This window comes from Rhizobium sp. RCC_161_2, from assembly GCF_041355235.1.
Taxonomy (GTDB): Bacteria; Pseudomonadota; Alphaproteobacteria; order Rhizobiales; family Rhizobiaceae; genus Rhizobium.
On record NZ_JBFUPL010000021.1, the window covers coordinates 1 to 57,501 of the forward strand.

Below are 57,501 nucleotides of genomic sequence, written 5' to 3' on the forward strand. Positions count from 1 at the left end.
GGGACGGTTGAAACATGGGTCAATTCTCAATGGAAATATCAGGCTGTGCCGGGTCAGCTCTCAGTGGAAATCAACACCGTGGCGATTTTACCGCCGTCGAGAGCAGCGGCGTCGATCCATCCGCCTCAATTGCTAATTTTTATCCAGAGGCAGGTGATATTACAGAAAATACTCCATTTTGATCAGTTCGATGTTGCCAAATTATCAAATTATGATAATTATTGGATAAGGAAGCCAAGGAGGATCAAAATGACCCTAACTGCGGTGCGCGCGGGCGCATATCTGCATCATGTAGCGTTCGAGAGCGCTGACCCCGAGCGCCTAGCCCAATTCTACGCTGATGCAATGGACATGGAGCTGACCAAGATGGGCGAGGAGTGGATCTGTGAAGGACCGCAGCGTCGTTACATTGTGCGGGCCGGAGAAAGCCGTAAGCTCGCTTATGCCGGCCTCGCTTGCAGGGACGCCGATGGACTTGCCGAACTGAAAGCCCGTGCTGAAGCTGAAGGTCTGGAGATCCTAGCTTCAAGTTCGATCTTCTTTGAAGAAGGTGCTTTCGCCGTACGGGATCCGGATGATCATCTGATCGCCTTTGGGCTGGCAAAGCCACAGAAGGCGGGGCTGAAAGGCATTCTCGGCCCGACGCAGCATCTGACCTTTGCTTCGCTGGATGTCGATGCATTCAGCAATTTTTACCATGGCAAGCTGGGTTTCGCTCTTTCGGACCGAGTCCGCCACAAGGATGGAACGCTGGCGACCTGTTTTACCCGTTCCAATCATGAACACCACACTATTGCCTGCTTCAAATCGGACCGGACTGGTGTCGATCATCACTCCTACGAAGCCGGCGAATGGGACACGATCAGGGACTGGTGCGACCACCTTGCGGAACAAAACGTTCCGATCATGTGGGGTCCTGGTCGTCACGGACCCGGCAATAACCTCTTCATCTTCATCGAAGACCCCGACAAAAACTGGATCGAGATCTCAGCGGAGCTCGAAGTCGTCCACGACCGTCCGGTCAAGGACTGGCCGCATGAGCCGCGGACACTGAACCTTTGGGGCAAAGCAATTTTGCGCTCTTGAGCCGGCCGCGAAGAAGAGGAATCGCACAATGCAATTCGTAAGCTATACACGTCTCGGTAGCTCTGGCTTCGGGGCAAAGGTCGGGGAGGGGATCATTGATCTCACGGAACGGCTCGCACCCGGCGTAACCGGCTTGAAGCAGGCAATCGCCGCCGGACTTCTGCCGGTGGCTCGAGAATATATATCCGGACGCAACGCCGAGTTTACCGAGGCGGACGTGGCGCTGCTCCCGGTCATTCCCGATCCCGGGAAAATTCTTTGCGTAGGCCTCAACTACGAGAGCCACCGTGCCGAGACAAAGCGTCCGGATGCCAAATATCCAACAATTTTCACGCGTTTTGCCGATAGCCAGATTGCTCATCGCCAGGCGATCTTAAAACCGCGGGTATCGGACCATCTCGATTATGAAGCTGAACTTGCGGTGGTGATTGGCAGGGGCGGGCGCTATATCCCGGAGGAGAGGGCGCTCGACCATATCGCCGGCTATGCCTGCTACAACGATGCCACCGTGCGCGATTGGCAGCGACATACCTTCCAGTTCACGCCGGGGAAGAACTTTCCGTCGACAGGAGCATTCGGTCCACAACTCGTTACACCGGACGAAGTGGGTGACTATCGCGACCTTCGTATCACCGGCCGGCTGAACGGTGAGATCATGCAGGATGCGACCCTTTCGGATTTGATCTTCCCCATCGCGACGCTGATCTCCTACTGCTCGTCCTTCACGCCTCTCCAGCCCGGTGACGTCATCCTTACCGGTACGCCCGGCGGTGTCGGCGACCGACGCGAGCCGCCCATATTCATGAAATCCGGCGATGTCTTCCAGGTCGACATTCCGGGGGTCGGCTTGCTCATCAATACCATTGCGGCGGAGAGCTAAATCATTGCGCTGGAGGTGATGAGGAGCACGAGGAGTATCAATGATCGTTATGAAGCCAACCATAAGGGCCGACATTGCCATTGTCGGGGCCGGGCCAACCGGTCTAACCCTTGCCAATCTACTCGGAGGTATGGGTGTATCGACGATCCTGATCGAGCGCAATCTGGCGACGGTTCAGGAGCCTCGCGCGGTTTCGATCGACGATGAATCCATGCGTACGATGCAAGCGATCGGCCTTGCAGATGCCGTGGAGGCCATCGTCGCACGTGGTTATGGTTCGCGCTATCTGTCGCCGCGCCAGAAGCTTTTCCTGACCGTGGAGCCGACTTCGCGCGACTATGGGTTCGACAAGCGCAATGCCTTTCAACAACCGGATCTCGAGGCTCTGCTGCGCGGCGGACTGAACCGCTATGCCCATGTGACGCAGATGTTCGGCTGGGAGATGCAGTCCTTTTCACAAGACGACGATGGAGTCCTTGTGGAAATCGCTGACGCCGACGGCGCGATGACGAGCGTGGCGGCGCGTTATATGGTGGCATGTGACGGCGGGCGCTCTCCTACGCGCACTAGCCTCGGTATAGAACTCGCAGGATCGACCTTCGCGGAACGCTGGCTCATCGTCGACCTTGTGCGTACCGAAAACCGCTTCCGTCACACGGAAGTCTACTGCGATCCGGTCCGTCCCTGCATTTCGCTGCCGGGGCCGCACAATATCCGACGCTACGAATTCATGCTGCATGTCGATGAGGATGAGAAAACCGCGACGGACGAGGACTTCGTCCGCAATCTTCTCGCTCAAGTCGGCCCAGACCGAGACTGTGTTTTCCGTCGCGTACGGGTCTATACGTTCCATGCGCGGCTTGCGACGCGCTGGCGTGAGAAGAATGTCTTCCTGGCGGGCGATGCGGCACATCTCTCGCCGCCTTTCGCCGGCCAGGGCATGAATAGCGGCCTGCGCGACGCACACAATCTTGGCTGGAAGCTCGCCGAGGCGATTCGTGGAAATGTTCCTGGCAATGTTCTCGACAGCTACGAGACCGAGCGTATGCCGCACGCCTCTGAGATGATCGCGCTCGCGCTCAGGATGGGTCGAATAATGATGCCGCACAACGCTATCAAGGCGTTTTTGACGCGTACGGCGTTTCGCATACTTGGCGCCTATCCCCCCGTGCGGGATTACTTTGCGCAAATGCGCTATAAGCCGAAGCCTCGTTTCCGTGCCGGCTTGATGTGGGTTGACGAGCGCCCCGAGAAGTCCACCATAGTCGGTCGTTTGGTGCCGCAGCCAGTGGTGGAGGATACACATCTGCGCCGGCTGCTCCTTGATCAGGTCCTGTCTGATCAGCCGGTTGTTCTCGTGTTTGACGAATTTCCGGATCGTGTCGTCAGCACGCATTCGGTGCGTCTGTTGCAGGAGGCCGGCGCGGAGGTGATCGGCCTGACACCGGAATGGATCAACCCAGTCGACGGCAGCTTCTCCGTCTATCGCGATGTAAGCCGGCTCTTCAGCGCTCCGCAAATGAAAAGCTATCTCGGATACGCATTGCTGCTGAGACGTGATCGCTATATCGCCGCGGCTGAGCCTGTCTCCTCGGTTGACAGCCTTTGCGAAAAGGTGGCGGCTCTGCGTGCATGCCCTGCAAGTGCCCGCTCCACGGCACCTCTGATCGTCGCCGTGTGATACACTTCCACGGGGGGCTCGGCCAGGCCGGCGGGTAATCGCATTGACATGCTGCGATCCAGAATGGCAATGAAGGATGCGCAATCTGACGCGAACACCGGTCTTTTGAGGAAATTCGATGGCAGGGCTTGATCGATTTGTCGATATTTTGAGACTCTTCGATAAACACAAGCCCGACTGGACCATCCAGGAGATGGCGGACGCCGTGGAGGTTCCGGCGAGTACGGTCTATCGTACGGTCCGCGAATTGGTGGGGCAGGGCTTTCTTGATCCATCGATTGAGGCCCACTACCGCTTGGGTGCCGCATTTATCGAATTCGACCGACGCCTGCGCATCTCTGATCCGCTGATCCGTGAAGGTGAACCTGTACTCCGCGACGTTGTCCATGCTTCGCCTATACCATGCGTCGCCGTCCTTGCACGGCTCTATGGCGACCAGGTGATCTGCGTCGCCGACAGACGCACCGCCGATGCCGATATCGCGACAAGCTATGAACGCGGCCGCCCGATGCCGTTGATGCGTGGCGCCACGTCAAAAACCATTCTGGCACAGCTGCCGCGCGCCAGGCTTAGCAAGCTACTCAAGAACGTAGCAGAGATCGGCGCACCGTTGGATGAGGTGACGACGGAGCTTGGGGGCATCCGCAGGCGCGGCTATGCGATCACGCGTGGTGAGGTCGACAAGGGCCTTGTCGGGATATCCGTCCCGTTATCTTGCCCTGAAGCCGCGATTAACGCGAGCATGAGCCTCATCATGAGGCACGAGGATTGTAGCGATGTTGTGGAACGGCGTCTTGTGATGACACTCATGCCTGCTGCTGACATGCTCGCCGCAAAGCTGAAGCCGTCGAACGCTGAGAATCCCATATAATTATCAATTTGCAGGTAATGGTGATATTTTTAATTACGATATTATCAAAAATCAATAATTGGCTTGACATGCACCGAAGATTTCGGCAGGGTTAGTGCTGCGAGGAGGCAAGGCATCAATGGTGCTTTGTGCGGGAGGAAACCATGTCAAAACTGCATGACGGCACCGATTGTCTTCAGGAAGTTGTCGAGGGTACAGCATTGCACGCGCCGAAGGCGGTGGGCTCGCTGCAGTCTGGAGATCGCTCCGGTCGGTGGTGTCAGGGATCGACGTTGCGTCGGCCTCAGCGGTTAACCCGCGCTTTCGCCCTCATCGCGGTGTGGTGCGTGGAAACGATCTTCCTTGCCAAGGGTTGTGCCGGCTTATTGAGCGGCAGGCTACTTGCAGGTCGGCAATCATAGTTTTGTAGCGTTTCTCAGCGACCGAGCCGCCAGGAAAACGTTCGGCGCATGGCGCGCCGCCTGCCGCAGCTGATCGGCGCCTTTGCCAGACTGAACCAATGCAATCCGCGCGGCGAATGTCGCGGCCCACAATGCCCGCTCCCCACGGGTCAGGAGCAAATTTGTGGTTTCTAAATGAAATGCCGCCGTCCAAACCGGCTGCTCTGCCACCAAGAGGACTTACGAATGCAACAACATGTTCAACCCACCGCACTTGTCTCTAGCGCCTACAGCGACTTTTCCGGACAGTATATTGCTGGCCGCTGGGTTCCGGGGACGGAAGGTAATGCCTCGCTTGACCGAAATCCGTTCAACGACGAGACGGTGGCGGAAATCTCTCTTGCCAGCCTCGCCGACCTGGATCTGGCTTTCGAGGCGGCCCGATCCGCCCAGCCAGAATGGGCAAAGACGTTGCCTTCTGAACGTGCGGCTGTGTTCCTAAAGGCCGTTGCCATCCTTGATGGGCGCAAGAACGAGATCATCGACTGGCTCGTGCGCGAGTCCGGCAGTACCCGCATCAAGGCGGGCATCGAGTGGGGTGCCGTGCGTGCCGGCATGTTGGAGGCGGCAACGATGCCATCCGCGGCGCAGGGGCATATCATCCCCGTCGACCGCCCCGGCAAGGAAGCCAGGGTGTACAAGAAGCCGGTTGGTGTGGTTGGCGTTATCAGCCCGTGGAACTTTCCGCTGCACCTTTCCAACCGGTCGGTTGCGCCTGCTATAGCACTCGGCAACGCGGTCGTGCTGAAGCCCTCCAACGACACGCCCGTGACGGGTGGACTGCTGCTTGCCAAAATCTACGAGGAAGCGGGCCTGCCGGCGGGTGTTTTGAATGTTGTGGTCGGCAGTTCGGCAACAATCGGCGATGCCTTTTCTCGTCACCCCATCCCGCGTGTTCTCACCTTCACCGGCTCGACGCCGGTTGGCCGACATATCGCGCGCGTCGCGGCGGAGTCGGCATTGCTCAAGCGCGTCGGCCTCGAACTCGGCGGCAATGCTCCACTGGTCGTGCTCGACGACGCTGATCTCGGCAAGGCTGTCCATGCGGCGCTGATCGGTCGGTTCATGCACCAGGGTCAGATCTGCATGAGCACGAACCGCATCATCGTCGATGTCTCGCTCTACGACCGCTTTGTCGAAGCCTTCACGGAAGCGGCGAAGACGGTGAAATATGGCGATCCCGATCAGCCCGATACGCTGGTTGGGCCGCTCTGCAACGACAGTCAGGTCCGCAATGTGCGCGCCAGCATTGAGCAGGCCCACGCCGCCGGCTTTCGCGAATGCCTTGCCGGCACGATCGACGGCCGGGTCGTCTCGCCGCATGTCTTCGCAAACGTTACCAATGATTCCGATTTCGCACGCCAGGAAATTTTCGGCCCCGTCGCGCCGCTCATCCGCGCGGCCAATGAGGCAGAGGCACTCACCTTCGCCAACGATACTGAATTCGGCCTTTCCAGTGCAGTCTTCACCGGCAACGAGGCTCGCGGCCTTGCCTTTGCGCAGCGCGTCGAGGCGGGGATGACGCATATCAACGACATCACGATCCACGACTATCCGCATGTGATGTTCGGCGGAGAAAAGAATTCCGGTCTCGGGCGCTTCAACGGCAAATGGATCGTCGAGGAGTTCACCACCGATCACTTCGTGTCGATCCAGCGCTAGCGGCTTCGGCGCTCATGGCCAAAGAGCCGCAGGCGCCGACCATATCCATCCAGGCCGTGGGGGCGGTCTGTTTCCTGGGAGGAGGTTGATATGCAGAATTTGACCGCAGGCGTGCGGCAGGGGTTGCTGTTAGTGGCCGTTGCATGGCTGGCGCCGATCGGATCGACTTTGTTCGCTCCGGTACTGCCTCAGATGATCGCACATTTTTCAGACGTGCCGCGCGCCGGATTGCTCGCGCCACTGGCGCTGGTGACGCCCGCTCTCTTCGTCGCGCTGTTTGCGCCGCTTGCCGGCATTCTGGCCGATCGAATCGGGCGCAAGCGCGTGCTGCTCGTTGCGCTCACCATTTATGCCGGGGCCGGCATCGCTCCTTATTGGATCGACAACCTCTACGGCATCATCCTGTCGCGCGGCGTCGTCGGGATCGCCGAGGCGGGGGTGATGACTGCAAGTACCGCGCTGATCTGCGACTATTTTGTCGGCGAACGGCGCGCCCATTGGCTCTCGGTACAGTTTGGGTCGGCGTCCCTCGTAGCGACATTCTGTTTCGTGCTCGCAGGTTTCCTTGGCGGATACGGCTGGCGCGCGCCATTCCTCGTCTATGGGATGACGGCACTTTTTATCCCACTCGTCGTCGTGCTCATCTTCGAACCAGCTTCTGTCGCGCCGGCAGCGCGCGTCTCGATGCGTGAAGATAGGCCACGGGGCCTGTTTACACCGCGCTTCATCGGTTGCCTTGCGCTGACCCTCTTTTGCGGCATGCTGTTCTATGTCACGCCGGTCCATATTTCGCTGGTGCTGAGTGAGCGCGGCTTTACCGATGCGGGCATGCTCGGCCTTGCCAGCGCCGTTGGCTCCATTGGTGTCGTGGTCGGCGCAGTCGCCTTCCGTATGCAGTCGAAGCGCTCGATCGGGGCACTGCTCGTTATGGCCATGGTCGCGCAAGCCATCGGCTATACCATACTCTACAACGAGCCTTCATGGTCGGCCGGTGTCATCGGCATGTTCATCAACAACATCGGTTGCGGAGTTTCTCTTCCACTCGTTCTCGCCTTCACGATGAGCAGTCTGCGCAATGACTACCGCGGGCGGGCTTCGGGGATTTGGACCTCGATATTTTTTATCGGGCAATTTGTCTGTCCCATTGGCGTGAACGCCGTTGCGGCTGCATCCGGCGGGATGGTTGGAGCCATGGCCGTCTTTGCCGGGATCACGATTTTCGCGGCTTTGGTTTTCCTTGCCGGATTGATGTTCAGCCATTCCTTCAAAGAACCGGCCACGCCGAGTCGCGACATCATGCCTGTCCATTGAACAGGGAGCGGTCGGGGTGGCGCATGATCTCCATCTGGTCGCGGCTGTCGACAATTCTGTTACCACGCGCGGTCTTCGCGATCGCGTTCATCAATTCCAAACATCTAGAGTGGGGGATCACGATGGAAATGCAATCGCTTAGCCTAAAAACAACTCTGCTGGTTCTCAGCGGCCTTATCGGCGTGATGGCCGGAGATGTCGCCAGCGCGGCCGAGTTCTACCAGACCACGACACCCGGAGCCACATCCGATACTCGCGCCGCCGAGCTGCCACCGGAAGCGGGCTTTTACGCCATCGGCGGCATATGGGGTAACTGGCGGGATTCTCTGAGCGATAATAATGGCAATGCGATGTACTCGGATACCCGCGAGCGACTTCTTCAGGGCCAGTTGGGTGGACTTTATGTCTATCCGGGTCAATTCATGGGTGGGCGGATGGCATCCTCGCTGATCTTTGCCTACGGTCAACATGATTTGACGATCACCCGCAGTTTGCCGATCGATCTCAGCGACAAGCATACGGGATGGTTCGACGCCTATTCAGACCTCTTCTTCTGGTCGAAGAGCTGGTACGAAGGACCGCCGCCCGGGTCGGTCGGCCAGCCGGTTCCAGGTCCAAATTTCGTCCCGCCCATGCCGGTTGGTTTCACGTTGGGCCTCGGCCTCGGTGTGACGATCCCGATTGGTATTTTCGACGCCAGTACGGTGGGCAGCCCCGGCTTCAACAACTGGGTCCTGTCACCGAATGTTGCCTTTACATATAGAACCAAACCGATTCTGCTTGATGCGACAGAATTTTCCGGGCGGATTTTCTACAACCACAATTTCCAGCGCGAGGATTCGACTGGGGGGTTCAACTACCGCGACGGCGACTACATCTCTGCTGATTTCGCCATCACGGAGCGCTACGATCGGTTTCAGTTCGGTCTTGCTGGCAATGTCAAATGGCAGATCGAGGATGACGCGGGGTCGCCCGCCGTTCCGGCGACGGACGGTCAGCGCTACAAATCAATTCGCCTTGGTCCAATTCTGGCGATTGATTTTCCCGAGCAGCGCAGCACCGTTTCGCTGAAGTTCCTGACAGACGTTTATAGCCGGAACGCCTTCGAGGGAAATTACTTGCAGCTGAGCTTTATTCGTAAGCTCTGGTGAATTTATCGACAAACGTAGAAGCATAATCGCGGCTGGCTCAGAACGCACGGCAAATGGCCCTGCGACCCGCGCTATAAAAGACCGTGCACACCATAGAAAAATTGTCAGGCGCTCTTGTGATTCCCGGCGCGGTAGGTGTTGAGGAAAATGCTGATCGCCGGTTCGACATTCCGCGTGATCTCTTCTTCGCTCGCTCCATCGCGGATTGCCCAAAGGCATTGTTCGAACAGACGGACTTCACAGAGGGCCTTGAAACGCCAGGCGCCTGCCACAGGATCCTCTAAATTGAGTTCCCGCCGGTTCGCAGCGTCTGCGAGAATGACGGTCATCACGTCGATGACGCTTTTCGGGCCGTTTTCGAAAAAAATTCGGCCAAGTTCCGGGAACCGGAACGCCTCGGCGATGACAAGCCGATTGATCGCCATGATCTCAGGTGAAAGCAGCAATCGGAGGTAGTTTGTGCCCAATGCCGTCAATGTCGCAACAAGCCCAGCTTCTTCCCCCGGCAGCAACAGGAATTCCTCGCGCCTTTGCTTGCCCGCAGCGATGACAAAGGCAGCGAAGAGGTCCTCTTTCGACGGAAAATATCCGTAGAGGGTCCCCTTGGAACCACCGACGGCGGAGGCGATCGTTGCCATGGAAACGGAACCGTACCCTTCGCGCAGGAACAGTGCGCCGGCAACATCGATGATCTCGTTTCTTTTTTTCTCGCTTCGAACACGCATCATGCCGTTATAACCGGACAGAGCCGTACTGTTAAGTTGATCTGCGAATAAATTTATAATAGTACAGATTCGTACGATTATAGGAGGAATTTACATGACAAGGCCTTTCCCCAGTAGTCCGGAATTCACCGGGGCACTTTATAAACCCGTCCGCTTCGAAGGGGAGGTTTATGATCTGGAGATAGAAGGAACGGTGCCGGCCGAAATCGACGGTACGTTCTTCCAGGCCGCGCCTGATCCCCAGTATCCACCTATGCTCGGTGAAGACATGTTCTTTAACGGCGACGGCGTTATCAGCGCCTTCCGCTTTAAGGACGGGCATGTCGACTTCCAGCGCCGCTACGTTATGACAGAGCGATTGAAGGCACAGCGTGCCGCCCGCGCCTCGCTGCATGGCGTCTATCGCAACCAGCACACGAATGACCCAAGCGTCCAGGGTCTGAACAACAGCACCGCAAATACCAATGTGATCCTGCATGCCGGCAAGCTGTTGGCGCTCAAGGAGGATAGTGCTCCCTACGCGCTTGATCCGATCACCCTCGAAACTATCGGCCTGTGGGATTTCAACGGCCAGCTTACCAGTGCCACCTTCACAGCACATCCGAAGATTGACCCGGTCAGCGGCGACCTTCTCTGTTTTGGTTATGAGGCCAAGGGTGATGCCACGCCCGACATTGTTTATTACGAGATCGATGCCCAAGGCCGCAAAAGACGGGAGACATGGATTGTTGCTCCATATGCCGCGATGATCCATGATTTTGCGGTTACCGAGAACTACGTGATCTTTCCGCTCATGCCGCTCACCGTAGACGCCGAGCGGCTCAAGCAGGGCGGTCGTCACTTTCAGTGGCAACCTGGGCTCGATCAGCTTTTCGGCGTGCTCCGCCGCGATGGCGACGGTCGCGACGTACGCTGGTTCACGGCTCCCAACGGATTCCAGGGCCATACGCTCAACGCCTTTGACGATGGCGGACGCATCTACATCGATATGCCGGTCACCAGCGGCAACATCTTCTATTTTTTCCCGCAAGCGGATGGCACCGTTCCGCCACCGGAGACATTGTCTTCGAACATGATGCGGTTGACCTTCGATATGAACTCACGCGGCAACACGCTGCAGATGACACCGCTGACCCGCTTTCCGTGTGAGTTTCCCCGCAGTGACGACCGATATATGGGTCGCCAATATCAGCACGGCTTCGTCATCGCGATGGATCCGGAAAAGCCTTTTGACGAGGCGCGGATTGGGCAACGTCCATTTCAGTTTTTCAATATGCTCGTGCAAATCAATGTTGCGACGGGTAAGACAAAGTCCTGGTTTGCCGATGATCAGTCCTGCTTCCAGGAGCCGATCTTCGTCCCAAAGCACGCTGATGCACCCGAGGGCGAGGGGTACATAATCGGCCTTGTAAACCGGCTCGCCGAGCGCGCGACGGATCTTCTCGTGCTCGACGCACAGCACATATCCGAAGGTCCGATCGCAACGATAAAACTACCGATGCGGCTGCGCATGTCATTACACGGAAACTGGGTACCTGGTTCTGCCTTGCATGTAGACAGAACCTAGTACCACAGTCGTCCCAGCTTTTTTGGGAGGATCGCGGACGCGATCCGCCAGAAATAATAGCGCGGCTCAATGGTTCGTTCACAGAAAACTTCATTGGTCATCTAAACAGTTCCATAATTACTATTGCCGATCTAAAACCAGACAAATTATTGATATCGCACTTATATTTTGTTTCAACATTGAAATTTTACCGAGGGGTCGCAGGTTCACATCCTTTCAAGGCGAACAATCAGATCAAACTGAGCCATGCACATGGTCGCCGACGAGTGTAGGGAGCGTCTCGGCTGCATCGGTAACCGCTCTCGCTCTCTTAGCTTGCCTCTTGCAGGCGTACTGCAGGAGCAGCTCGCCGAACATAGGCGATGTCAATGGGCTCTCGACGTCCTGCAAGCGCGACTTCGTCTTTTCGGACCCAATCCAGCGCCGCTTCGGCGCCGGGCACCTGACCCATCATCGTCATAGACACGACGAGTGGCGCCTCGAGCTTCTTCGTCAAAGTTTCCAGCCTTTGGGCAACGTTGACCGTATCTCCGATGACGGTCAATTCATCGTGGTACCCGCTTTCCAAGACGCCGCTGATGACCGGGCCATAATGTAAACCGATCCCGGTTTCCAAGGAAGGTCCGCCCAGCTCGACGTTCGATATTTTCCAGCATTCCAGCCTGGCCATCAGTTCTACCGCGCAAGCCAGCGCACGATAGGCATCGTCGGGTCGTGACTTGGGCTGCCCGAACACGGCCATCACGCCATCACCAATGAATTTGTCGACTGTGCCGCCAAATGCAAACACGGTTCCCGCAACGATCCGACGGTACTCGGCCAGCACTCTTGCAAGCTCCCGGGGCGTTGCTGTCTCGGAATAGCTGGTAAAGCCCCGGATATCGATGAACATGATCGCAGCGTTGCGCCGTTCAAGATCGAGAATGCTGCTTGCTTCCTCCAGTTCAGCCACGACCATTGGAGAGAAAAAGCGCGATAGATTCATGCGCCTGTCCTCGATCCTCATGGCTTCTTTCCGCGTCCCTTCGTGATCGCGTGCCAACAGAAAGACGGCAAAGGCGGTGAAGGCAAAGCTTATCGTCAGGCCAAGGTCCTGGTTGAAGAAATTGGCCAGCAAAGTACCAGGTTCGTTGGAATGGTGCCGATAAGCCATCAACGCCAGCATCGCGATCCAGGCAATAATCACGATGCCGGAAAACAGCAGGACCAGTCGTTGTTCCAATTTTAGCGCAACATGGTTGAGAAGGATGAAGGCAACGACGAGGCTTGATGTCGTCAAGTTGTGGTTCTCGGTGATGGGATTGGCCAATATATGCTCGTAGAGCACGATCACGACCAGACCGGCATCCAGCGCGACGAAGATTTCCGTAAGCCATTTGTTCTTTGCGAAGTATGTCGCCGAAAAGATCGAGGCGATGCTGATCATCAGATAAATCAGCATAATGGTAATATGCGTGACGACGCTTGTCCGGCCGTCGCCCAGGACAAGATTGGCAACGAGGACGGCCAGTGCGACGAGGCGCAGCGATGCCGACCGAATTTCCCGGATCGAGTCGCTGTTGCTAAACACAGAGGTCTTTCGGTCCATTGGATTTCCAGATGTTTTCGCCACGGTCAAATGCAGCTTCCTGCGACCAGCAGCAAAGCCATTTATCGGTAACACCGAGTTGCCGCGCCCGAGATACCCGGGCGCGGTGTCTTCGATCATTTAACCTGAGTGACGGCGAGCTTGCCGTTCACACGCTCGGCAACGAATTCGATGGCTGCGCCTTCCTTGAGTTTTTGCAGCAAGACGGGGTCCTCAACGCGGAAGACCATCGTCATCGCTGGCATGTCGAGGTTCTTGAGGTCCTCATGCTTGATGGTAACCTTCTTCGCCTTGGCATCGACCTTGTTGACCACGCCCTTGGTGAACTCTTGAGCAAGTACACCGAACGCCGCCATGAGCGACAGGAAGGCGACGAGTGTGAGCCTGATTGCAATGTTCATTGTTCTGTCCTTCCAATCCTGTGTGTTACTTCCCTGCGACCGTGACATTGCCATGCATGCCGGCCTCGTAATGACCCGGCACGAGGCAGGCGAACTTGAACTCGCCATCCGTCGTGAACTTCCAGATGATGTCTCCGGATGCACCGGGTGAGAGCCGGATCGAATTGGCGTCGGCATGTTCCATTTCCGGGAATTTCTCCATCTGCACTTTGTGCTCGAGAATCTTGTCTTCCTGATCGAGTACGAACTCGTGCTCGACGGTTCCCGCATTCTTGATCGCGATTCTGACGGTTTGATCCTTGCGCACCTTGATGACATCGGGGGTGAAGATCATCTTGCCGTCGTCCGTCTCTTTCATCGTGACTCGGATGGTCTGCGTCGCCTTGGACTTATCGCCAGCCTCGCCGACGGCCACCTTTTCCTCATGGCCACCGGCGTGACTACCAGAGGCGACCGCAGGGCCGGCCAGGGCTGCGAACACGAGTGCGAATGCATATTTCTTCATGGGTAGATCCTTATGTATGGTGAAAGATAACAGCGCTCAGCCCTTCGTCGGTCTGGGCGTAATCTGCGTTTTGGCGTCCTTGATCTTGGTCGCGTCCGGCAATTCGCCGGTCCATTCCCAAGCTTGCGTTCCGGGCGGGTTTTCGTACCAGCCCGGATCGGAGTAATCGTCCGCGGAGATACCCTCGCGGACTTTCACGACAGAGAACATCCCGCCCATTTCGATCGGGCCGTGGAGACCCCAACCGGTCATCATGGGGATGGTGTTCTCGGGGATGGGCATTTCCATTTCGCCCATGTCGGCCATGCCCTTGGTGCCCATGGGCATGTATTCGGGCTGAAGCTTGCGGATCTTCTCCACCACTCCCTTCTTGTCGACGCCGATGAAAGTCGGGATATCGTGGCCCATCGCATTCATCGTGTGATGCGATTTATGGCAATGGATCGCCCAGTCGCCGAGATATTTGGCGTCGAATTCATAGGCCCGCATCGCACCGACGGGGATGTCGATGCTGACCTCCGGCCAGCGTGCCTCTGGCCGAACCCAGCCGCCGTCCGTGCAGGTGACCTCGAAATCGTATCCGTGCATGTGGATCGGATGATTGGTCATCGTCAGATTGCCGATGCGCACGCGAACACGGTCGTTTCTGGAAACCACCAGCGGGCTGATGCCGGGAAAGACTCGGCTATTCCAGCACCACATGTTGAAATCGGTCATTTCCATGACCCGGGGCACATAGGAGCCGGGATCGATGTCGTAGGCGTTGAGCAGAAACACGAAGTCGCGGTCGACCGGCATGAACTTCGGGTCCTTGGGGTGGATCACGAAGAAACCCATCATGCCCATGGCCATCTGGACCATTTCATCCGAATGCGGGTGATACATGAACGTCCCCGACTTCACGAGATCGAACTCGTAGACGAATGTCTTACCGACGGGGATGTGGGGCTGCGTCAGGCCGCCGACGCCATCCATTCCGGACGGCAAGATCATGCCGTGCCAGTGGATCGTCGTGTGTTCCGGCAGCTTGTTGGTGACGAAGATGCGAACCCGGTCACCCTCGACCGCCTCGATCGTCGGTCCTGGCGATTGACCGTTATAGCCCCAGAGATAGGCCGTCATGCCGTCTGCCATCTCGCGCTCCACCGGCTCGGCAACCAGATGGAATTCCTTGACGCCGTTGTTCATACGGTGAGGAAGCGTCCAGCCGTTCAAAGTCACGACAGGCTGATAATTCGGGCCGGTGTCAGGATGGATGGGCGGCTGCATCTCGGCCGACACCATTGTGGGGGCATCCGGCAGGCCCATTGCCGATGTCTTCGTCCAGGCCGCTGTTGAAAGCAGGGCGGCACCTGCTCCGATGATCTGTCTTCTGTTGAACATGTTCGTGATCCTTAATGTCCTGCAGCGCCAGCATTCGATGCCGACGCGGTTTCGCCCGGCCCGGCCGCTTCGCCGTTGCCGCCGCCGTAAATCGTCGGCATGAGGTTGGCGTCCGCCAGCCAGAAGTCGCGCTTGGCGTTGACGGAAAGCAGGATGGAGTTGATCTTGTCGCGGGTGTCGGTCAGCAGTTCGAAAGTGCTCGAGATCATCCCGTTGTACGTCAGGAGCGACTCTTCCTCGATCTTCGTTCTGAGCGGCACGACGCTATTGCGATAGTGCTTGGCGATCTCGTAGTTCGATCGATAGGCCTCATGGGCTGACCGGGCTTCCGAGCGAACGTTGACGGCCTTTTCCGCGAGCTGGTTTGCAGCACGCATGTAAGCAAGTTCGGCTTTGCGCAACCGGGCCTCGCCGGTGTCGAAGATCGGTATCGCGAACTCCAGTTCGACCTGGCCGGTTGTCTCAGTCTTCTTCTTGCCGTCCTCGATTGCCCGTTCCGTCTCGAAGCCGCTCAAGATTTCGAGATCCGTCACGTATCGGGTGGCCTCGGTCAAACCATAGGATTTAGCGGTGGCAGCCAGATCCAATTTTGCCATCTGAAGATCGACGCGTTTCAGAAGTGCTTCGGCTTCGATGGCATCCCGTTTGATCAGCACCTTGGGAAGGGCAGGAAGACTGTTGGGGATCTGATAGTCGATTGAGGAGCCCCAAAGCCCCATCAGCCGCGTCAGTTCTTCCTTGCTTAACCTGACGGCCAGTCGGGCTTGAGCTGTTTGCCCTGCAAGTTCCGCAGCAAACACATGCTCGCGAGCCTGCAAGCCCTTGGTCATTGCGCCGGTTTCGCCAAGCTTGGATGCCAGCTCGGAGGATGCATCCGCAGCAAGCTGAGCACGCTGGAGCTGTCCCACAGTCTCCGAGGCGGCCACGGCGTTGATCCAAGCGCGGCGGGTATCCGCAGCCAGTTTCAACGTAGCGACGGCCGCAGCCAGCTTCGCCTGTCTGAACCGGCTATCGGCAATCTCGACATTCTTCTTATGGGTAGCCAGAGCTAGAATGTTGGTTGCGACCATACCTTCAATGGTCCTGAATGCCTCAAGTTCCGGGGTCCCCAACCCCGTCGTTCCAATCGAAACCGAGGGATTGATCAGCATGGTCGATTGCCAGGCGTCGGCGGCGCTGTCACCAAGATCCGCGTAGGCTGCCTGCAGCCCCTTGTTGTTCAGAAGTGCGACCTGAACAGCCGTTTCGACATCCAGGGTCTTCCGTTTGTTGATCAGGCCCTTCACCTCATCGGCGACGGCCTGCGCCTGAAGCTTGTTCTGTATCCACACCGTATGTTTGCCGGTTGCCGTGCCTGCGGTATTGGCGACTGTCGCGAAACCGGCATCCCGCCTTGCGTATTCGGTGGATACGCATCCGCCAAGAGCAATCGGAAGCAGGAGGAGGGCCGCGTTCTTAAGACTGGGTGTCATGATGCATCTCCTTTTGAAGGAGACTGCAATTCGTTTTGCCTTTTCCACGGTTTCGGATCGACTGGCTGACGCGCGACATATCCGCTGAGCGGAGTGCGATATTGGATCGGCCGTGCTGTCGAAAGGAGATCGCCGTCCGGCGTGGGAACGTCAGGAGGTAACGTGGATGAGCAGCCGCCGGCGATCAACGGCAGTGCCACCACCAAAATGGTAGGTCTCATGTTCTTTTCCGAATAGGAGTGTGTGTCCGGAAGGTCGTCGGCTCATCGAAGCCGACAACGATCCGATGCAGTGCCCGAAAAGGGCAGTCTCGCTATTCAGATAGTCGGGGGGCGGTGAAGCGTCGGCAGTTCGCCGAACGAGTGCTGGTCGTTCATGAACTCGCGAATGGAGGAAACGACCGGGCCACCGAGCCCGGGCCCGTCGCACATGATCGCAAAGCCGCCACAGAAGTCCTTGCAGCATTCCTTCTTGACGAGTTTCGCAGTACTCCCGTCGTCCGAGGAGGCAGAACCATGACGATGGTCGTCAGTGGATGCATGCTCCATATGATGATCGCCGCCTGGCGACATCATATCGGACATGGTCTTCTGGATTTCAGGAAAAGCCGAGCCGTGCATTGCAGCGTTGGCGCTGGGCATGGTGTATCCTGCCAGCGATACCATGATCGCCAGCCGCACAAATACGAGCATTGCGCTCCGTGCGATTCGGTACATTCTGCCCATGCTCCAACGACTACAATCAAAGCGGCTCAGTTTCAATCGTAACCTCTGATTGAGAAACATTCGCGTCGATTCTATGACATGGGCGTCACATGGAGGATGCATACTTGAAAGATGCTTATCGCGGCTTTACTTCGCTTCGCGAAATGGTCCGACCATGGATCATGGGCTTATGCTCAGAACTCCTCTCCATTTGCGAACGGGAGTTGATCCGATTTCCCGACCAGCTCATCTGTGCACGAGGTTCCTTTGACCAGATCCAGCGCGGCGTTTTACATCGGCTTCATCGTAGCTCTAGTATCGGTCACGGCCGTAGCCGGACATGCCGCGGACGACCTTGTCACTGTTCGCCAAGGCGACATGAAGGCAATGGCTTTCGCGGCTAAGACCATAGCGGACATGTTCAAGGATCCTCCCACCTATTCGTCGACCGGGTTCAAGCGGGCCGCCGACACCATCGCCGACAAGTCCGGCAACGCATTGATTGTTCACTTCGCGGGCGAAACCGCTACCGCGAATTCAAAGGCGAAGCCAAACATTGGCGAGGAGCGCGATCGTTTCGACCGCTTGGCGACCGACCTCAAAAATTACGCCAACGCGCTTGCCGCCGCTGCGGAAAGAAACCCTGGAACGATGGGCGCCAACATGCGGATGAAGCCAGGCGAGCCGATGGGCGATGGCCCGTTCGGCACCCATGTTCGAACCGAGGCTGAGCTGTCGTCTATGCCCGCTGAACATATCTTCCATCTGATGCTCCAGACCTGCACGAGCTGTCATGCAAGGTTCAGGACTGATTGAATGGCGCCAGCCTGAAAAAGGGGCAAAGTGTTGAATTCCATATCAAATTCACCCGGCTTTCCATTTGGCGATAAGCCACAAACAGTTCGAAAAAGCGAAACACTTCATTGGCCTGCCTCCGCCTGGCAGGGTCAGCGTCAAGCGGAAAGACGGGTCAGATCGCGGTGGAATTCAATAGTCCAATGTCCGGTTGCTTCGATGCCGCGAAATGGAACAACGTTTGCGATTATTATTCTCTATTATTCTGCACGGCTTTGGTGCATGGCTCCCGGCGTGAATGGATTCTGTATCTTTGATGCTGTGACTATGCCGTTGTTGCCCCGGACCGGACGGACTTCGGGCGCGCACATGCCAGCGTTCTGTTGAGGACGGCGCAGCCGGTGTCCGATGATCGACTTGTAGCAGTCGATCGCGTTGGCCCGAGGTGGAATGACGACGGCAGCATCGGCGCTGTGCCGGCTGACCGAGTCATAGGCGCCGTCAGCTGTAAACTTGCCAATCGGATCGTCGATCTGATCGAGTAGTGGTCCCACTTGTAACTGTCGCCCATGTCTTGGCTGGTCATGACGTGAGCGACGACGTCGCCGCTATCAGCATCCAATGCCAGATGCAATTTGCGCCAGCCTCGACGGGCTTTGGCACCGTGCTTCTCCTCAGGCCACTGGCCAGCGCCGTAGACTTCGAGCCCAGTACAGTCGACGAGGACGTGAACGGCCTCTTTCGCCGGAATATTGCGACGCTTCCGCCTGCCAGCAGATTGCCACATCCGTCCTCGTCGGCTCAATGTCGTATGATCGGGGAAGGCGAGATCCAGTCCCATCCGTTGCAGCACTTATGCCAGAAAGCCTTAGGTTTGCCGCAGTCGCAAGCCGAACTCTAGACCCAGCGTCAGAGATGTCTGGATCGCCAGATCGGAAAAGCGTGGCTGGCCACCACGCGTCTTCCGCTTCGGTACCTGCCATGACGACAGCGCTTCTGGCGTTATCCACAATGTCAGGCGCCCGCGCCGGCGAAGGCCAGTCTCATCTTCCGCCCAGTTCATCAGCTTGAACTTCATCTTGCCGATATGATGACGGCCGGTAGCATTGAGTTTGAAAGGCATAGGTGCAAGAGACCGGTTATTGCGTTAGGCGATCACCTATGCCAACGCCATTAACGATCCGCGCACCAACGTCGCTACCATCCAGATATGGCGACAGCGTTGTTCTTTATCCAATTTGCGCAATCTTTTGACGTCGAGCGGCCAGGGTAAATTGACAGCAGAAATGCCATATGGAAAAGGTGCCCAACACTGCGCTGGTCCGCGCCAAAAGACGACGAGTATGGAAGGCGAGATTTCATTGGAAGTCCGTCCGCCTGTAAATTCTGAGTCCACATGGCTTTCGCGGCGGAAGGTGCGTCATTGCGGTAACGACATGATGTCGGCCCAAGACTAAAGGTGCCTTGCGCACGGGAAAACGTCGCTCAAATCGATGGAGCGAGCCGACCCGATCTTCGAGACGTGATCACGGACTCGAAGAGCAACGGAACGCTTAGCGATAGCGAAACAAATCTATGGGCTGGCGCGGTTTCACGCGCCAGACGGATACCCAATTCTAAAACAGACATTTCCTCCACGGCCAAACCCGGCCGTAGTCTACAATTTTAGCTGTGTGGAATATAGTATGGCTGGATTTTCAGATCAAATTGACGACCAGATAATCGCGAATGCCTTTTCGAGGCGGAGCTTCCTGATGGGCTTCGCCGCTCTTAGCCTGTCTGCCGTTGGTGCTCGCGCCGACGATGCCACATCTTCGTCCTCGGACGCAACGGCTGCCCAGGATGGGTTCGTCCATCCGGGCCTGCTGCACACCGAAGCCGATTTTACCCGCATGGCGGCAAAGGTCACTGCGGGAGAATCGCCCTGGGTCAACGGCTGGAAGGTTCTGACTGATAATCCGTATGCCAGCCTAGGATATAAACCGAATCCGCAGGCAGCGGTCTATCGCGGCAAGGACGGTGTACATGCAGAGAATTACAGTTTGCTTTATAAGGATATCGCCGCTGCCTACGCGCATGCCGTGCGCTGGAAGGTGACGGGTGACACCGCTTACGCCGAGAAGTCGATTCAAATTATGAATGCCTGGTCCGCAGTCCTGACGGTCATCGGCGGCGATACGAATGCCGCGCTGGCGGCGGGCATCTACGGCTACGAATTCGCCAATGCGGCGGAAATCATGCGCTCGTATACAGGCTGGGCGGCGGCGGATTTCGCACGTTTCCAAACGATGATGGTCAACGTATTCTATCCGATCAATCACGACTTCATCAATCGGCATAACGGCACCCAGGTTACGCATTATTGGGCCAATTGGGATCTATGCAACATGGCATCGATCATGGCCATTGGCGTGCTCTGCGACAACCAGGCCTATTTCGACGAAGCGATCAACTATTTCAAAACCGGCGCGGGCAATGGTTGCATCATGCAGGCCGTCTACTACGTCCATCCGGGTTATCTGGGCCAATGGCAGGAGACCGGGCGCGATCAGGGCCACAATACGCTGGGCATCGCCCTGGTCGGGGCGATCTGCGAAATGGCATGGAATCAGGGTATCGATCTCTACGGTTATGACAACAACCGCGTTCTTGCCGGAGCGGAATACGTCGCCAAGGGCAATCTGATCGAAAGCGGCACGACCTATTACACCGTGCCTTACCTGTTCTACACCAATGTCGACAAGGTCAATCAGAGCGTCTTCTCGACGGGGAGTCAGGGGACCGCCCGGCCATGCTGGGCACTGCTCTACAATCACTATGTCAACCGTCAGGGCCTGGATGCGCCCTATACCGGCAAGTTCATGGATTTCATGTACAAGACTGCTCCGGAAGGCGGTGGCGGCAATTACGGACCCAACAGCGGCGGCTACGACCAGCTGGGTTATGGCACTCTTACCTGCAGCCGCGACCCGATTGCATCCGGCAGCCCTCCCAGCGGCCTGACCGCCAGGTTGCGCGCGGGTGACATTGTTCTTTCATGGTGGGGGACGGCCTACGCGACGGGCTACAGCATCAAGCGGGCAACGCAATCGGGCGGCCCATACACGACCCTGAAGACCGGGATTACCGACCTGCTGACCTATACCGATACGGCTCCGACGGACGGTGTCTATTATTATGTGATCACGGCGGAGACGCCTTCGGGCGAAAGTGCCGCCTCCAACGAAGCGACGGTGTCCACGACAAAAGCTCTGCAAACCCAGTTCGCCTTCGATGAGGGGACCGGCACCACCACCGGAGACGGCGGCAACCTCGTCAATGCCACCTGGGCGACGGGAAAGACCGGCACGGCCGTCTCGCTGACCAGCAGCAACAGCGCCTATGTCTCGCTACCGGAAAACATCGTGCTGTCCTCGGCCGATTTTACTATCGCGGCCTGGGTCTTCTGGAACGGCAATCAAAACTGGGCGCGCATTTTCGATTTCGGAACCGGCACAGGTCGCTACATGTTCCTGACGCCGCGCGGCGGGTCGGGCAAGGCCCGTTTCGCCATCACCCTGAACAGCGGGAATGGTGAGCAGGGGATCGACGCAAATATCGTCATGCCTTCCGGGCGCTGGGCCCATGTTGCGGTGACCTTGTCCGGTCATACCGGCACCCTCTACATAGATGGCGCCGAAGTCGGAACAAACACGGCGATGTATTTCGCGCCGTTCGATATCGGGCCGACGAAGCAGAACTGGATCGGACGGTCACAATACAGTGCCGATCCTTATTTCAACGGTCTGATCGATGACTTCCGTATCTACAATGGTGCGCTGGACTCCTCCGGGATCACCGCCCTGATGGCGTAGTTCGGACGGTTTCGACGAATAACCGAAGCGTTCCCACCAGGAGAAAAACGGAAAGACGTGCTCTCCTGGTGGAAGCGCCCTGACAACAAGACAAAGGCTGATGCCTTGTGACCGACTGCTTCCGGCCCATCTTGGCCGATGCGGAGGTTGCACCACCAAAACCGTGGAGGCGGTTGTTTTTCGCCCGTTTCAATCGGCTCGTGCTTCGTCGCGGGAAGACGCAGAATGTGTTTTCGGTAGGTGTTCTTTCCAATGAAATTTTTAAAAGCTGCTCACGCAGCGCTTGTGCTCTTGCTGGCCGGATGTGTCTCCTCCGATCCAGTCGATAACGTCTTTTCCGACAAGCTGCTGCAGCTCGACGCGCGCGGAAAGCCGTTGCCGGCGACGACGAGCGGAACAAGCTCCCTGCTCGCGAATGGGAGCTCGGCAAATGCATTTGTCGGAGCGACCCAGCAGGGGAACGAGAGCTTCGTTTCGCAAGGCGCTCCAGCGTTTTCCGTTGAAAAGCGAATATCCGGCGGCGATGGGTATACCCTCAACCTTGTCGACGCTCCCATTTCCGCCGCGGCGAAAAGCATCCTGGGCGACATTCTCAAGGTCAGCTACGTCGTGGACCCGCGCGTCAACGGAAAGGTTACGCTGCAAACGAGCCAACCGGTATCCCGGGATGCGCTTGTCGATATCCTGGAATCTGCCCTTGCCGTCAACGGAGCGGCAATCGTTCGCAAAGGCGATTCCTATCAGATCGTCCCGATCGGCAATTCATTCTCGACGACGCCCGCAGTTACCGTGCCTTCAGCGACACCGTCCGGCCCCGGCGTTCGGGTTCAGGTAATCGAACTGCGCTTCATCGGTGCGGAGGAAATGAAGAGCATTCTGGAGCCGATCAGTCGTCCGGGATCCATTCTGCGCGCCGATACGGCACGCAATCTCCTGATGCTGGCGGGATCCAATGCGGACCTCTCCGCTATGCGGGATGCGATCGCCACCTTCGACGTCGACTGGATGAAGGGAATGTCGGTGGCGCTTCACCCGCTCAAGGCCTCGCAACCCGCTGATGTCGCAAAAGAGCTGAACACCATATTCGGCACCCAGGACGGGCCCAATGCGAAGCTGATCAAATTCGTTCCGAACGACCGACTGAATGCGGTGTTGGTTATAACGTCCCGCCGCGCCTACCTGTCGCAGGCAGCCGACTGGATCAACAAGCTCGACCGCATCGCCAGCACCAACGAGAAGCAGCTCTTCGTCTACAATATCCAGAACCGACCGGCGAAGGAGTTGGCGCAGGTATTGCAGTCCGTAATCTCGGGCCAGGAAAAGAATGCGCCAAGCTCCACGAACGCGGTCGCGCCTGACATGGCGCCGACGACGTTGACGGGAGACGCCACCTCTTCCGAACCTGCCGCTGCAAATACGAATGTGGCGTCCGCAACCGCGTCGGCATCGACGTCGGCGGGAGATTCAACGCACACATCCGTCGTCGCGGACGTGGAAAACAATGCGCTGTTGATATCGACGACACAGCGCGAATACGAACACATTGAGCAGATTTTGAAGCAGTTGGATGTGATGCCGACGCAGGTTCTCATCGAGGCTGTCATCGCCGAGGTGACCCTCAACGATCAGTTGAAGTTCGGGCTGCGCTGGTTTTTCGAAAGCGGCAAGTTCGGTGTCGGGCTTTCCGATCTCTCCGACGGCAGCACCGGGGCCAGCTTTCCGGGTTTTGCCTGGACTTTTGCCTCCAGCAATGTCGGCGCCACCCTGAACGCGCTGTCGAGCATAACCAACGTCAACATCGTATCCGCGCCGACCCTGATGGCCCTGAACAATCAGAAGGCAACGCTCCAGGTCGGAGATCAGGTTCCGATCGTCACGCAACAATCCGCCTCCACCACGACGAGCAACACCGCGATCGTCAGCTCGATCGACCTGAAAGATACCGGCGTGATCCTTACCGTCCTGCCAAGGGTCAACAGTTCCGGACGGGTCATGCTCGATATTCAGCAGGAGGTTTCGAACGTCGTGAAGACGACGACGTCGGGCATCGATTCGCCGACGATCCAGCAGAGAAAGCTCTCCACCAAGGTTATCGTCGATGACAATGAAAGCGTTGCGCTCGGCGGGCTGATCCAGCAGAGCAACACGTTGAACCACTCGCAAGTGCCGCTCCTTGGGAAAATGCCGATCTTCGGCAATGCCTTCAAAAACAAGGAGGACACGATCAACAAGACCGAACTGATCATCTTCATCAAGCCCCGTATCGTTCGAGACGTGCGGCAGGCAAGGGATGTGACGGAAGAGTTCCGAAACCAGCTGAATTTGAGCTCGGCCGTTCAGAAGCGACGCGGCGGCAAAAGCGAGCTGGAGCAGGACCTGAAGAGGCTGGAATATTGATCGGCCCGTTGACGCTACAGCAATGGATCGCGGTTCTGTTGATGATCACAACGATCCTGCGGATCGCCTGGATCGATCTGAAGGTCAGGCGCATTCCGGACCATTGGAATATCGTGCTCGCGGGACTGGGGATTGCCTACAGGCTTCCATTTGGCGTTTTCGACACCTTGCGAGCACTCGCGGTCGGATTGGCGACCATGGCAGTCTTCGCCCTCCTGCGCTGGGTTCATCTCCGGATAAGCGGCCGGATCGGGATCGGGCTGGGTGATGTCAAATTCATCGGCAGCGCCACCATCTGGTTCAGTCCTTGGAACCTTCCCCTGTTTTTCATGCTGGCCAGCAGCACGGCTCTGTTGTTTTCCCTCGTTTTTCTACGAGGCAAATCGACGGCCCTTCGCAATCTCAGGGTGCCGTTCGGGCCATTTCTCGGAATTGCACTCGTCCTGACCTGGTTATCAGAGGTTACATCCTTGTTTTCATTGACACCTGCGAGCTCCTTATGACGAAAAGAGACATCATAGCCGAGAAGAATGTCCGAGCCGGAGCCCATGACGATGGGTTCACGCTCGTCGAGCTTCTGGTCGTGCTTGCCATCATCGCCCTCATCGCGGCGATCGCGGCACCCCAAGTCCTGCGATATCTCGGATCGGCGCGCGTCGATGCGGCGAAAGCGCAAATGCGGAACCTGGAAAGCGCGCTTGAACTTCTCTACGTCGATGCCGGTCGCTATCCGACAACGGAGGAAGGTCTTTCAGCGCTTGTCGAGCACCCGGCCGGATTTACATCCTGGAACGGTCCCTACATGAAACAGACGGCCGCACTCCGCGACCCGTGGGGCAATCCATACCAGTATAAGGGTCCTGAGGGTCCATCTGGCTATTCATTGATGTCGTTCGGGCGAGACGGGAAGCCGGGCGGCGATGGCCAGGACGCCGATCTCAGCCCGTAGGCCCGCCCGACCGGCTTCGGCCTTATTCCGGCACGGCGGACAGATGAACGATCCTTTCGGCGGAGACCTTATGTCCCGAACGCGTGATTGAAACAGTGATGCCGACAGAGGCGGGCAATCTATCTACCTGGGTCCATTCGGTGCGCCATGCGCCGCCGGGTGAGCCCTGCGACGCATCGCCCTGTGTCCAATATCGAAACTGGAGCTCGTCTATCCGCGCCAGCTCAACGGCTTCTGTCTGAATTTGCCCGCCGGGCCTGCGCGGGCGAAGCGACTGCATCAGCCGGCCATCATTCTGCCGGTCTGCGCTGCGCTCGAGGAAGATGCTCACGTCCCTGAGACCGTATTGCCGGCTGCCGATACGGCTGACCGCAACGAAGGTAAGCCTGTCCTGGCCTCCTATCATCATCGGATGCCGTTGCGGACCGTCCTGTATCAAGGGAAACGGGCGCGCATCGCGAACGGTCTCTTCGACAAATCCGGCCAGGGCCTCCACTTCGACAATCGCGTCATTCCTTTCCCGCGCCATTATGACGGCGCGAAATTGGCTGACCATGGCCAGGATGATCATCGATAATGCCGCAATGAGGGCCAATGTCACGAGGACCTCGATCAGGGTGAAACCATCGTCGTCCCGCCGGCAATCGATCGGGACAGCATCGAGTGGGGGCATCGACGGCATCTTCACGGCAATCTCGGGCGGTCATTGATCAGAAAATCGTAGTGGCGCACGCCACCGGGAAGAAATACCCGCAAGCGCGCCATCCCCTCGTCATCCTGTTCCTCGGCAAATGGAACGGGCTCTATCTCCCATTGAAGGCCATCTGTTTCGCCCCGCGGTGAAGAACTGTTTCCTCCCTCGGCTGTCGTTATCGCGAGTTCGATCTTCGGCACTGTGGTCAGGATCTTCATCTTCTCTTGCGCCATAGCAGAACTCTTCGCCGCCAGTTGCACCGTTTGAAGAATGATTGCCGCCGAAATCGACAGGATCACGAAAGCGCAGAGAACCTCGATCAGCGAAAAGCCTTCCTCTCCGTGCGAGGCGGGATCACCTGTCATCGTCATTTGCCGACATGATCGTTGGGATGCCCGTCAGCCAGGGAATTCGAAGTGTCATCTTTGGCGAGCCGTCGCTCGAAAGAGAGATGGTGCCACCGGACGATGTGCCGTCGGGGAAGAAAACAATGGAAGCCTGGCTTTGCGACCGGGTCAGCTCCCGACCCGTCACAACTTCGACAGTTGCCGAAGCCGGGATGGAGATACGCCGCCTGCCATCGGCGTCGGCAATTGTTTTCGCCTGAACATCGACTTGCAGAGTAAGATCCCTACGGCGATTGATCGCCTCCATTCGGAGCATTTGGGCAAGATGACCCGCATCCCGGATCACGCTCTCCGGAGACGCGGCCATCCGCCTTGCCGGAAATGAGGAAAAGGCGATCGCAGCGGTGACTGAGATGATTGCGAGCACGACAAGCATTTCTACAAGCGAAAAGCCGGCTTCGTACCCGTCTGTTCCCGGTCTCGCTGCGCTCATTGCAAACTCAGATCGTTGATGCCGAGAAGCGCACTCATGACCGAGATGACCAGACCGCCGATGAGGCCCCCCATGGCAATGGTTATGACCGGCGTCATCAGCGCGAGAAGCCGGCCTTGGGAGCGCAAAGCCTCTCCCTCCAGCAGCTCGGCGGAGCGGAACAGAACAGTTGAAAGCGTGTTGACCTCATCTCCGATTGCGACGAGCGATACGACCGCGGAGGGAAATATCGCGGCCTCCCCAAGCGCGTCCGGTAGCCGCGAGCCGCTCAATACACGCTCGCGGACGGTTTCCAATGGCGTGGAATAGGTTGCAATCGGGCAGGTTGCCGCGGCAAAAGCCAAAGCCTTCGGCATTTCAACGCCGTTTCCGAGCAACAATGCCAGACTGTGGAGGTAGCGGGCGAGACCCTGCTTTCGGATGAACGCCCCGATCAGCGGCAATGAAATGGCTGCGTTGGAGATGAAAGCCTTCAACCGTGCTCGCTGGGCACTTCGCAGCGCGAGGAGACCCACCAGCAGGGGCGCGAGCGCCAATACCGGCCCCCAATTCACCAGCAGAGCCCTCAGGACGTCGAGAGACCTGATCATCAGCGGCGCCGGCCGACCGGCTCCCTCGAATATGGGAAGGATCGCCGGGACAAGGAAAAATGTCACGATCAACAACGCGACGCACATCATCAGAACGAGGAAGGCGGGATAAGCAATGGCCTCTGTAATCTGGCTTCGTTGCGCGCGCTGTCGCTCCAGGTTGTTTGCGATGACCCCAAAGATGACGGGAAGCTTCCCGGTCTGCTCGCCGCTTGCGATCAAAGCCGCGATGTCTCGACCTGCGTCTCCAATGGCCTGAAATGCTTCCGATGGGGCCTTGCCGCTGGCAAGCCGTTCAATCAGCTCCTTAGCGAGCATGGAATTGGCCTGGTTGCCCTGATCGGCAGCCATAGCCTTCAAGGCCCGGTCCAGGCCGAGCCCGGCATCCATCAGCATCGCAATATCGGCAAAAAATCGTTCCAGATTTGCTTTTGCAGGCAGTATGCGAGTGACGGGAAACGCTATTCTGGAGCGTGATCGGCGCGCCTCGGAGAGTTCGAGGACTTTCAGACCATCGGCTCTCAGCCGCAGGCGTGCCTCGGCTTCGCCCAAAGCCTCCAGCACCCCGCGCTTCCTGGTGCCATCCTTCGAGAAACCGACATAGGAGAAATTGGGCAATCTCACTCTCCTTGCAGATCGACGACGCGCGAGACTTCGGCGACGGTGGTAATGCCTGCAGCAACCAGTTCACGCGCCTGTTGCGCCAGCGGACGCATCCCCCCCTTGATCGCCAGATTTTCGATTTCGCTCTGGATCAGATCCCGGCCGATCGCTTCGCGTATCGGTTCCGTGACCTCCAGTATTTCATAGACCGCCCGCCGGCCGGAATAACCGGCGCCATTGCAGGTCTCGCAGCGGATGCCCGCCGGATGGCTCGAACAATCCGGGCATGCCTTTCTCAGGAGGCGCTGACCAATGATGCCCCGGAGCGTCGCGGCCAGCAGATAGCTCTCGACACCCATTTCGCGCAGCCGATTAATGGCGCCGGCCGCGCTGTTCGTGTGCAGTGTCGACAGGACGAGGTGGCCGGTCAGCGCTGCCTGCACGGCAATCCTCGCCGTCTCGGGATCTCTGATTTCACCGAGGAGAATGATGTCCGGATCCTGACGCAGGACCGAACGAAGGGCCGTGGCAAAGGTCAGGCCGATGGATGGTTCCACCTGTAACTGCGTTACTCCCGCAAGCCGGTACTCGACGGGATCCTCCACCGTGAAGATCTTCGATTTGGCATCATTGATGTCGCTGAGGATGGAATAGAGCGTTGTCGTCTTACCCGAGCCCGTCGGACCCGTCAGGAGCATGATCCCGTTCGGCCGGCGCACGATCCTCGCGATCGTCGCCATGCTTTCGGGTTGATAACCGAGAGCCGCCAGATCCAGCCGGATATTGGAGCGGTCAAGGATGCGCAGCACAATCGTTTCGCCGTGGATGCTTGGCATCACCGAAACACGAAACTCCACTTCCTGTCCTCTGATCGAGGCTCTAAGGCGGCCGTCTTGTGGCAGCCGGCGTTCGGAAATGTTCAGGCGGGACAGGATCTTGATGCGGCTCGTCACCGCCGCCGCGTTAAACTTTGGCACAATTTCCAGCGTGTCGAGCAGACCGTCTCTCCTCAGGCGAATCCTGATCGAGTCCTCAAGCGGCTCGATGTGCACATCCGTTGCCTTTTCATCCACCGCCCGCTGCAGGATGCGTGAAACGAACTTCACGATCGGCGCTTCGCGGGCAATATCCAACAGGCGGTCCACATCCTCCGCCTCGGCGCTATCCTGGAAATCCGTGGTCTCAGATGAATTTTGGCCCTTGGCCCGTTCTCGAAAAAATTCGTCGATCAATAAGCGCGGAGCGACGCTGATGGTGGCGGGAAGATCGACGAGATAGGAAACAGCCCCGATGGTCGAAGATGCAAACGGGTCCGCTACAATCAGCTTGATACTGTTGCCTTGGCTCTGGCAGGGTATGATTGCATGCGCCTGCGCAAAGACTGCTCCAATGCGCTCCAGCAGCTCTTCATCGACGCCCGCAATGACGCTGCTGCAATCGCATAGGCAGAAGAGCGCCATGGCTTCCGCAAGCTGTGCATCCGGCATGAATGCCAGCTCGCGCATAACGATATCGACAGGGTGGCTCGTCGCGGCCTGGACGGAAAGCGCGCGCTGCACGGCTTCGGACGTGAGGTGCCCCGCCGCCTCCAATGCACTCAGAAAGGCCTCCGGAGTCATTTGTTCCTTTGTCATTTGAGCGCATCCGCGACTGCCGTCAGCATTGGTTCGGCAACGAAATCTCCACATGGCAGGTCCCGGCCGAAATAGGCCGTCGTTTCCGCTTCCTCGGGAACTGTGGGGATCGAGGCAACATAAGCGAAGCCGTCGCCTGAGAAGTCAAACACCGTTGCCGAACTGGCTTCCAGTTTCTGGTTGCGGAAGAGCCGCACGACAATGGTCACGGCCCGTGGCTTGGCCGCCGATGCGATCAGAGGCAACGACCCGGATGCCCGCGATTCCAAAATGCGGCCGATGGCATCGGGAACGGCCTTCCTGGAGAGCGTTCGGCTGCCTGTCTGCACGGTAAAGACATTCGCGATGGCGGCGGGCGATACCAACTGCAAAGCGACAAGGTCCTGCAACTCGATCACATCCTCAAATACCGCATGCTTGTAGCCGGTTTCGCCGATGAGGTCGGCGGGAAGCTCTCGCTCGGCTCGGCGATCCGGTCGTCTGTAATTGTCCGTTGCCAATGCAAGCGTTGACGCGTTTTCCTCGGAAAAGCCCAGGGCCTGGAAACCGATGTCCAGAAGGGGAGTTCCAGCTTTGTTGAGGTCGATCAGGCCGGCGTGATCCTGCACTCCCAAAGCGATGGAGTATTCGCCCAGATCGCAAAGCGACACGCCATCCGCCTGGGGTATCTCGATATCACCATGCTTGAGCCGCGTGGCGAGCTGTCCTGCAACATGGAGAGAAAGCGTCTTCTCGATCCGCGAATAGCGGAAGGAGCGCAGTGCGTTTTCAGCGGTCAGCGCCCGCAGGCGGGCCGATATCGAGAACGGAACAAGGATGGCCGATGCGACAAGCACCAGTCCGAGCACCGCAACCAGTGCAAAGCCCGATTGTGGATGATCGCTGTCCGCGCCGTTCATTCTTCGACCTCACCGGTCGCGGTCTGCCCGCTCCCGCCCGCCGCAAACAGATCATAGGAAACCGTTTGGTCCTTCTGCGCGAGTGTCAAATTGCCTGCACCGATTTTGGTGATCGTCCATCCGGCAATCGTGCTTCCTATGGGGAGCCATTCGGCGGCGGGGCTCCCCTCGACGCGCACCAGTGCACGGCGCTCTCCTCCGATGGTGCGCGTGCCCTGAAATGCGATTGCCGGGCGGGTGATGATGGCCGCACCCTTGTCGACGGAGGCTGTGTCCTGCTGTTGGACCGGCTTTTCTTGCACAACGAACTCCCGTCGCGTCGGGCTGAACAAGGGTCTTGAGAGCGTCTGCGAGAGGGCAGAGCCATTGTGAAGGATGAGGTTTCCGGCGATTGCAGTGCTGTCCATCGCCACAGGACCGGAGGCGCCCGAGGCAAGCGCGGTGATGTCGACATCGCTGCGGAAAAGGCGGAAATTAAGTGCCAGGAGCGAGACAATCATCAGGGAAAGGAGCACCCAGGGCAATTTTCGAGCCGACAATCTGATCACGGCTTCGCTCCCTCGATCGCCACTGTTTCGGCCGGATTGAGGGGACTGAAAAACGACAATTGCACGCTGAGCTCGATAGGTTCCGCCAATCGCCCGCCATTTGCCGCGCTTGTTCCGTTCAGGATCAGCTCCCGGACAATGATGTAAGGCTTCTCTGCCTCCAGTTGGAGGAGGATGGCGTGGATGGCAGTGAGGCGGCCCTGCAGGCTTGCACGAACGCCGACATATTTGACCTTGTTCTTTTCGAGAGTCGGGAGACCACCGACCGACACCACAGTTGCGCCGGCGGTGCCGGCGAGAGAATTGAGCTTGTTCTGCAGTTCGGCCTGAATGACTGGTTCAGTCGCGCCGGCGAGAAATTCCTGAGAGGCATTCGCTGCGGCAGGTTCCTTGGAGAGCGTCCCGTCCAAGGCGATCAATTGGTCGAAGCGAGCCAGGGCACGCCTGGCCTCGGTGATTTCATCGCTTTGCTGATCGATGATTGCAACGGCAGCCCAGACTGTCGCCAATGTCAGGGTGATACCGAGCGCCAACGTTGAAATGGCGATCAGGCGCTGCACCATGATCGGCAGGTTCATGACAGTGATCAACAATCCGGTCATCGCATCGCTATTCGCATCTGGATCGAAAATCGTTCCCCCTCTTGCCCGGGGGTTCTCAGGACCTGAGACGCGAAACTGGGGTTTGACAGCAGAGGAGATGCACCAAGGATCGCTATCAGGTCCGCCGCCGAGTTGGAAAATCCGGCGATCGTGACTTGGTCCTCCCGGATCGACATATCCGTAAGCCATGTTGAATCGGGAAGGATCCGTGTCAGCTCCTCCCAAATCATCGTAACCGGAATGGATTCAGCCTTGCCCGCGCGCGCCGCTTGCAACAGCTTCTGTTCCAGCTGTCGCCTTTCCAGTTTTTTCCGGACGGCCGATGCCTGCGTCTGTTTGATATTCGTGAGCTCCGCCAGGCGTGACATCGCTGATGCGTTTCGCAGATAGGCGTGCGTGAATGTTGCTACCGACAAAATGATGGCGGCTCCAAGCACGCCACGTGACAGCTGCCTGCGAAGCCTGACACGCCGAGGGAGGGTGTACATGGACTTGAGGCTTGCCTTGCAGACGAACTCAGGCTCAGCTTCGGTGTCCAAGGCGATCGCCGACACCGCATGGCCGGCCTCGCCAACCGCTACGATGATCGGATCGAGAATGGATTTGCGGACTACAGCACAGCTGGTCCCGCCTCCATGCAGATCTCCAGGCAAGAGCACGTAGGAATCGTCGCGCAGAAACGGCACGGCTTCCTCGATATCGATCAAGGCCATGGCGCGAGCCCGGCCGTAAGGAAGAACTCTGTCGGATAACGGGCGTTTCAAATATCGATCAGGTGCAAGCCTCAAAAGAATAGGCATCCGTCGGTCAAGGGAAGCCAGGAGGGCTCGCAGGTCTTCGGGGGCCAGCATGCTCGATTTGCGAAGGCCTGTACTTGTTTTGAGCTCCACAACGCATCCGTGGCGGTGAATGATTACGGTTGCGGTGCCGACTTGCGATCGGGCGGCGATGGTCTTCGGATTTCCATCCCTGCATAGCCTGGAGAGCCAATCCAAACTGTCGAGGATTATGGGGAAATCCATTTCCAATTCGTCCCCGACTTGCCCGTTACCTCGTATGAAATTCGAGTCTCATCGGGCATGCAACTAGCATGTTCGCAATCCGGGGAGCCAGCTATAGATCGTATCCGAATGCCGATTTCTGTATAAAAAAAAGCGCGGTCGTTCACAAGCAGTGAATATGTCTGGCAAGTCGTAGTTCGCTCCGATTCCCGCGGATCTTAGCCATTTTGAGAATAAAACTTCCAGACGAGCAGCGTCACTTCGACCGAGCTGCGATCAAAATGCGGGACCTGGCGGCATGACGAGATTGTTCAGGATCCTCATGATCCTTACAACCGATTTTCCGCGGAAATGATTGCTCAAGCAGTTTGGCTGGCGGCGTCGCTTTACTGACTGCGGTTTGAGAAGATGCAGAGCTTCTGCTTTCATGCAGAGATCGACAAAGAGATTTCGCGCCATGTCGTGACGGCATCGCCGCGAAGTTCGCGATAATCGGCGGCAGTCAGATGCTTTCGATGGAGGAGGAAGAGGTTGGCGATCTGGCCGTTGGCTGAAACAAAGACTGGCATTGTCGAGCCGATTTGAACCGCATCATGCGCCGCTCTCGGCGTCGCACAGCAAGCTGAGAATTCTCCGCTCGATTGTTGAGGCCCTTGTGTGAACGATGTTCAGTGCCTCGGATCAACTCGGCCTTTGCGGCAGAGTATGAGCGCGGCTTGTCGGTCACCATGACACGCGCGTCAGGCCTTGGCTTTTCAGCAGCTTTCGCATCAGTCGAACAGCGGTTTTCTTGTTCCGCCGGATTTGCAAGAGGGCGTCGAGAACATAGCCGTTGGCATCGACGGCGTGCCACAGCCAGTATTTCTTTCCCTTGATGGACACGACGATCTCGTCAAGATGCCATTTGTCCGCAAAGTTGCCTCTTGATCGCCGCCGAAGATGATGGGCAAATTTGCGACTGAACGTCGTGGCCCACTCCGACACGGTTTGAAACGAGACATCAATCCCGCGCTCGGCGAGCAGGTCCTCGACATCCCGCAGACCCAGTGGGAACCGATGATAGAGCCATACTGCGTGAGCGATGATCTCGGCAGGAAAGCGATGGCGCCTGTAGCGGTGTGCGGCAATGTCGGCGGCAAACTTTGTCGTGGAACACGTATACCATTCCGATCAGCACCAATCGGTTAAGGCGACGCAACCCCCACAACTGGTTCAAAATTGCGAAGCATTTCATAGGCCTGTCTCTGCTTAGCGGGGTCAGCGCCAAGCAGAAGGACGGGTCAAATCGGGGCGGAATTCAAGAACCGGGGGGGGCGAAAGATTGCTCTTGAAAACGAGGGGCGCACGTTATACTAAATTTTTCTATTTAGTATAACGTGCGCCGATCTGCTACTTCCAAAGCCAAAGGTGCCGGATCGCAGGGCGCAGGGAGCGCTATACTGAAAATACATATTTAGTATAGCGAGGCCGATATGCGGCAGATTGATCTCATGTATCGCACCATGACCGCTGAACTTGGTCAACGGTTGCTTGACGCCAGGTTCTCGGCTGACTTCCCCGTGGAAGGTCGCTTTGTGGGCGTCAACAACAAGGGTCGCAAATACTGGTATTTCGACCAGCCGACCGAAGGGGAGGGGCACAGGCAGAAACGTCAGTATGTCGGCCCCGCAGACGATCCGGAGATCACCAAGCGCGTTGAGGCTTTCAAAGCAATCAAAGACGATGCCAAGGTCCGTCGCAAGTTTGTATCCACGCTGGTCCGCGAAGCTGGTTTGCCGGAACCGGATCGGTTTTCGGGTAACGTGATCGAAGTTCTCGCCAATGCCGGAATTTTCCGGCTCCGGGCTTGCCTGGTCGGATCAGTTGCCTTTTCGGCCTACGGTGCGCTCCTTGGCGTTCGTTTGCCTGCCGCGTCGATGATGACGGATGACACAGATTTCGCTCAGGACTATGCGATCAGCTCCGAAGTAGGAGATAGCCTTCCACCTATTCTCGAACTCCTTCAGAGCGTCGATCCGACGTTCCGACCCTTGATGCATCGATCAGGCTCGCCGCGCGCGACGGGCTTCATCAACAATAGCAGCTATAAGGTCGAGTTTTTGACGGGAAATAGGGGAAGCGACGACTACATGGACAAACCGGTCGATATGCCGGCTCTTGGCGGTGTATCAGCCGAACCGTTTCGCTTCCTTGATTTCCTGATCCGCGATCCTGTGCGGTCGGTCATGCTGCACAAGAGCGGCGTGTCCGTCATAGTACCCGACCCATGCCGGTATGCGGTTCACAAGATCATTGTGGCATCTCGCCGGGTGGTCGATACGATCGGAGCTGCTAAGCGCGAGAAGGACCTGAGGCAAGCTGTCATAATGTTCGAAGCGCTCGATGCATCAAACCGTCTCAATGATCTTGCCGACGTCGCGAAAGAGGCGTGGGGGAGGGGAGAGGCCTGGCGCTCTGCCATTCAAGCCGGAATGGGATACATGCCTCGAAAACAAAAGGCGGCTACCGTCGCCCTGTTCCGTGATCTCGGCATAAATCATGAGGTCGAGGCCGACTAAAGACGGGAGGTGTCTGTGAAGCGGCTCCGAAGATCGATCCCTTGAGGATGGAGCCCAACATATTGATCCTATTGCGCAATTACGCGCCAAAGCGTGATTGCGGCCGGCTCGGGGATAACCCCGCTTAATTTCTTATTTTTCACTGCGTTTCCAAATGGTTGTCGCGGATGTCAGCGGGGTGAACGTTCGGAGCCGATTCACAGTCCTGAAACTCGACGTGAAAGACTTTGTAGTCCCGCGTGCGGGGTGGGCGGAAGCGTTTGAGCAGTTCGGCATCCCGAAGGGCCGCACCGCACCTGCCGAAGAAATGTTTGAGGCCGTGAATGCAGGATGGATGGCCCTCGGCGTCAAGGGTGCGGAGCACGTGGCGGGTACGCCGTCCGCGCGCCATGTCTTTGCGGCTGCACAGAACGCCGCCAAGGCGTAAGTCGGAGACGGATCAGGCATGAGACGGAGACTACCCCAGTTCCTCGGCAAGGCCGATGAGAAGACCCTCGGGTCCGCGGATGTAGCAGAGCTTGTAGGCATCCTCATATCGGACGACATCGCCGACAAGCTGGGCGCCGTGCGCGCGCAGCCTTTCAACGGTCTCTTCGACATCGTCAACTGTGAACATGGCTCGCAGATAACCAAGGGCGTTCACCGGAGCGTTGCGATGATCAGCAACGACTTCCGGTCTGAGGAAGCGGGAAAGCTCCAGCCGGCTGTGCCCGTCCGGCGTGCGCATCATGGCGATCTCGACGTGCTGGTCGCCCAGACCCGTGACACGACCGGCCCAGTCGCCCTCTATCGTCGCGCGACCTTCGAGTTCGAGGCCTAGCTCCTGAAAAAAGCCGATCGCCATTCCAAGGTCTTCAACGACAATCCCGATGTTGTCCATTCGCTTGAGCGCCATGCTCCGCCTCCTCCGGTTTTAGGTCCCATTTGCTGCTAGGACGTGGATGAACTATCGGTCCCGACATCGCTATCGAAATCTTTAGGGAAAATGTTCGGATGGCGTCACCCTCATCAGCATTCGTCCCGGGCGCATGAGATGACATTGCCAAGCTTTTGGCTGTCCAGTCGAGGCCCTTGCGGGTCTTGAGCGTCACGTCGCTCATTCTCAGCGCGCATCTGGATGCGGTAGCTGTCGAACTTGATCTCTTGGATTCAGCCGTCGGCCGAGGGCGGACGCTCGCGCGTTTCGCAGAGTTGCGGCGCGATAAACTCCGGCATTGCGGACTTGGCTGCTTTGGCCGGCGCCGCCTTCATTTTAGTTTTCGTTTCTGCTTTGCGTTCTTCCGCCGCAAGGCCATGGTTGCTATACCAAACGGCGACCGCCTGGGACGTCGCCACTTCCGATCAGGAATTTTTGCCCTTGCCAGCAGCGATCGCCTCCGTCGTCCGCCAGGAGGCGACGGAGGTTGCATTCTCTTCCAGGACTGCCGCACCGTTTTCCTCGACGGAGAAATCATCGTGATGTTTGATCATCAGCCAATTGCTGCGTTCGCCGCCGTCACGGTCATTGCGCATCCGCACAAGAACGAAGCCGACATGCAACCGCTCGCCTTCGAGCCTGAACTTGAAATCGCCTTTGGCCAGCTGTTGGTCTCCACACGGGACTGAGCCGGCTCAGTTCTGCGTTGAAACCAACAGCCCTCCTTAAATTGCCTGCGGCTGGTAGTCTGCTGGCGCGTTGGGCATGACACCCTGAAGAAGGGCAACCGATTTCTCCAGGCCTTCCAGGGAATTCAAGAGCACGTCCTCATGCTCGATCGAAAGCCAGCCGTCATATCCGGCCATCTTCAGGCGATAGCAGAACTGACGCCACCACTCTTCCCCGTGGCCAAAGCCCAGCGTAATATAGGACCAGCTGCGAGCAGAGATATCCATCAGGCTTCCGTTTTCGAGAAGGCTCGTAACAGCCTGCTTCGGAGCGTTGAGGAAAGTGTCCTTGGCATGGACATGATAGATCGCATCGCCAAGAGCTTCGGCGGCAATCAAAGGATCTGCGCCCATCCAGAAGAGGTGAGAAGGATCGAGGTTGGCGCCGACAGTCGGGCCGACAGCCTGACGCAGCTTCAAGAGCGATGGCACATTGTACACACACTGATTACCATGAAGCTCCAGAGCGATCCGTTCGACCCCATTCTCCTTCGCAAGGGCGACGATCTCCTCCCAAAAAGGAAGCAACTTCTCTTCCCACTGATATCGCAGGATAGCCTGTGTCTCTGGCGGCCAGGACGAGACGACCCAGTTCGGCATCGTGTCGTTGGGGCTGCCGGCAGGCAGGCCTGACATTGTGCAGACGGTTTTAATTCCCATTTCGCCAGCGACCCGGATCGTATCCTTAAGGCCCTCTCCTTGCGTGGGATCTGTCGGATGCAACGGGTTGCCGTTTGCGTTCAGGCTGATCACCTCAAGGTCGCGGTTGGCAAACCCCTGAAGAAAGGATTTCTGCGCATCCCGGTTACCCAGTATGGCTTTCAGATCGAAGTGCGGCGCGGTCGACCATCCGCAGGTGTTGACTTCCACCCCGGATACGCCCATGCGCTTGGCGTGCTCGAGCAGTTGATCGATTGGCACGCTGCCAAGGCTGTCGGATACGAAACCCAGTTTCATGCATAGAACTCCGGCTTATTGATCATTTCGACTGCGACTTTGCGTCCCTCGTTCAAAGCTTTGACGCCAGCTTCCGCGACGATGGCCGCGCAGTAGCCGTCCCAGCAACTCGATGCGATCTCCGGGAATTTCCGGGTCTCGACGAAGCGCAGGAATGCCCGATTCTGGCGACGATAAGCGTCATAGTACCGGCCGCGCCAATCGGCGTCATAGCCGGTGTGTTGGCTGAGGCGCTGGTCGATCCGCGTAAACGCGACCTGGTTCATCGCGATCGAGGCTTTTTCACCAACGACTTCCGCGCGCACGTCGTAGCCATAGGCTGCGTTGTTATTGATTTCGATATTCACCAGTTGCCCATCCTCGGTCTCCAGAACCATGACGACAGGAGCGACCAGTGCATCCGAACGCTTCGGCTGAAACGCCGAGATCGACACATATTCTGTGCCAAGCACATGACGGACCACGTCGAATTCATGCGGCGCCGAATTGGTAATCGCCATCGCGCCTGTGAAGTCAGACGCGGGCGTTTCCACATTGCGATGAAAATTGTGCATCATCAGCGGGCGCCCAATCACCCCGCTTTTCAGCGCCTGCTGCATTTCCAGATAGGATTGGTCATACCGTCGCATGAAGCCGAGCTGCACGAACCGGGCAGCCGCTGCCATTTCGGCGTTCATCACCTTCAGGCATTCGTCGGATGATTGTGACAGAGGCTTTTCGCAAAGGACCTTCTTTCCAGCTGCGATACAGGCGAGCGAAAGGGAAGCATGGGTGAAATCGGGGCTTGCCACGATCACCGCATCAATGTCGGCACGGCCGATAGCCGCTTCCGGATCGTTTCCGACGTCAGCCGCACCATACAAATCGGCCACCTTGCGAGCGCGGCTCTCATCCATATCGCAGATGAGCTGGAGGGTGGCGCCCTGCATTTCTTCAGCGACGATCTTCGCGTGATCCGCGCCCATCAGGCCTGCGCCGATAACTGCAATTCTTATTGTCATGGTCTTTCCTGTGATTCGGACAAATGGCTGACGGATCGGTGAAAGGTTCGGCGTGCCGGAAACGGATTCCCGACACGCCCGGGAGGAATTACTTCTTGATGAATTGGTCGACGTTTTCCTTGGTGATGGAGGCGAAGGGAACCAGCTTCTCGGCCGGCGCCTGTTCGCCCTTCTTGATACCCTCAACGACCTCGAAGGCGGCCTTTGCCTGACCGGCTGCATCCTGGAAGATCGTCTGGGACATTTCACCGGCTTTGATGGCCGTCAATGCATCCGGAACACCGTCGACGCCGGAGATAAGCACGCCCTTGAGGCGGTTTGCGCCCTTGAGAGCTTCGAGAGCGCCCAGCGCCATCTGGTCATTGGCGGCGATGATGCCGTCGAACTTCGGGAAGCTCTGGATCCAGTCTTCGGTCACCTTCATGCCTTCGGCGCGATCGTAATTTGCCGAGAGGCTGGCGAGCGTCTTGACGTCCGAACGGCCGAGGGCTTCTCCGAAACCTTTCTTGCGCTCCTGCGTATGCGACAGGCCCGGCGTGCCTTCGAGATAGAGGATCTTGGCGTCCTTTGGCAGGTTCGCCTTCATAAACTCACCCTGAAGACGGCCGGCGTCGATATTTTTGGAACCGACAAATGTGTACTTGCCGCCAGCCGACTGAATACCGAGAGCAATGACCGGAATTCCTGCCGCGTTGGCCTTTTCGACGCCTGGGACGATGCCCTGGTAATCGACGGGAACGACAACAATTGCATTGACCTTCTGGGCAATGAAGTTGTCGATCTGGTCAAGCTGCTTGCTGGCGTCATTGTTGGCGTCAGAGAAGTTGACTTCGACAGCCGGATCGGACTTGGCGGCTTCAGTGAAGGCATTCTTGCGTGCCATGACGAAGACGTCGGTGTCGGCCATATTCGCATATCCGACGACGAATTTGTCGGCGGCAAAGGCGGCACCTGTCGACAGTGCAGAGACGGAGACGGCGCAGGCGAGAGCGAGTTTAGCAAAAAGTTTCATAGGGTCCTCCCAATTGAGATCAGGTTACGTTCAGCGCCGCAAGGCGCACATACAGTTGGTCCCGGCCGCCCTTGTGGTGCGGCCCCGAACGGTGTCAGGCCTTCTTTTTGCTGCGGGCCGATTTTGTCCAGACATCGAGGATGACCGCGATCGCAATGATCAGTCCCTTGATAATCTGCTGCCAGTACGAGCTGACATTGAGGAGATTGAGGATGTTGTTGATGACGCCGATGATCATTGCGCCGATGATTGTGCCGGTGATCGTTCCGGTTCCGCCCATCAAGCTTGTACCACCGACGACGACTGCCGTGATCGCGTCGAATTCGTAGCCGACGCCGCCTGCCGGCTGACCGGAATTGATGCGCGACATCAGCACGATCCCTGCGACCGCGCAGAGGATTCCGTTGTAAATGAACGCCTTCACGACAATGCTATCGGGATTGATGCCGGAAGCTTTGGACGCCCGCTCGTTACCGCCCACCGCGTAAACGTAGCGCCCGAACTTCGTCTTGTTGAGAAGAGCCCATGACAAGATGACAAAAGCCACCAGAATGAGCACGGAAATCGGAACTGGACCGAGCGAACCCTGACCGATGATCTTGAAATCGCCAAGACCGGTGATCGGCGAGCCGCCAGTGTAGAGCAGCACCGCGCCACGAGCGACCGTCGTCATCGCAAGCGTCATGATGAAAGACGGAATCCGGAAGAACGTGATGACAAAGCCATTGATCAGGCCGGCAAGGATGCCGACGGCGATCCCGGCACAGACGGCAAGAACCACGCTGCCGGTCATGGCCATGACGCTTGTCGCCATCACACCGCAAAGTGCCAGCACCGACCCGAGCGACACGTCGATATGGCCAAGGATGATGATGAAAGTGACGCCGCAGGCAAGAAGACTGACGACCACGACCTGGCGTAGCACGTTGGTCAAATTGGCTTCGGTCAGGAACGTCGGGCTTAGAAGCGACGCCAGAATACAGATGCCGATGAAGATCAGCACTGTTCCGTACTTGCGGTAAATCTGCGCAAAGCTCACATTGCTCAGGGGCGACGCCTTGCCCTGCTTGCCGCTTGTGGTTGCTGTTTCAATGCTCATCAGTGTCCTCCCGTTGCAAGGCGCATGACGCTTTCCTGCGTCGCCTCGCTTCTTGTAAGTTCGCCAGCAACCCGGCCCTCGCTCATCACCATCACGCGATCGCTCATCCCGAGAACCTCGGGCAGTTCCGAAGAGATCATGAGGATCGCCAGGCCTTGGCGGGCAAACTCAGTCATCAGTTTGTGGATTTCGGACTTGGAGCCGACATCGATGCCGCGCGTCGGCTCGTCCAAGATCAAGAGCTTGAGATCGCCCAGCAGCCATTTCGCCAACACGATCTTCTGCTGATTGCCGCCACTCAGGTTTTCGACAATCATCTCCGTGTTCGGCGTCTTGATCTGCAGCGTCTTGATCATACGCTGCGCGGCTGTTTCCTCCCGCCGCTCGCTGATGAACAGCCCTGACGCGAATTTCTTCAGATTGGCGAGCGAGATGTTTTCGCCGACCGATCGGCACAACACGAGCCCCTCGGCCTTCCGGTCCTCCGAGACCATGGCGATGCCGTGGCGGATTGCATCAGTCGGAGAGCCGACCTTGATCGGCGTGCCATTAAGTCGAATAGTCCCGGCGTCGTATGTGTCGAGCCCGAAAATCACGCGGGCGACTTCCGTTCGTCCGGCACCGATCAATCCTGCCAATCCAACAATCTCGCCCGCGCGCACCGTCAGATTGACGTCCTCGAAGACACCGGCGCGGCTGACCTTCTCAAGGGACAGAACGACGTCACCGATGGGCACATCCTCTTTCGGGAAAATACTTGAAATGGTCCGACCAACCATTTGAGAGATCAGCTTGGCTTCGGTGTAGTCGCTCGAAGGGCCTGTCGCGATGAACTGACCATCCCGCATGACGGTGATGTCATCCGCGATTTGGAAAATCTCGTCCATTTTGTGGGTTATGTAGATGATCGCAACGCCGTTTGCCTTGAGGTCGGCGATCTGTTGAAAAAGCATGGATACTTCAGTGTCGCTGATTGCCGACGTCGGCTCGTCCATGATGACGAGAGACGCTGCGCGCGAGATCGCCTTGACGATCTCGATCAGCTGAATAGCCGCGATCGAAAGATCACGCATCTTCGTGGCGGTCGAATATTTGAGGCCAAGTCGGTCGAGAAGCTTTTGCGTGTCAGCGTTCATCTGGGCGAAGTCAACGAACGAAGCGAACACGCCCTTTCGCCCGATCGTCGGCTCACGGCCGAGGAAGATGTTCTCGGCGATGGTCATATCGAGGACCGGGCTGAGTTCTTGATGGATCATCGAAATGCCGCGATCCAGCGCTGCGGCCGCGTTTTGATGGTCGAGCTTCTCGCCTTGAAAGAAAATCTCTCCGTCGTCGATGGCGTAAATGCCGCTTAGGATCTTCATTAGCGTCGATTTGCCGGCACCGTTTTCGCCGACCAGGACGTGGACGCTGCCTGCCCGGACGCGCAGATTCATACCGTCAAGTGCGCGGACGCCCGGAAAAGATTTGGTAATATCCCGCATTTCGAGGACAAATTCGTTCTTGGCCGCAGCGAATGATGTCGCCGGGGCTCCTCCCACCGAAGTCATATGAATATTCCTCCTAACCACAGGCTCTCCCAAGCCCGGCGCCGCAAGGCGTCTTTTGTGTTTCCATTCTTTGTCTACTTCCTCAATTTATGTCAATTTATGTCTATGCTTTTCTCTCAAATTCATTCAAAATGACTTTCATGAAATGGGAGAATATGTTGTGTCGCGACCGACGATTGCCGATCTGGCAAAGGCAGCAAATGTTGGAATTTCGACGGTGGACAGGGTCATCAATGGCCGCCATCCTGTGCGACCGAAGACAGCCGAACTCGTTCTCGAGGCCGCCGAGCGCATCGGGTTTCACGGTCTGACGGCGATCAAACGGCGCATCGAAGCGGACAAGCCGGTCATTAAATTCGGTTTTCTGCTCAAGCAACAGCACCGAAAGCTCTACCAGATGTGGAGCGAACTTCTCGCGAAGGCTGTCGACGCCTACCCCGACGCCCATGGGCGAGCGATTGTTCGGTTTATGGACGACCTCAGTCCTGACAAAGCGGCTGCCGCAATTCGTGCACTGAGTCGCGAGGCTGACGTCATTGGGATGATCACGTCGGACCACCCACAGGTCAATCATGCGATTGCCGACCTTGCCGCTGATGGCATCCCCGTCGTCACAATGATCTCTGACGTATCCGCCACGGAGCGAGCAGGTTTCGTCGGGAATGATTGTGCCAAGAAGGGAAGGACAGCTGCCTGGTTCATAGCACATCTCAATTCAAGGCCGGGCGAAGTTGCTGTATTCGTCGGGAGCCATCGCTATCTCGCCCAAGAGCTTTGCGAGATGGGCTTTCGATCGTATTTCCGGGAGGCGGCACCGAAATTCCGGATGCTCGAGACGTTGGCGACGATGGAGGAGCCGCAGACGGCCTACGCGCTGACAAAGCAACTTCTAGCGTCGCAAGAGCGCTGGGTCGGCCTGTACGTTGCAGGGGGTGGAGTGACAGGGGTAATGCAAGCCCTTCGGGAGGACCGTAGCCCCGTAGCTCAGAGGTTGGTTGTCGTGGCTCATGAACTGACGAACGAAACGCGTGCTGGCTTAGCGGAAGGACTGCTTAAGGTCGTCCTCTCGCATCCTGCACGTCAACTAACGGAGACACTGGTGCGCGCCATGGGAGATGCCGCCATGAACAAAGGGGAGCCGACTGGGATGACGCAAAACGTGCTTCCTTTTGACATACACACAGCTGCAAACATTTGAGGAAAGAGGTTCCGATTATCTCAGGACCGATGAACGGCGCCAGCCTGTCAAAGCGGTGTCCACAGACAGATCGCACCGACTATAGTGACTTGTTCCATAATTCAGCTTTGCCGCCACAAACCTCGCAAACCGCTGATATCGCTTCTTTAATTAGCGTTGATATTGAAATTTCGATCGCGGGATCACCGGTTCGACTCCCATCAAAGGAAGCAATGGGCAATGGTGGAGTCTCTCAGGTGCGTGCAAATTCTAGGAGCGGCGCAGTATCATGGTTGTCAGCTGCGCGAAGTGCCGCGACGTAGCGAGTGCGCAATTCACCAACGTCGGCGAGCGTACCACCGCCCCAACTGAAACGCTCGCCGCCAAGACGTTCGATCAGAAGGTCAGCTGCCAAGCGAGCGTGACGCCCATTTCCGTTTGGAAATAGGTGGATCGCAACCAGGCGATGGTGAAACCTGATGGCAATTTCATCCGGCGAAAATGTCTCATGCATAATCCAATATCGGACGTCGCTTAACAGGCTCGCGAGCTCCATTCCAATGCGGTAGGCTTGGACGCCGATGTTGCGCTCCGTCGTTCGGAAGGTGCCGGCCCATTCCCATACGTCGCTAAGCATCCGCTTGTGCAAGGTTCGCATGAAGTCTTCGCTGAGCATTCGCTCAATCGAAGCGCGTCGGCGCCCGCGCGCCCAGGCTGCGCCCGAGACGATGTTTTCCTGCTCGGCCTCGTTGAGATCGCGGCGGTGCGTTATCCAAGTCTGAAGCAGACCCTCTCGCTCTTGCGGTTCGAGGGGTGTTGCGTCCTCGGGCTCCTGAAACAGGTCGGTCATGTCTCATTCCAGAGGTCACGCTCGGAGAGCCTGTCGCGAATGTATGCTTGGACCCGGGCCTCGAAGTCCACATCATCCGTGCCCTGGGCTTCGAGCCGCATCGTGTGCGAGACGCGGTGAAGCTCGCGCGTTGCGATTTTCCTTGCGCGCGCTTCGATAACAGCTTCGAGTGAGCTGTTGGGAACAAGTGCGTAGACGAGTGTGCAATCCAGCGCCTCAGCTGCGCGACGCAAGGTGTTAAGTTGGATCGTCCCTGCGGCTTCCGATTTCTCGATGGCTTCGACGGTTTGCGGCCGCACGCCAAGGCGCGTGCCAAGCTGGGCGCCCGTCATCCCGAGCGCATCGCGTAGCGCGCGCACCCATCCTTTCGGCGGCGCCTTGAATCGGTCAGTCGGGTGGAGTGCCCGAAGCCTTTCATCAAGGCGCAGGCGGCCCCTTCTTCGACTATCGCTTTTCATTTCGTTCTCTCAGGCCATAGGCTGATAGTTAGCTATTTCATATCAGGATACAGGCTGAATATCAACGTGATAAAATCAGGCTATAATATGATAGTACGAATGGTAAAATCAGAGTATAGTCTGCGATGAAAGTAGAGCAAGTCAGGCCTTGGTCGGTCTGGCGCCGCTTGCAAGCTCGACAAGGGATATCAGGTGATATCGGCTGCTCGCACCGTATGACCGCGTTGAAAGCGCTCGATAGGCTGCAAGCCGACGTTGACGCCGATCGGCTAAAGAGCAGTGAAACTTCGATCACTGCCAATTTCAATGCTCGACAGCGGAGTTCAGGCTTGTTGGAAGCGCATGTCCCAAGGCGTCGGGTTCGGAAAGATCTCCGCCAGAAAGCCGACAAACGCCTTGACGTTTGGATTGCCACGCCGGCTTTCAGGCCAATATGCACTGATGTGGCTGCGATCGACGGCAAACTCTTTCAGGGGCATCGTAAACTTAACGGAGGAAAGGCCAGCGAAAGACGCCATCTGCAGATATCTCTCATGCTCGAGCAATTTCGCCCACAGCCTCATCGCCGCCGTGCGCAGTTCGCGATGGTGGCCGGAAGAGATGTCGTGGCGCGGGATTTGAAATAGGTTGGCGATCGGATCATGGATGGAGACGAAGCATTGTAGATGTCGCTGTGACTTGAAGCGCTTCATGATCCGCTCTCGCCGCCGGACTGGCTGGTGAGAATTCTCCGACCGATTATTCAACCCTTTGTGGGAGCGATGCTCTAAACTTGGCATGATCTCTGGCTTTGCTGCGCCGTAGGACCGCAGCTTATCGGTGATCATCACACGCGGCGACCGTCCCTGACCCTTCATGAGCTTGCGCATCAGGCGCTTGGCGGCCTTTGCATTTCGGCGGCTTTGCACCAGAACATCGAGAACGAAACCGTCCTGATCGACGGCGCGCCACAGTGACCTGCCACTGAGAATTTCCTCCAGAATAGATTAGAGTCCGGCCTACTAAGGGACGGACGAATGAAGAAGCAGAGGTTCACAGAAGAGCAGATTATTGCGGTGCTGAAGGAGCAGGAAGCGGGCGCGAAGGTGGCCGATCTGTGCCGCAAGCATGGGATTTCGGAAGCAACATTTTACAATTGGAAAGCCAGATACGGTGGGATGGAAGTCTCCGAGGCGAAGCGTCTGAAGGCGCTTGAGGACGAGAATACCAGGCTAAAGAAACTGCTGGCTGAGCAGATGCTGGATGCCGCCGCACTTCGCGAGCTTCTTTCAAAAAAATGGTAGGGCCTGCCGCCAAGCGTGACGCCGTTGCGCATCTGAAGGCCGTGATGGGTCTCTCGGAGCGACGGGCCTACCAGATCATATCCGCCGACCGCAAGACGATCCGTTATCGGTCAAGTCGACCGCCGGAGATAGAATTACGGGCGAAACTGCGTGACCTCGCCAATGAGCGTCGGCGTTTCGGATATCGTCGATTGTTCATCCTGCTTCGGCGGGATGGAGAGCCGTCCGGGGTCAACCGCATCTACCGCCTTTATCGTGAGGAAGGTCTTTCCGTGCGTGTGAAGCCGCTCCGAAGGTTGACCCCTCGAGGAGGGAACTCAACGTATTGATCCTATTACGAAATTACGCGCGAAAGCATGATTGCGGCCGGCTCGGGAAGAACCCCACTTAATTTCTTATTTTTCACTGCGTTTCCAAATGGTTGTCGCGGATGTCAGCGGGGTGAATGTTCGGAGCCGATTCACAGCCGACGTCACGAACTCTCAATCAATTGCCGAGGCAGTCTCGACGATGGACCGTGTTGACCATCTCATCCTGCTCGTCGGAACGTTTGTGGCCGGGAAGGTTCTAGAGGCCGACGTATCGTACCTGCACAGTGCTTTCGACGAGCGCATCTGGGCAGCCGTCCATGTCCTCCGGGCTCTCGGCGACAAGCTGGCGCCTGATGCGTCGATCACACTCATTTCCGGCGCCCTCGCGGACCGTCCGAATGCTTATGGGGTCGCCGTCCTGGCAGCCGCCTCTGTTGCAATCGAATCCTTTGGCCGTGGCCTTGCCCTGGAACTCGCACCGCGTCGCGTCAATACCCTGTCTCCCGGCCCAATCGACACGCCGATCCTTTCCAAGACGCTGGGCGATGGCCGCGACTCTTATGTCGCTTCTCTCAAGCAGATGTTGCCGCTCCACCGTCTCGGCACCGCCGAGAAAGCGGGCGCTGCGGTCGTGTTCTTGATGACCAACGGCTGGATGAACGGCGCCGTTCTCAATGTCGACGGAGCTTCGCGCCTCGTCTGAGGCGCGCATCTGCAGATAGAGGATTAGACAAGGACCAGCTTGTTCGACCCAATTAGACTCGGCGCGATCAGAGCGCCGAACTGAATCTGCATGGCTCCGATGCGCAGCTGGTCGGGTGGGTCCGTTTCGAATGGACTACACGTTACGCCGCCAATTGCCAGGCGTCGCGCCAACGATACTTGCGAAAACTCTTGTGAAATGGCTTTGATCGGCAAAGCCGCAGGCGATGGCGACTTCGGCGAGTGGAGTATTTGAAGTGCGCAGCAAAGTACGGGCGCGGTCTATTCGTTGGCTGAGAAGCCATTGATAAGGCGTCATGCCCGTCGTCTCGCGAAAGGCACGAATAAAGTAGCCGCGCGATAGATTGCAGGCCTGCGCAACTTGCTCGATCGAAATGTCGCCTTCAAGGTTTTCGAGAAGCAGGCTTTTCGCCAGGTGCTCATGCGTGCGCGATAGGCTTCGCGATCTGTTGGAAACTGCAGCAGATCGACCACCATAGCGTTGAACCAGGTAGGTCCCGATGGCAGTCGTCATCTGGTCGATGAACAGCGCGCTTGCCTCCTCCGGCTTTTCAAGCGCCGGGATCAGTGCGCGCGCAAGGTTGGCCAGCACGATATCTTTTGAGGCTGTTTCGGCCGCCAGGGAGGTGATGCCGGAAAGTTCCGCACCATCGGCGATTCTGATAAGGGCCGCAGGCGAGATTTCGAACAGGAGAAAATCGAAAGAACCGCTGAGATCCGCTTTATAGGCCTCGGAGAGATCGCGAATATAGATCGAGTTCTCCGCAAAGTCGTGGGTAGTCACATGATGTTGGTGATGAATCCGTCGCGTGTGACCGCCGATCGAAGATACGCCAACAACAAAACCTCGATCGCTTGCCGATGTCATCACTTGATCGAGCCGCGCAACGCTCGTTCCCTTGCGAAAGACCGCAATATCGGATCCTGCCAGCGCCTGGTTGATCGACAACTGTTTTAGAGGGCATCCGAACGTGTCGGTTGCGGTTGTGCCGAGCAATTTCACGTGACTGTCAGGAATAGGAACCAAGACGCACAGCTTTCGTTTTTTTTAGACCCATTTCACGGCTCAGATCTTCGGCGCAGCCTTCTGGAAAATTTGCAGAACCTCATCGACAAGGATCCTTTTGTGCAAGATAGATGCTTTGAAGATGTATAGGAACCCTCAAATCACGGCATTGCAACGGTCGGGCTATACCGTTCCAAGCCCGGAGGATCGAGACACATTTGAGTGAAGCGTTGGCGGTCAGCGACAGGATTGCGACTTGTTTTGGCATCGGTGCGGCGAGGGCCCTCGTCATCAGGCCCCTTCACCAGGCAAGGCTCACTGTCGTCCATCTTGACCACGTTTATGGAGAGGCAGAGCACCCGGTCTACCTTCCGGCGGACGACGCCTACCTGATCATGCTTTATCTCGTCGATGTTGATCATCGCGACATCTGGCCGGACCAGACCGCCGCACCTTTGAAGACCTATCCCAAAGGTTCAATCTGTCTCATCAGTCTGAAGCATGGAGCGGCAATTTCTGTTCGGGGTCGTTTTGAAGCACTAACCTTTCACATCCCGAGTTCGCACTTTGCTGAGCTCACCGAGGAGGCAGGCGAACCGCGCGTCGATGACCTTGCGACCTACCGAGGGATTGACGATCAGGTGATCCGCAATATTGGTGGAGCACTGATGCCGATGTTCGACATGCCGGACGAAGTCAGGGATCAACTGCTTCCCCACATAGGGCTGGCGTTAAATGCCCATCTCGCCCATCGTTATGGGCGCTCCCCCGCCCAGCGGCTGTCGGCCAGCGGTCGCCTGTCTCCCATGCAGGAAAAGCGCATCAAGACGTACATGGCCGCAAATCTGTCGGCCAACATGACAGTCGATCAGATTGCTGACGCCACCGGTTTCTCAGTGGATGAGCTCTGTTCAGGCTTCTTGAATACAACCGGGCAGTCTGTCGTCGAATGGATGTCGGCGTACAGGGTGACCACGGCTCAGTCACAGTTGAGCAGGACCGGTGATACCATCGCCCAGGTGGCTACGATATGTGGTTTTGCGGATGAGTCCACATTCATCGAGGCCTTCACGAAGGCCTTGGGCATCGCTCCGGCGGAGTGGCGCTCGCGCAATCGGCATTAGCAGGCTCTGCGACTGGGCGGCGCTGCGCCAAGTTCGTTACTGATCTCGGTTCAACGAAGAGAAACCATAAACGTTTTGGTGACACAACTTCGGGCGCGTTTCGCGCGGTCCGGATGCGGCACTAATGCCGCACCCGGACTGACCAATCAGGCTTCGACGAACGCCAGGAGATCGGCGTTCAGGACATCGGCATGGGTCGTCAGCATGCCGTGGGGATAACCCTTGTAGACCTTCAAAGTGCCATTCTGCACCAGCTTTGCGGACAGCCGTCCGGCATTATCGATCGGCACGACCTGATCGTCATCACCATGCATGACGAGGGTTGGAACGGTGATCGTTTTCAAGTCTTCCGTCTGGTCTGTTTCGGAGAAGGCCTTGATCCCATCGTAATGGGCCTTGGCGCTTCCCATCATGCCTTGGCGCCACCAATTCTGGATGACTCCCGGATAGACCTTCGCGCCCGACCGGTTAAATCCGTAGAACGGACCGGTGGGGAAGTCGACGAACAGCTGCGCGCGGTTTTCAGCGACGCCCTTGCGGATGCCGTCGAAGACTTCCAACGGAACGCCGCCTGGATTTGTCTCGGTCTTCAGCATCAGCGGCGGTACGGCGGAAACCAGAACAGCCTTGGCAACGCGGCCGGCCGGTTGGCCGTATTTCGCAACGTAGCGGGCGACTTCTCCCCCGCCGGTCGAATGGCCAATATGGACAGCGTTCTTCAGATCGAGCGCTTCGACGACAGCGAAGGCGTCGGCGGCATAGTGGTCCATGTCGTGCCCGTCGGAAACCTGTGCCGAACGGCCGTGACCACGACGGTCGTGGGCGACGACGCGGTAACCCTTCGACAGGAAGAACAACATCTGTGTGTCCCAGTCATCCGACGAGAGTGGCCAGCCATGGTGAAAGACGATTGGCTGAGCATCCTTCGCCCCCCAATCCTTGTAGAAGATCTCGACGCCGTCCTTGGTGGTGATGTAGCCCATTCTATTGTCTCCTTTGGTTGAGGTGGGGTGGAAGAAATGTTGGCCGCAGAATCGCGGGTGTGCGGCTATTTTGCGTCGCCCTCCGGTGTCTCGACCTCCGCCATCAGGGCCAAGAGACCGAGCAGCGGCGGGATCGCAAGGCACCAGACGCCAAGCCAAATGAAGACCGCGGCGGCGACGCCGCAGCCGATGGCGAATGCGCAGACGCTCGTCAGCATCTTGATCATCCGCTTCTTGGCGACATTTTTCGCTTCCAGGCTTTCGCCGCGAATGACATCAGCCACGTCGATCATGATCTGAGTGGTGTTACCGGTCATCATCGTCGTCGGTGGTGCCTTCGCAAGATGGATCTTGTGTGCGGCATTCTGGATCGCCATCGCGGCCACGAGCACCATGCCGGTCAGGATCGCCGGCCATCCATCTCCCTTCGGGAAAGGACCATAGGAAACAGCAAGGACCGCGGCTACGATCAGCAACAGCAGTTTCACCCTCATCATCGTGCCTAAAACCGGGTATCTGCGCGCGGTGAGCCAGAAGCTTGCCAGTCTGGTCACGAGAATGACGGCGCAGAAGACCGGGAGAGCGAGGAGCTTGGCAATGATCCCGGACGTGCCGAGCACCACGGCTGCGCCGAATGTCACGAAATTGCCTGTCACATGCGCCGTGAACAGCCCCTGAAGCGCCAGAAAGCCTGCTGTGTCGACGTATCCGGCGTCGAAGCTCAAAACTGTCGCGAGAGAGATTTTTTTCATCTGTGCTTTTCCTTTGCCATCCCGCTACCAGGAGAATTTCAGCTCGGCGCCGAGATAGTTGCTATTGTGGCCGCCGGCCTGGCGGATCGTTTCGCCAACGTCGTAATGAACTGCCTCGACGGCGCCCGTCAGGTTGGCATTGAAGGCGTAGTCCGCGCGCGCCTGGAGATAGGCGCCTGTCCATGACCCGCCGCGTCCTGCCGTGCCTGGAACGGCGACGTTGGGTTGGACATAGACGGCATCCTTGGTCGTCTGGCGCCACAATAGGCCGACCGCGCCCGTGAGTGTAAGCTGATCGGTCGGCTTCACGGTGACCGACGGCTTCAGATGGATGAGGTTGGCATAGCCTGTGTAGCCGGACAGTGAGAAATAATAGCCGTTCGGAAAGAGCGGGTTGAAGGTGCCGACCGTATTGTCACCGGAATGGCTGTCGCCAGAGGCGATGTCAGCCTGAATGCCGATGCGTGGCGTCCAGTCGACATCCTCAAACGTGTATCCTGTCCGTGCGCCGCCGGCCCAGGCACGGATATCCTTCGAGCCGATCGTACCTGCCTGGCCCATGGCTTCGAGATCCCAATCAAAGCCATCGCCGGCGCCGGCAAACCGTGCGTCGAGAATGTGGCGTTGTTCGTAGCCGCCGCCGTCCTGATAGTGGGCATTGTCTTTCTGGTACAGGGAATAGTAGGCGGACAGCTCGTTCTTGCCGAGCACCTGGCGCTCGACGCGCACGGTGCTGAAGCGGAAGTCGCCGCTCGATGTGTCATCGAAAGCTTTTTCGTCCCTATATTGTACCGGCTGACTGACGAAGCCGATGAAACGCCAGGGACCCGTCTCCCAATCGGCCCAAACTGCGTCGAAGGACTGCCTGACATTTGGTCCGTCGCGCGATGAAACGAAGCGCTGCAAGTCGAAGGCAAAGTCCTGCCGTCCTATGCGCGCCTTGAATGTGCCGGTCTCGAAATCCTGCGTGTAAGCGAGAAAAGCCAGACGCAGGTCCACCCGGTCCTGGTCGGCCCCGCCAATGGTCGTCTTGCCAAAGGCGCGGTCGTCCTCGAATTGCGTGAAGAGCTGCCAATTGTCATTGATGTGAAAATCGGCATGGATCTGGGCTCGCTGCAACAGATAGGAATCGTGTTCTGCTCCCCCGATACCGAAGGATGGTGCGCCGTTGCTTTCAAAACGCTCCCGAACCGTGAGGCCGAAGGATACGTAGCTGTGCGGGTCAGCGGCGTTGAGCTGAATATATTTCAAGCGATCAAGGGGTTCTGTTCTCAGGGTAGGATCTGAAAGCACAGACCAGTCCTCCTGCCAGCGGTTGGTCTTGATTGCTGGTCTCTTCGGTGCTTCCTTGGGATTGATATCGGCGGACGAGGCGCCTGCCGTGGATGAGAGCAGAAGTATCGCGGCAACCGCAGCGCGAGACGTCCTGCGCCGAGGGATGGGAAAGATATTCTGCGTCATCGGGGCAGGCTCCAAACGGTCGGTCACTGAGAGATCAGCGGTGCGTGGATCTCGGCGATGTATCCGCCGGGGAATTGGACGATGGCTGCCTGACGCGTGTCCGACTTGTAGGGCTGGATCAGCACCGTCGCGCCGGAAGCGGCAGCCTTTGCGAGGGTTGCATTGAGATCCTTCACCTCATAACCGGTCGTCTCGTAGCCATAGGGGTAAGGAAGGTGGCCATCGGTGACGAGGACCGACATGTTGCCGAAGTCCGACGTGATGCGGATGCGCCGGTAGGTGTCACTCGGGCGACCGATCTCTACGCCGGGCGCCTTTCTGTCGTCGGATACGATTTTGCCCTTTGAGAAGGTCAGGAAATCATGAATGAAGGCGCCGACGGAATCCTTTGAAACATAAATCTTGTTTTCCGGAACCGTATCGAACTTGGAATAGTTCGGCGCCTTGGTGTGCCAGTAGAGCTGCATGTTGACGCCGCCCGGCCATTGAATGACGGCATCGCGGCCGATCGGATCAGGAAAGGCATCGACAATCACCGAGGCTCCGGCGTTTCGGGCATCGCGGATCGCACGGTCCATGTCCGTCACGAGATATCCTGTCCGTTCCCTGCCGAAGGGGTAAGGGATCGGCGTCTTAAAGCCGAACAGCGAGACTGTGCCTGCGGGCGTTTGGATCAGTTGCGAGGTCGTGCTGCTCGGTGTCGGCGTCACCGTGGCGACGATCTGCTTGGTCGATGCACCGCCGAATGTGGCAACGAAACTTGCCGCAAAGGCATCGACGTCGGCCACCGGAACATAGACATGAGTGGTATCATATTGGGGACCAACCGCTAGGGTCTTGCCGGCAGCCAGGGCGGCCGTAGCCGAAGAGGCAAGGATCGTTGCGACGGCAATGGCGGCGGCGAATTTCAATCCAGCTGATGGAAAGATCATGGGTTCATCCTCATGGTTAAATCTGTTTGGGCAGGCGTTTGTCTATGAAGCGATAGTGGCCCGGGCATTATCAGCGAACAATTGCAACAATACTCTCGATTGAATTGTCCAATTTGCAATAATTAGAGACGTCGAACTGCGACTGGCGTATACTTTGGATGGCTGGTTATCTGCGGTTTTGCGCCGCCATTTCCTGGAGGTCGAGTTCATGCTCGAGCTGTCGCATGACGGTTTCGTGGATCTCGCCGGCGCGGTGCATTCTCAAAATCTCCGCCCGACCGGCTCTGTTGGCCGCAAGCACGGCCCCGAAATGTTGGGATTTGATGTCATCGTGCTTGGTCGGGTCGGCCTCGTATAATGCCGCCACCTTGGCGCGGTGATCGTATTGTTCGAGAAGGCGGGGGTGGTGAATCACACCATCTTTCCCGAGTGCGAGAGATTGGACAGCCCGATATTGCGCTTCGGCCACCCGCCGCCAGGCAGCGGCTGCGTTATCCTTTATGGACCTGGCCTCTTCGGGATTGATGATTTTCAGAAGCGAGGCGAGAGGCCCCAAGGTGCTGCCTTGCAAGAGCACCGTCACGACAATGACGGCGAAGGCGGCGACTAGCAGGATATCTTTGCCAGGAAAGTCGGCGGGAAGCGAAAGTGCACCGGTCAAAGTCACGACTCCACGCATGCCGGCCCAGCTCATGATGGCTGTCGTTGCGAAGGTGGAGGTCGCGTCGGGTCGCTGTCCCTCCTTGCGCAGCAGCCGACGGAATGTGCCGGCTCCGGTCATCCAGACAAACCGCGCCACAATTACGGTGACAACGACGGCAAGGATTGGCAGCCATAATTCGCTCGCGCCATGTCGAAGCCCGCCGATCCGCTCGAGCACGCCGCGCAGAGACAATCCAATCATAATGAAAAGCAATGACTCGAGCAGGAACACCAGTATTCCCCAGAACGCCTGGGCACGGACCCGCGTTTCAGCCGAAAAGGTTCCATGCTGATGCCAGCCGAGAAGCAGGCCGGTCGTCACCGTCGAAAGAACGCCCGAGCTGCCCATCGCTTCCGCTGAGATATAGGAAACCACGGCAAGCAGAAGCGTCGCGGTGACGACCAGCTCACTGTTGCCAAGTTTGCGTATGGCTATCAAGCCGAGCCAGCCAATCAGCAGGCCGGCTGCGATGCCACCAGTCGAGACCCATGCAAGCGCGCCGAGCGCCCCGACGGTGCTGAAGGTTCCTGTCATTGCCGCGGCGACGGCAAACCGCAGAAGGACCAGGCCGCTCGCATCGTTCACCAGGCTTTCACCTTCAAGGAGCGTGGTGATGCGGCTTGGCAGTTGGAGCCGCTCGAGAATCGCGCCGGCGGCCACCGCATCTGGAGGAGACACGATTGCACCGAGAGCGAAGCCGACGGCCCAGGGAAGCTGCGGCACCAGCAGGTGAAATACAAGTGCTACCGCAAGGGTCGTGAAAGCGACGGCCCCCAGGGCCAGTGACGCGATACCGCCGAAATGGCGCCGGAAGTCGCTCCACACCGTGAAATAGGCACTGCTCATCAACAGCGGTGGAAGGAAGACCAGCATGACAAGATCCGGATCGATATGAATCGATGGGATGCCCGGCATAAGGGCAAGCACGATCCCTCCGACGATCAATGAGGCTGCCGGAGGCAGCCGCAGACGGCGGGCGATCAGTTCCAGGACGATCGTCGCAATCAGCAGGAACGCAATGAATTTATAGGTTGCTTCCGAGGTCATGATGATGCGGAACTCTTCATCCGGTGAGGGATCGTATGGCAGGGATCGGACAAGGCGCTCTATTTTCGGTCCGCGCGTTTGCGTAGGTCGGCAAGGGCGATGAAGACGAAGGCACCGCTAAGGCCTATGTGCTCGAAGAAGCCGTTCATGGCTGCCGAATGCTCGGGGCCGGCGGGGATTTCCCAGAAACGCAGGGCAAGGTATGTCGCCATCAAGGTGAATATCGCCAGCGCGAGAGCCCCCAGCCAGCGCAAGCGCCCCGAAAGGATCAGGGCAGACATGGCGAGTTCGAAGACGGGCACCCCGACTGCAAAGAGTGGCGCCGGAGCCAGCCCAAAATGGTTCATTTCGGCGATTGCCCCCTGGAAGTCGAAAGCCTTCGTCAGCGGGCCCTGGATATAGGCGGAGCAGAGCGCGAGCAACGCCAGGAATTCGGCGCCGAAAGCCTTGCTTGTGGAGCCGCCGGCATCTTGATCATTTATGGTTGTCATATGAGTATCCTCAAAGCACCTGTGGTCAGAGCGGGTGGATCATGTCGCGGGCGTAGGAAAGACCAATGCCGTAACCGCCGGCGTGCGCTTCGACGATCGCTCGCGCATCATTGTAGGTTTCTTTTCTTGTCCAATCGCGCTGAAGCTCGAGCAACACCTGCAGCCAGGACGTCATTGTTGCACCCGCCGCCTCCATTCTTCGCAGCGCAAGGTTATGGCTATCGGATGTCACACCCCCGCATGCGTCGGCGACCACGGAGATCGCGTAACCTTCGGCAAGTGCCGAAAGCACGGGGAACGAAATACAGGCTTCCGTCAGAAGCCCCGAAACCAGCAGTGTCTTGCGGCCAGTCCGTGCGACCGCTGCCTTTACTGCATCGTCTTCCCATACGTTCATGTTGCGGCGCTCGATGGATGTGACCTCGGGCATGACGCTCTGAATTGCCGGCATCATGGGTCCGCTATAGACCTTCGAGGCCGACGTCGAAGCGATCACCGGGAGCTTGAATGCTTTCGCCGTCTTTGCCAGCGCAACCATGTTGCTGAGAAGGACCTGACGATCCGTCGACCCGACGCCAAAGGCGAGACCGGCTTGTTGATCGATCATCAAGACGGCTGGCTGAGCGGGTTCAAGGAGTGGAATTGCGGACATGATTGTCTCCCGGCTGCGACCATTTTCGCCTAGCCTCATCGTTCGTTGGGAAAGCCCCCTACAGATTGCGTCGAAGAGGGAGTTCGTATTGGTAGACAGCGTTCTCAGACGGCCCAGCAGGAGCAGCCCAGAGCGCCAAAGAAGCCCTTCAGGTCGCCGATAGGCAGCTTCGATGTCCAGGCACCGGCATGATCGTGGCCATGGACACCACAATTGCTGGCGCAGCCGCAAGAGGCGATCGCCGTACGGCGCAGCGAGTGTCTGCCTGCACCGTCGGGCTCACCCCAGGCGGCATAACCGCCGAACTTGCGAACCGGTGACCAGTCCGGCATGGCGGGCGGGATATCGCTCTCATCCAAAGTGGCAAAAGTGCCGGCAGCGTGGACGAACTTGCCGCCCACCATCGTGAGTTCCGACGTCAGGAACGAAATCTCGTCCTCGGCGCAGGCGAAGAAGTCCTTGTCCGGAACGATCAAATCGGCAAACTGACCCTTTTCGATGCGTCCCTTCTTGCCCTCCTCATTGGAGAACCAGGTGACCTTCTCTGTCCACATCCGCAGCGCCGTCTCGCGGTCGAGACAATTGGCACGCGGGTAGAGCTGCATGCCGCCGACAGTCTTGCCGGTGACCATCCATGACAGCGAGACCCAGGGATTATAGGAGGCGACGCGGGTCGCATCCGTGCCGGCCGAGACGTTGACACCCTTGTCGAGCATGCGCCGGATCGGCGGAGTGGCTTCAGCGACACCGTGCCCGTATCGCTCGACGAAATATTCACCCTGATAGGCCATGCGATGCTGCGTGGCGATGCCGCCACCGAGTGCTGCAATGCGATCGATCGACCGATCGGAAATCGTCTCGGCATGATCGAAGAACCAGTTCAGGCCTTCGAGC

Annotated in this window: 53 protein-coding genes and 6 pseudogenes (1 of these 59 only partly in view); 19 read left to right on the forward strand and 40 right to left on the reverse strand. The window is 57.7% G+C overall.

The annotated features are described in order from the left end of the window. The 7 genes from AB6803_RS30830 to AB6803_RS30860 all read left to right on the forward strand — a co-directional run. On the forward strand, window positions 1–1,086 hold a 1,086-nt coding region (locus AB6803_RS30830; RefSeq protein WP_371112416.1), incomplete at its 5' end, for a VOC family protein. A 28-nt stretch (window positions 1,087–1,114) separates the two neighbouring features. Next, the gene (locus AB6803_RS30835) at window positions 1,115–1,966 is read left to right on the forward strand and encodes a fumarylacetoacetate hydrolase family protein (RefSeq protein ID WP_371112417.1); all 852 of its coding nucleotides are present in this window, start codon (window positions 1,115–1,117) and stop codon (window positions 1,964–1,966) included. A 49-nt stretch (window positions 1,967–2,015) separates the two neighbouring features. Beyond that, complete coding sequence (locus tag AB6803_RS30840; RefSeq protein WP_371112466.1) at window positions 2,016–3,647, forward strand: bifunctional 3-(3-hydroxy-phenyl)propionate/3-hydroxycinnamic acid hydroxylase; 1,632 nt, start codon at window positions 2,016–2,018, stop codon at window positions 3,645–3,647. 118 nt (window positions 3,648–3,765) lie between these two features. After that, window positions 3,766–4,518 carry an IclR family transcriptional regulator gene (locus tag AB6803_RS30845; protein ID WP_371112418.1) on the forward strand — a complete coding sequence of 251 codons (753 nt, stop codon included), beginning with the start codon at window positions 3,766–3,768 and terminating at the stop codon, window positions 4,516–4,518. A gap of 626 nt (window positions 4,519–5,144) precedes the next feature. Then, the gene (locus AB6803_RS30850) at window positions 5,145–6,620 is read left to right on the forward strand and encodes an aldehyde dehydrogenase family protein (RefSeq protein ID WP_371112419.1); all 1,476 of its coding nucleotides are present in this window, start codon (window positions 5,145–5,147) and stop codon (window positions 6,618–6,620) included. 90 nt (window positions 6,621–6,710) lie between these two features. Continuing rightward, window positions 6,711–7,931 (forward strand): MFS transporter, encoded by a 1,221-nt coding sequence (locus tag AB6803_RS30855; protein WP_371112420.1) that lies wholly within the window; start codon window positions 6,711–6,713, stop codon window positions 7,929–7,931. 23 nt (window positions 7,932–7,954) lie between these two features. Further along, entirely contained in the window at window positions 7,955–9,082 is a 1,128-nt protein-coding gene (locus AB6803_RS30860; protein WP_371112421.1) for a transporter, read from the forward strand. Window positions 9,083–9,186: 104 nt separating this feature from the next. On the opposite strand, the gene AB6803_RS30865 is transcribed toward AB6803_RS30860, so the two are convergent. Next, window positions 9,187–9,810 carry a TetR/AcrR family transcriptional regulator gene (locus AB6803_RS30865; protein WP_174059522.1) on the reverse strand — a complete coding sequence of 208 codons (624 nt, stop codon included), beginning with the start codon at window positions 9,808–9,810 and terminating at the stop codon, window positions 9,187–9,189. A 91-nt stretch (window positions 9,811–9,901) separates the two neighbouring features. On the opposite strand from AB6803_RS30865, the gene AB6803_RS30870 reads away from it, so the two are divergent. Further along, entirely contained in the window at window positions 9,902–11,374 is a 1,473-nt protein-coding gene (locus AB6803_RS30870) for a carotenoid oxygenase family protein (RefSeq protein WP_371112422.1), read from the forward strand. A gap of 310 nt (window positions 11,375–11,684) precedes the next feature. Here AB6803_RS30870 and AB6803_RS30875 read toward each other — a convergent pair whose 3' ends face one another. The 7 genes from AB6803_RS30875 to AB6803_RS30905 form a co-directional block, all read right to left on the reverse strand. Then, window positions 11,685–13,082: an adenylate/guanylate cyclase domain-containing protein gene (locus AB6803_RS30875; protein ID WP_371112423.1), complete on the reverse strand. Its 1,398-nt coding sequence runs from the start codon at window positions 13,080–13,082 to the stop codon at window positions 11,685–11,687. Next, window positions 13,079–13,363 carry a copper-binding protein gene (locus tag AB6803_RS30880; RefSeq protein WP_371112424.1) on the reverse strand — a complete coding sequence of 95 codons (285 nt, stop codon included), beginning with the start codon at window positions 13,361–13,363 and terminating at the stop codon, window positions 13,079–13,081. The genes AB6803_RS30875 and AB6803_RS30880 overlap by 4 nt, the downstream gene beginning before the upstream one ends. Before the next feature lie 25 nt (window positions 13,364–13,388). Then, window positions 13,389–13,868, reverse strand: a complete 480-nt coding sequence (locus tag AB6803_RS30885; RefSeq protein WP_371112425.1) for a plastocyanin/azurin family copper-binding protein — start codon at window positions 13,866–13,868, stop codon at window positions 13,389–13,391. A gap of 36 nt (window positions 13,869–13,904) precedes the next feature. After that, window positions 13,905–15,251, reverse strand: a complete 1,347-nt coding sequence (locus AB6803_RS30890; protein ID WP_371112426.1) for a multicopper oxidase family protein — start codon at window positions 15,249–15,251, stop codon at window positions 13,905–13,907. Between the two features lie 11 nt (window positions 15,252–15,262). After that, window positions 15,263–16,723, reverse strand: a complete 1,461-nt coding sequence (locus tag AB6803_RS30895; protein WP_371112427.1) for a TolC family protein — start codon at window positions 16,721–16,723, stop codon at window positions 15,263–15,265. Next, window positions 16,720–16,944, reverse strand: coding sequence for a hypothetical protein (locus AB6803_RS30900; RefSeq protein WP_371112428.1), 225 nt, complete (start codon window positions 16,942–16,944; stop codon window positions 16,720–16,722). Before AB6803_RS30900 ends, AB6803_RS30895 begins: the two co-directional genes overlap by 4 nt. A gap of 96 nt (window positions 16,945–17,040) precedes the next feature. Beyond that, entirely contained in the window at window positions 17,041–17,439 is a 399-nt protein-coding gene (locus AB6803_RS30905; protein ID WP_371112429.1) for a hypothetical protein, read from the reverse strand. A gap of 282 nt (window positions 17,440–17,721) precedes the next feature. Between AB6803_RS30905 and AB6803_RS30910 the strand changes: the two genes are divergently transcribed. Then, window positions 17,722–18,243, forward strand: a complete 522-nt coding sequence (locus AB6803_RS30910) for a cytochrome c (RefSeq protein ID WP_371112467.1) — start codon at window positions 17,722–17,724, stop codon at window positions 18,241–18,243. A 404-nt stretch (window positions 18,244–18,647) separates the two neighbouring features. Here AB6803_RS30910 and AB6803_RS30915 read toward each other — a convergent pair. Further along, a pseudogene (locus AB6803_RS30915) lies at window positions 18,648–19,345 on the reverse strand (IS5 family transposase); the annotation flags it as partial. Window positions 19,346–19,976: 631 nt separating this feature from the next. Here AB6803_RS30915 and AB6803_RS30920 point away from each other — a divergent pair. From AB6803_RS30920 to gspG, 4 genes are all read left to right on the forward strand, one after another. Further along, on the forward strand, window positions 19,977–22,076 hold the full coding sequence (locus AB6803_RS30920) for a LamG-like jellyroll fold domain-containing protein (RefSeq protein WP_371112430.1): 2,100 nt from the start codon (window positions 19,977–19,979) through the stop codon (window positions 22,074–22,076). Between the two features lie 252 nt (window positions 22,077–22,328). Beyond that, entirely contained in the window at window positions 22,329–24,473 is a 2,145-nt protein-coding gene (gspD, locus tag AB6803_RS30925) for a type II secretion system secretin GspD (RefSeq protein WP_371112431.1), read from the forward strand. Then, window positions 24,470–24,976, forward strand: a complete 507-nt coding sequence (locus tag AB6803_RS30930; protein WP_371112432.1) for a prepilin peptidase — start codon at window positions 24,470–24,472, stop codon at window positions 24,974–24,976. Before gspD ends, AB6803_RS30930 begins: the two co-directional genes overlap by 4 nt. Then, the gene (gspG, locus tag AB6803_RS30935) at window positions 24,973–25,422 is read left to right on the forward strand and encodes a type II secretion system major pseudopilin GspG (RefSeq protein WP_371112433.1); all 450 of its coding nucleotides are present in this window, start codon (window positions 24,973–24,975) and stop codon (window positions 25,420–25,422) included. The genes AB6803_RS30930 and gspG overlap by 4 nt, the downstream gene beginning before the upstream one ends. 22 nt (window positions 25,423–25,444) lie before the next feature. On the opposite strand, the gene AB6803_RS30940 is transcribed toward gspG, so the two are convergent. The 10 genes and pseudogenes from AB6803_RS30940 to AB6803_RS30985 form a co-directional block, all read right to left on the reverse strand. Further along, on the reverse strand, window positions 25,445–26,095 hold the full coding sequence (locus tag AB6803_RS30940; protein ID WP_371112434.1) for a prepilin-type N-terminal cleavage/methylation domain-containing protein: 651 nt from the start codon (window positions 26,093–26,095) through the stop codon (window positions 25,445–25,447). Between the two features lie 11 nt (window positions 26,096–26,106). Beyond that, window positions 26,107–26,481, reverse strand: coding sequence for a type II secretion system protein (locus AB6803_RS30945; protein ID WP_371112435.1), 375 nt, complete (start codon window positions 26,479–26,481; stop codon window positions 26,107–26,109). Beyond that, on the reverse strand, window positions 26,471–26,956 hold the full coding sequence (locus AB6803_RS30950) for a GspH/FimT family pseudopilin (RefSeq protein WP_371112436.1): 486 nt from the start codon (window positions 26,954–26,956) through the stop codon (window positions 26,471–26,473). The genes AB6803_RS30945 and AB6803_RS30950 overlap by 11 nt, the downstream gene beginning before the upstream one ends. Then, a complete protein-coding gene (locus AB6803_RS30955) occupies window positions 26,953–28,164 on the reverse strand; it encodes a type II secretion system F family protein (RefSeq protein WP_371112437.1) in 1,212 nt (403 codons plus the stop codon). Before AB6803_RS30955 ends, AB6803_RS30950 begins: the two co-directional genes overlap by 4 nt. A 2-nt stretch (window positions 28,165–28,166) precedes the next feature. Continuing rightward, window positions 28,167–29,783: a GspE/PulE family protein gene (locus tag AB6803_RS30960; RefSeq protein ID WP_371112438.1), complete on the reverse strand. Its 1,617-nt coding sequence runs from the start codon at window positions 29,781–29,783 to the stop codon at window positions 28,167–28,169. Continuing rightward, the gene (locus tag AB6803_RS30965) at window positions 29,780–30,682 is read right to left on the reverse strand and encodes a hypothetical protein (RefSeq protein ID WP_371112439.1); all 903 of its coding nucleotides are present in this window, start codon (window positions 30,680–30,682) and stop codon (window positions 29,780–29,782) included. The genes AB6803_RS30960 and AB6803_RS30965 overlap by 4 nt, the downstream gene beginning before the upstream one ends. Continuing rightward, complete coding sequence (locus tag AB6803_RS30970) at window positions 30,679–31,230, reverse strand: hypothetical protein (protein WP_371112440.1); 552 nt, start codon at window positions 31,228–31,230, stop codon at window positions 30,679–30,681. The genes AB6803_RS30965 and AB6803_RS30970 overlap by 4 nt, the downstream gene beginning before the upstream one ends. Next, window positions 31,227–31,832 carry a type II secretion system protein GspM gene (gene gspM, locus AB6803_RS30975; RefSeq protein WP_371112441.1) on the reverse strand — a complete coding sequence of 202 codons (606 nt, stop codon included), beginning with the start codon at window positions 31,830–31,832 and terminating at the stop codon, window positions 31,227–31,229. Before gspM ends, AB6803_RS30970 begins: the two co-directional genes overlap by 4 nt. Beyond that, window positions 31,829–32,545, reverse strand: a complete 717-nt coding sequence (locus AB6803_RS30980) for a PilN domain-containing protein (RefSeq protein WP_371112442.1) — start codon at window positions 32,543–32,545, stop codon at window positions 31,829–31,831. The genes gspM and AB6803_RS30980 overlap by 4 nt, the downstream gene beginning before the upstream one ends. A gap of 713 nt (window positions 32,546–33,258) precedes the next feature. Continuing rightward, window positions 33,259–33,961, reverse strand: a pseudogene (locus tag AB6803_RS30985) (IS6 family transposase). 344 nt (window positions 33,962–34,305) lie between these two features. Here AB6803_RS30985 and AB6803_RS30990 point away from each other — a divergent pair. Together AB6803_RS30990 and AB6803_RS30995 are read left to right on the forward strand one after the other, a co-directional pair. Continuing rightward, window positions 34,306–35,391 carry a GSU2403 family nucleotidyltransferase fold protein gene (locus AB6803_RS30990; RefSeq protein WP_371112443.1) on the forward strand — a complete coding sequence of 362 codons (1,086 nt, stop codon included), beginning with the start codon at window positions 34,306–34,308 and terminating at the stop codon, window positions 35,389–35,391. Between the two features lie 217 nt (window positions 35,392–35,608). After that, entirely contained in the window at window positions 35,609–35,818 is a 210-nt protein-coding gene (locus AB6803_RS30995; protein WP_371112444.1) for a hypothetical protein, read from the forward strand. A gap of 30 nt (window positions 35,819–35,848) precedes the next feature. Here the strand turns inward: AB6803_RS30995 and AB6803_RS31000 are convergent, their stop codons facing one another. The 9 genes and pseudogenes from AB6803_RS31000 to AB6803_RS31040 all read right to left on the reverse strand — a co-directional run. Continuing rightward, window positions 35,849–36,286 carry a VOC family protein gene (locus AB6803_RS31000; RefSeq protein ID WP_371112445.1) on the reverse strand — a complete coding sequence of 146 codons (438 nt, stop codon included), beginning with the start codon at window positions 36,284–36,286 and terminating at the stop codon, window positions 35,849–35,851. A 154-nt stretch (window positions 36,287–36,440) separates the two neighbouring features. Next, window positions 36,441–36,981, reverse strand: a pseudogene (locus AB6803_RS31005) (ATP-dependent DNA ligase); the annotation flags it as partial. A gap of 51 nt (window positions 36,982–37,032) precedes the next feature. Then, window positions 37,033–37,992 (reverse strand): sugar phosphate isomerase/epimerase family protein, encoded by a 960-nt coding sequence (locus AB6803_RS31010; RefSeq protein ID WP_371112446.1) that lies wholly within the window; start codon window positions 37,990–37,992, stop codon window positions 37,033–37,035. Continuing rightward, complete coding sequence (locus AB6803_RS31015; RefSeq protein ID WP_371112447.1) at window positions 37,989–38,993, reverse strand: Gfo/Idh/MocA family oxidoreductase; 1,005 nt, start codon at window positions 38,991–38,993, stop codon at window positions 37,989–37,991. Before AB6803_RS31015 ends, AB6803_RS31010 begins: the two co-directional genes overlap by 4 nt. Before the next feature lie 88 nt (window positions 38,994–39,081). Further along, complete coding sequence (locus tag AB6803_RS31020) at window positions 39,082–40,005, reverse strand: sugar ABC transporter substrate-binding protein (RefSeq protein WP_371112448.1); 924 nt, start codon at window positions 40,003–40,005, stop codon at window positions 39,082–39,084. A 94-nt stretch (window positions 40,006–40,099) separates the two neighbouring features. Next, the gene (locus AB6803_RS31025; protein WP_371112449.1) at window positions 40,100–41,104 is read right to left on the reverse strand and encodes an ABC transporter permease; all 1,005 of its coding nucleotides are present in this window, start codon (window positions 41,102–41,104) and stop codon (window positions 40,100–40,102) included. Continuing rightward, window positions 41,104–41,883 (reverse strand): ATP-binding cassette domain-containing protein, encoded by a 780-nt coding sequence (locus AB6803_RS31030; protein ID WP_371112468.1) that lies wholly within the window; start codon window positions 41,881–41,883, stop codon window positions 41,104–41,106. Before AB6803_RS31030 ends, AB6803_RS31025 begins: the two co-directional genes overlap by 1 nt. Before the next feature lie 8 nt (window positions 41,884–41,891). After that, window positions 41,892–41,966, reverse strand: a complete 75-nt coding sequence (locus AB6803_RS31035; protein WP_371112469.1) for a hypothetical protein — start codon at window positions 41,964–41,966, stop codon at window positions 41,892–41,894. Window positions 41,967–42,093: 127 nt separating this feature from the next. Beyond that, a pseudogene (locus AB6803_RS31040) lies at window positions 42,094–42,654 on the reverse strand (ATP-binding cassette domain-containing protein); the annotation flags it as partial. 160 nt (window positions 42,655–42,814) lie between these two features. Between AB6803_RS31040 and AB6803_RS31045 the strand changes: the two are divergent. After that, window positions 42,815–43,852, forward strand: a complete 1,038-nt coding sequence (locus AB6803_RS31045) for a LacI family DNA-binding transcriptional regulator (RefSeq protein ID WP_371112470.1) — start codon at window positions 42,815–42,817, stop codon at window positions 43,850–43,852. Window positions 43,853–44,084: 232 nt separating this feature from the next. Here AB6803_RS31045 and AB6803_RS31050 read toward each other — a convergent pair whose 3' ends face one another. The 3 genes and pseudogenes from AB6803_RS31050 to AB6803_RS31060 all read right to left on the reverse strand — a co-directional run. Beyond that, a complete protein-coding gene (locus AB6803_RS31050; protein WP_371112450.1) occupies window positions 44,085–44,681 on the reverse strand; it encodes a mobile mystery protein B in 597 nt (198 codons plus the stop codon). After that, window positions 44,678–45,139 (reverse strand): mobile mystery protein A, encoded by a 462-nt coding sequence (locus AB6803_RS31055; protein WP_371112451.1) that lies wholly within the window; start codon window positions 45,137–45,139, stop codon window positions 44,678–44,680. Before AB6803_RS31055 ends, AB6803_RS31050 begins: the two co-directional genes overlap by 4 nt. 542 nt (window positions 45,140–45,681) lie before the next feature. After that, a pseudogene (locus AB6803_RS31060) lies at window positions 45,682–46,092 on the reverse strand (transposase); the annotation flags it as partial. 63 nt (window positions 46,093–46,155) lie between these two features. Between AB6803_RS31060 and AB6803_RS31065 the strand changes: the two are divergent. Both AB6803_RS31065 and AB6803_RS31070 read left to right on the forward strand, forming a co-directional pair. After that, a pseudogene (locus AB6803_RS31065) lies at window positions 46,156–46,718 on the forward strand (transposase); the annotation flags it as partial. A gap of 121 nt (window positions 46,719–46,839) precedes the next feature. Then, entirely contained in the window at window positions 46,840–47,436 is a 597-nt protein-coding gene (locus AB6803_RS31070) for an SDR family oxidoreductase (protein WP_371112471.1), read from the forward strand. A gap of 135 nt (window positions 47,437–47,571) precedes the next feature. On the opposite strand, the gene AB6803_RS31075 is transcribed toward AB6803_RS31070, so the two are convergent. Continuing rightward, window positions 47,572–48,405, reverse strand: a complete 834-nt coding sequence (locus tag AB6803_RS31075) for a helix-turn-helix domain-containing protein (RefSeq protein ID WP_371112472.1) — start codon at window positions 48,403–48,405, stop codon at window positions 47,572–47,574. Window positions 48,406–48,692: 287 nt separating this feature from the next. On the opposite strand from AB6803_RS31075, the gene AB6803_RS31080 reads away from it, so the two are divergent. After that, on the forward strand, window positions 48,693–49,586 hold the full coding sequence (locus tag AB6803_RS31080) for a helix-turn-helix transcriptional regulator (RefSeq protein WP_371112473.1): 894 nt from the start codon (window positions 48,693–48,695) through the stop codon (window positions 49,584–49,586). 146 nt (window positions 49,587–49,732) lie between these two features. On the opposite strand, the gene AB6803_RS31085 is transcribed toward AB6803_RS31080, so the two are convergent. The 8 genes from AB6803_RS31085 to AB6803_RS31120 all read right to left on the reverse strand — a co-directional run. Then, entirely contained in the window at window positions 49,733–50,569 is an 837-nt protein-coding gene (locus AB6803_RS31085; protein WP_371112452.1) for an alpha/beta fold hydrolase, read from the reverse strand. Between the two features lie 65 nt (window positions 50,570–50,634). Further along, window positions 50,635–51,321 (reverse strand): YoaK family protein, encoded by a 687-nt coding sequence (locus AB6803_RS31090; protein WP_371112453.1) that lies wholly within the window; start codon window positions 51,319–51,321, stop codon window positions 50,635–50,637. A 24-nt stretch (window positions 51,322–51,345) separates the two neighbouring features. Continuing rightward, the gene (locus AB6803_RS31095; protein ID WP_371112454.1) at window positions 51,346–52,782 is read right to left on the reverse strand and encodes an alginate export family protein; all 1,437 of its coding nucleotides are present in this window, start codon (window positions 52,780–52,782) and stop codon (window positions 51,346–51,348) included. Window positions 52,783–52,805: 23 nt separating this feature from the next. Beyond that, window positions 52,806–53,714: a glyoxalase gene (locus AB6803_RS31100; RefSeq protein ID WP_371112455.1), complete on the reverse strand. Its 909-nt coding sequence runs from the start codon at window positions 53,712–53,714 to the stop codon at window positions 52,806–52,808. Window positions 53,715–53,880: 166 nt separating this feature from the next. Next, the gene (locus AB6803_RS31105) at window positions 53,881–55,464 is read right to left on the reverse strand and encodes a Na+/H+ antiporter (protein WP_371112456.1); all 1,584 of its coding nucleotides are present in this window, start codon (window positions 55,462–55,464) and stop codon (window positions 53,881–53,883) included. Window positions 55,465–55,523: 59 nt separating this feature from the next. Continuing rightward, entirely contained in the window at window positions 55,524–55,955 is a 432-nt protein-coding gene (locus AB6803_RS31110) for a DoxX family protein (RefSeq protein ID WP_371112457.1), read from the reverse strand. 25 nt (window positions 55,956–55,980) lie between these two features. Next, entirely contained in the window at window positions 55,981–56,607 is a 627-nt protein-coding gene (locus tag AB6803_RS31115; RefSeq protein ID WP_371112458.1) for a hydrolase, read from the reverse strand. Between the two features lie 104 nt (window positions 56,608–56,711). Further along, a protein-coding gene (locus AB6803_RS31120) for an amidohydrolase (protein WP_371112459.1) crosses the window boundary here: on the reverse strand, window positions 56,712–57,501 show its 3' end. Its footprint extends 1,193 nt past the window's final position; the window shows 790 of its 1,983 coding nt (coding positions 1,194–1,983); its start codon lies off the right edge, out of view; the stop codon is at window positions 56,712–56,714.

Coding starts and splice junctions, on each gene's coding strand:
- AB6803_RS31070 (WP_371112471.1), top strand. CDS start 46,840: ATGGTTGTCGCGGATGTCAGCGGGGTGAATGTTCGGAGCCGATTCACA.
- AB6803_RS30880 (WP_371112424.1), bottom strand. CDS start 13,363: ATGAACATTGCAATCAGGCTCACACTCGTCGCCTTCCTGTCGCTCATG.
- AB6803_RS30900 (WP_371112428.1), bottom strand. CDS start 16,944: ATGAGACCTACCATTTTGGTGGTGGCACTGCCGTTGATCGCCGGCGGC.
- AB6803_RS30850 (WP_371112419.1), top strand. CDS start 5,145: ATGCAACAACATGTTCAACCCACCGCACTTGTCTCTAGCGCCTACAGC.
- AB6803_RS31025 (WP_371112449.1), bottom strand. CDS start 41,104: ATGAGCATTGAAACAGCAACCACAAGCGGCAAGCAGGGCAAGGCGTCG.
- gspG (WP_371112433.1), top strand. CDS start 24,973: ATGACGAAAAGAGACATCATAGCCGAGAAGAATGTCCGAGCCGGAGCC.
- AB6803_RS31090 (WP_371112453.1), bottom strand. CDS start 51,321: ATGAAAAAAATCTCTCTCGCGACAGTTTTGAGCTTCGACGCCGGATAC.
- AB6803_RS31020 (WP_371112448.1), bottom strand. CDS start 40,005: ATGAAACTTTTTGCTAAACTCGCTCTCGCCTGCGCCGTCTCCGTCTCT.
- AB6803_RS30875 (WP_371112423.1), bottom strand. CDS start 13,082: ATGATCGAAGACACCGCGCCCGGGTATCTCGGGCGCGGCAACTCGGTG.
- AB6803_RS30905 (WP_371112429.1), bottom strand. CDS start 17,439: ATGTACCGAATCGCACGGAGCGCAATGCTCGTATTTGTGCGGCTGGCG.
- gspD (WP_371112431.1), top strand. CDS start 22,329: ATGAAATTTTTAAAAGCTGCTCACGCAGCGCTTGTGCTCTTGCTGGCC.
- AB6803_RS30920 (WP_371112430.1), top strand. CDS start 19,977: ATGGGCTTCGCCGCTCTTAGCCTGTCTGCCGTTGGTGCTCGCGCCGAC.
- AB6803_RS30945 (WP_371112435.1), bottom strand. CDS start 26,481: ATGACAGGTGATCCCGCCTCGCACGGAGAGGAAGGCTTTTCGCTGATC.
- AB6803_RS30965 (WP_371112439.1), bottom strand. CDS start 30,682: ATGAACGGCGCGGACAGCGATCATCCACAATCGGGCTTTGCACTGGTT.
- AB6803_RS30835 (WP_371112417.1), top strand. CDS start 1,115: ATGCAATTCGTAAGCTATACACGTCTCGGTAGCTCTGGCTTCGGGGCA.
- AB6803_RS30860 (WP_371112421.1), top strand. CDS start 7,955: ATGATCTCCATCTGGTCGCGGCTGTCGACAATTCTGTTACCACGCGCG.
- AB6803_RS31100 (WP_371112455.1), bottom strand. CDS start 53,714: ATGATCTTTCCATCAGCTGGATTGAAATTCGCCGCCGCCATTGCCGTC.
- AB6803_RS31105 (WP_371112456.1), bottom strand. CDS start 55,464: ATGACCTCGGAAGCAACCTATAAATTCATTGCGTTCCTGCTGATTGCG.
- AB6803_RS30865 (WP_174059522.1), bottom strand. CDS start 9,810: ATGATGCGTGTTCGAAGCGAGAAAAAAAGAAACGAGATCATCGATGTT.
- AB6803_RS31095 (WP_371112454.1), bottom strand. CDS start 52,782: ATGACGCAGAATATCTTTCCCATCCCTCGGCGCAGGACGTCTCGCGCT.
- AB6803_RS31050 (WP_371112450.1), bottom strand. CDS start 44,681: ATGACCGACCTGTTTCAGGAGCCCGAGGACGCAACACCCCTCGAACCG.
- gspM (WP_371112441.1), bottom strand. CDS start 31,832: ATGACCGGATTGTTGATCACTGTCATGAACCTGCCGATCATGGTGCAG.
- AB6803_RS30845 (WP_371112418.1), top strand. CDS start 3,766: ATGGCAGGGCTTGATCGATTTGTCGATATTTTGAGACTCTTCGATAAA.
- AB6803_RS30885 (WP_371112425.1), bottom strand. CDS start 13,868: ATGAAGAAATATGCATTCGCACTCGTGTTCGCAGCCCTGGCCGGCCCT.
- AB6803_RS30950 (WP_371112436.1), bottom strand. CDS start 26,956: ATGAGCGCAGCGAGACCGGGAACAGACGGGTACGAAGCCGGCTTTTCG.
- AB6803_RS31110 (WP_371112457.1), bottom strand. CDS start 55,955: ATGACAACCATAAATGATCAAGATGCCGGCGGCTCCACAAGCAAGGCT.
- AB6803_RS30870 (WP_371112422.1), top strand. CDS start 9,902: ATGACAAGGCCTTTCCCCAGTAGTCCGGAATTCACCGGGGCACTTTAT.
- AB6803_RS31055 (WP_371112451.1), bottom strand. CDS start 45,139: ATGAAAAGCGATAGTCGAAGAAGGGGCCGCCTGCGCCTTGATGAAAGG.
- AB6803_RS30890 (WP_371112426.1), bottom strand. CDS start 15,251: ATGTTCAACAGAAGACAGATCATCGGAGCAGGTGCCGCCCTGCTTTCA.
- AB6803_RS31010 (WP_371112446.1), bottom strand. CDS start 37,992: ATGAAACTGGGTTTCGTATCCGACAGCCTTGGCAGCGTGCCAATCGAT.
- AB6803_RS31000 (WP_371112445.1), bottom strand. CDS start 36,286: ATGGCGCTCAAGCGAATGGACAACATCGGGATTGTCGTTGAAGACCTT.
- AB6803_RS30940 (WP_371112434.1), bottom strand. CDS start 26,095: ATGCCCCCACTCGATGCTGTCCCGATCGATTGCCGGCGGGACGACGAT.
- AB6803_RS31015 (WP_371112447.1), bottom strand. CDS start 38,993: ATGACAATAAGAATTGCAGTTATCGGCGCAGGCCTGATGGGCGCGGAT.
- AB6803_RS30960 (WP_371112438.1), bottom strand. CDS start 29,783: ATGACAAAGGAACAAATGACTCCGGAGGCCTTTCTGAGTGCATTGGAG.
- AB6803_RS30895 (WP_371112427.1), bottom strand. CDS start 16,723: ATGACACCCAGTCTTAAGAACGCGGCCCTCCTCCTGCTTCCGATTGCT.
- AB6803_RS30855 (WP_371112420.1), top strand. CDS start 6,711: ATGCAGAATTTGACCGCAGGCGTGCGGCAGGGGTTGCTGTTAGTGGCC.
- AB6803_RS30990 (WP_371112443.1), top strand. CDS start 34,306: ATGCGGCAGATTGATCTCATGTATCGCACCATGACCGCTGAACTTGGT.
- AB6803_RS31115 (WP_371112458.1), bottom strand. CDS start 56,607: ATGTCCGCAATTCCACTCCTTGAACCCGCTCAGCCAGCCGTCTTGATG.
- AB6803_RS31030 (WP_371112468.1), bottom strand. CDS start 41,883: ATGGTTGGTCGGACCATTTCAAGTATTTTCCCGAAAGAGGATGTGCCC.
- AB6803_RS30980 (WP_371112442.1), bottom strand. CDS start 32,545: ATGGCCTTGATCGATATCGAGGAAGCCGTGCCGTTTCTGCGCGACGAT.
- AB6803_RS31085 (WP_371112452.1), bottom strand. CDS start 50,569: ATGGGCTACATCACCACCAAGGACGGCGTCGAGATCTTCTACAAGGAT.
- AB6803_RS30840 (WP_371112466.1), top strand. CDS start 2,016: ATGAAGCCAACCATAAGGGCCGACATTGCCATTGTCGGGGCCGGGCCA.